This window comes from Streptomyces sp. NBC_00158, assembly GCF_045160885.1.
Lineage (GTDB): Bacteria > Actinomycetota > Actinomycetes > Streptomycetales > Streptomycetaceae > Streptomyces.
Window position 1 is genome coordinate 334,208 of record NZ_CP108162.1, and the last position, 57,671, is coordinate 391,878.

A 57,671-nucleotide genomic window follows, 5' to 3' on the forward strand; every position below is an offset into this window, starting at 1 on the left:
GCGGACCGGGCATCCCCGAGCCGGACCTGGCGCTCTCGCGCGGCAGCAGCACCGGTTCCACGGGGCTGGGGCTGGACATCGCGCACCGGGCGGCGGGCGCCACGGGCGGCTCGGTGCGCATCGACACCGGCCCGCTGGGCGGGGCGCGGATCACCGTGGTGTTCGCGCTGGCCGCGCCGCCCCCGTCCGGCCGCAGGCCGCGCATCTCGCGCCGCCGCCCGCTGCGCCCGCGCCGCCGCTGACCTCCCTGTCTCCCGCCCCGCGGGCGCCGTTCAGTCCCGGCCGCCGCCCCGGGCGTCCAGCGCGGTGATCACCGCGCCGCTGCGCAGGGTCGCCGTCAGGGTGGCCGGGGGCGCGGGGGCCGGCGGTGCCGGGGCGGCGAAGGCGCGGCCGGGCGTACGGGTGCGCGGGGAACCGGCGGCGTTGATCTCCGCGACCTCCCGGCTGCCCGCCGCCAGTTGGTAGTCACGGCCCGACGGGGCCCGCCAGACCGTCGCCGCGAGGACGTGCTGCCCGAACCGTCCGCACGCGGCCGTGGCGTCGGCCCGGGTCACGGCCAGCGAGGCCCCCGCGGGCGGCCGGAGCCGGAGCTGGACGTCCCCCCGCCCGGTCCAGTGGGTGGCGCGGGTGCAGGACCAGACGGCCCGCCCGGCGCCCTCGGGGAGCTCCGTGACGGCGAAGTCCCAGAGGTTCACGGCCCGGACCCCCCGCCCGTCCACCGCGTCCAGGGCGCAGGCCTCCTGGGCCCAGCGGGCCAGCGCGGCGGGCCCGGTGGCCTCGCGGGGCTGGCGGGCCGGCGGCGCGTCGCCCTCCGGGGGAGGGGTGTAGGTGAGGTGGACGGGGAGGAGCCCGCCGCGGTCGGCGAGGAGGAACGCGTGCTTCTCCACGATGCGGGGCGAGGACGCGACCTCCAGCACCGGATGCGGCCCGCAGCCGCCGCCGGCCCCGCCTGCCGGTTCCGCGCCCGCGAAGTCGGTGGTGACGGTGCCGTCGCGGCCGATCGGCAGGGGCCGGACGGGGCCGGCGGGGGCGGTGAGTTCCCGGACCCCGGCGGTGGCGATCCACGGGGCGAGGAGCCGGCGGGCCGTGCTCCCGTCCCGGGTCAGGGTGATCGCGGCCGCCGTGGTGACGTTGGCGTCGTCGCTCCGGGCGACGTCCAGGCTCCGGCGGCCGCCGCGCTCGGTGTAACGGACGACCCGGTCGGCGTCGAGGAAGACCACCACCGCCGTCCCCGGCCGGGGTTCCCCCGCGAACAGCAGCTGCGGCGGGTGTCCCGGCGGCTCCGCCGAGGCCGCGGGCGCGACGGTGACGGCCGTGCCGGTGGGCGGCGCCGCCCAGGTGCCCAGGGCCCTCGCCAGGAGGGCCCGGTCACCGGTGCGCGGCCCGCGGGCCGGCCAGGCGGTGAAGTCCACCCGGCCGGTGTCGGACCAGGCCTGCGCGGGCACCCGGACCAGGCGCCCGGGATCGAGGGCGGCGCGGGCGGCGGATGCTCCGGCGTAGCCGACGCGCAGCCCGGGTTCCGGCCCGGTGACGCCGGCCCGGGTCAGCCCGGCGGCCAGCAGCAGGACGGCGGCGACGCCCCAGGCCGCGCGGACGCGGGTGCGGCGCAGCAGCAGGTCGGTGGGACGGGTGTGGACGTCCGCCGGATGCATGATCGTTTCTCTGCCGGGCGGGGCCCAGGCCGTTCCCTCTCCCGCATCCGCTTCCCCCTCTCCGCGATCGGCCCCGGGCCCCGCCCCCGGCCCGGTCGCGGCCGCGAGGGCGGTCCGTACCGCGCCCGCCGGATCCTCGGCCCCGGCCCGCGCGAGCACCTCAGCCGCCGCGTCCTCGTCCAGCCCGTCGAACCGGCACAGCACGTGCGCCGCGCGGGCGTACGGGGGCAGCCCCGCCAGTGCGCGGGCCGCCTCGTCGAGCCCCTCGGCGCTGGGCCACATCCGCAGCCCCCACACCCACGGCGGGAACGGCCCGCGCAGCCGCCCGGCCGCGTACCGCACCACCTCGGCCCGTACGGCGGCCAGCGGATCCCCGCCCTGCCGCGCCCGGCGCCCCGCGGCCCGCAGCGAGTGCTGCACGCCCCGGTGGGCGCGCAGCAGCCGCGCGTGCCGGTCGAGGTCCGGCGGCAGTACCAGATAGGCCAGGCGCAGCAGTTGGGGATAGCGCTCGATGATGACCGCCTCGGCCTGGCGCAGCCCGGCCCCGGCGCCTTGACGTCGTCTCACACTGCGGACAACGAAGGAATCATCATTTGGTCACACGCCGGTCACCGCCGTTCCACGTCACCGCCACGTCATCGCCGTGGCACCGCCGCGCGACCGCCGCGTCAGCGGCGTACGGCGGCCGCGGCGTGTTCGAGGACCGCGCGGACCTCGGCGGTGATCGCGCTCTCGTTCTGCTCGAACTCGGGGCCGGTCAGCACCTGGGGGTCGGCGGGCAGGCCGCCGAGCACCGGGGTGTGGAGGTGCCCGCCGGGCAGGTCCGGGGCGAGTTCCGAGCGCAGCCGGTTGGAGCGGTAGGCCACCTCGTTGGAGAGGTAGCCGCCACCGCCGCCGGCCACGGCGCGCGAGCCGGGGGTCGGCCCGTCGGTCCGGTCGACGGGGGTGGTGCCGCCCGCCGGTATCTCGGTCACGTCGGAGTTGAGGAGGACCGGGTAGGGGGCCTGGACCGCGGCGGTCACGGCGTCGGCGGGCAGCGTGGTGCGGATGAACTCCGGGCCCGGGCCCAGGCCGGGAGCGGTCACCGGGTGCTCGCGGGTGCCGCCGGAGAGGGCGCGCGCGTTGTCGGGGTACGGGTCGGCGGACCGGGCCCGCCCCGCCCAGTCCTCCAGGGTGAAGATGCCGGGGTAGCCCTGGCTGACGGTGGTGATGATGTCGGCCCGGGCGGGTCCGGCGCCCAGGCGGGGGGCGAACGCCCGCTCCACGATCCCGGCGTCGAAGTCGGCGTACCGCACGGGCAGGACCACGGCGCGGATCTCGGCCCGGCTGCCGTCGGCGAGGGTCACGCGCCGCCCGTTGAGCTGGAGCGCCGCCGAACCGGAGGGGTTGGCGCGGCGTATCTCCGCGTCGAGCCCGAAGGGGTCGAAGCCGCTGATGAAGACGCGGCGTACGCCGGGCGCGGTCCGGAAGGCGTTGTCGGCGAGGCCGCGGGAGGCGTCCTCGAACCGGGTGCGGAGCGCGGCCCGGTCGACGGCGAAGGCGGGCTGCCAGCGGGCGAGCGCGGCGGTCATGGAGAGCCGCGCCCAGTACAGCGGGCGGTCGTCGCCGGTGGCGAGGTCGCCGCCGGGCCGCTGCCCCTGGGCGCGCCGTACGGAGGCCTGCCAGAGCGACCGGCCCCAGGAGTCGAGGAGCCGTTCGGCTTCGGCGGGGGTGCGCGTGGTGCACAGGGCGGCGGGGAAGCGCCGTACGAAGTCCCCGAACCCGGCCCGCTCGACCAGGGCGGTGGTGCGGGGGTCCGCGAGGCGCGCCTGCTCGGCGTCGAGCGGTACGGACGCCGGGGGGCGGCAGGCGGGGCCGGCGTCGGCCGCGTGGGCGGGCGAGGAGAGGGTCACGGGGAGGACGGTGACGAGGAGGGCGGCGGCCGTCGCCGCACGACGTAAGAGCATCATGCGATGTGACATTACGCAGCACCTGCCAGCCCCCACCAGGGACATCCGGGCCGTTGTCAGTGCCGGGCGCGATGATGATCCGCATGACCGAAAACAGCCCCCTCCTGTCCCCCGCCGCCTACGTCGAGGCCGTGACCACCGCCCTGGCGGCGTCGGCCGCGTACTACGGCGACGGGACCACCCCGCTCGGCGACGACGAGTACGACGGGCTGCTGCGCGCCATCGCGGCCTACGAGGAGGCCCACCCGGACGAGGCGCTGGCCGAGTCGCCGACCGGCAAGGTGGCGGGCGGGGCCGTCCAGGGCGACGTGCCGCACTCGGTGCCGATGCTCTCCCTCGACAACGTCTTCGACGCCGGCGAACTCACCGAATGGGCAGCAGGGCTGGAGAGACGTCTGGGCCACCCCGTGGCCGGCTGGTGCGTGGAGCCGAAGCTCGACGGCCTCGCGGTGGCCGCCCGCTACCGGGGCGGCCGGCTCGTCCAGGTCCTCACCCGCGGCGACGGCCTGGCCGGCGAGGACATCACCCACGCCGCCGACGCCGTCCACGGCATGCCGCCCGTCCTCACCGAGCCGGTCGACGTCGAACTGCGCGGCGAAGTCCTCCTGACGAGCGCGCAGTTCGAGGAGGCGAACCGGATCCGCCTCGCCCACGAGGCCACGCCCTTCGCCCACCCCCGCAGCGGAGCGGCCGGCACCCTGCGCGCCAAGGACCGGCCCTACCGGATCGAACTGACCTTCTTCGCCTACAGCGCGATCGGGCTCGACGAGGACCTCGGCCACCTCGCGCTGCTGGAGAGGCTCGCCGCGCTCGGCGCGCACACGGCCGCCGACACGGCCGCCGCACCGATGCGCTACGAGACCCTGGAGCAGGTTCAGGAACGCATCGACGTGATCGCGGGCCTGCGCGCGGCCCTGCCGTTCGGGATCGACGGCGTCGTCGTCAAGGCCGACACGGCCGCCGACCAGCGGCGGGCCGGCAGCGGCTCGCGCGCCCCGAGGTGGGCGGTGGCCCGGAAACTGGCGGCCGAACACAAGGTGACGCGCCTGCTGGCGGTGGAGTGGAACGTCGGCCGGACCGGCATCATCGCCCCGCGCGCCGTCCTGGAGCCCGTGGTCATCGACGGGGTCACGGTCACCTACGCCACGCTCCACAACCCGTCCGACATCACCCGGCGCGGGCTCATGATCGGCGACCAGGTGTTCGTGTACCGCGCCGGCGACGTGATCCCCCGGGTCGAGGCACCCCTCGCCGACCAGCGCACCGGCACCGAAACCCCCATCGCCTTCCCCGAGGCGTGCCCCCGCTGCGGCGACGCGATCGACACCACCGAGCAGCGTTGGCGGTGCGTACGCGGCCGCAGCTGCCAGGCCGTCGCCTCGGTGATCTACGCGGCCGGCCGCGACCAGCTCGACATCGAGGGCCTCGGCGGCACGCGCGCGGTCCAGCTGGTGGAGGCCGGCCTGGTCAAGGACATCGCAGACCTCTTCACCCTCACCCGCGAGCAGCTCCTCGGCCTGGAGCGCATGGGCGAGACCAGCGCGGGCAACCTCCTGACCGCGATCGAGACCGCCCGCGGGGCCGCGCTGAACCGCGTGTTCTGCGCCCTCGGCGTCCGCGGCACCGGACGCACGATGTCCCGCCGGATCGCCGCGCACTTCGGCTCGATGGCCGCGATCCGCGCCGCCGACGCGGAGACGCTGGCCGGGGTCGACGGCATCGGCACCGAGAAGGCCCGCGTCATCGAGGCCGAACTCCTCGACCTCGCCCCGCTCCTCGACAAGCTCCAGGCCCAGCAGGTCGGCACCCAGATCACCGAACCGCAGGGGCTCACGCCCAACGCACCCGACGAGGACGAGGACGAGACGGCCGCGGCCGACGGCCCGCTGACCGGGGAGGCCGTGGTGGTCACCGGCTCCATGACCGGCCCCCTGGCGGCGCTGTCCCGCAACGAGGTGAACGAGCTCGTCGAGCGGGCCGGCGGCAAGGCGTCCTCGTCGGTCTCCAAGCGCACCACCCTCCTGGTGGCGGGCGAAAAGGCCGGCTCCAAGCGCACCAAGGCCGAAGAACTGGGCATCCGCATCCTCACCCCCGAGGAATTCGCCTCCCTCGTGGCCGACTTCCTCCCCACCCCCTGACCACCGCCCGACTCCGACGACGGCTTCGACTCGTCCGAGCCTGCGCAGCCGACGGCGTGGACCTCGGAGGCGAGGACGTGCTGGGCATCGCCTGGAACTTCGATTTCGACGACCGCGACGAAATGACGCGCAGACTGCCCCGGCTGGCCGCCCTCTACCTGGAATAGGGGCCGTGGCCGGTGCGGATACGTTCCGCCTCGGGCGCGGGAGGCTGCGCGGGCAGCCGGGGGAGGACGGGCCGGGCCGGGGTTCCCGCCCGGATGTCCTGGATCCCGCGGCGCAGTCCGGCGCCCAGCCGCCGCCCCAGCGGGCGTTCGACGAAGCGGTGCACGGCCCAGGCGAGCAGCAGCATCACGGCTGTGGTGGCGAGGGCGAGGGGCACGGGGGCGACGCGGTCGCGGAAGTGGTGGATGACCGTCAGCCCCACCATCATGTGGATCAGGTAGAGGGGGTAGGTGAGCGCGCCCGCGTGGCGCAGCCAGCGCCACCGGATGCCGTCCAGGACACCGAGCGCGAGGGCGGCCATGACCGCGAAGCCGAACAGGATGACCGCGTGCGCCGGCCAGGCGGGCGTCTGCTCCGTGGCCGACTGGCCGAGGCTGGCGACCATGCGGTTGTGCACGTAGTGCTGCGCGAGGAGGAACTGCACGCCGACCACGGCCCACAGCACGGCGTTCGGCCCGAAGCGGCGCATGAGGTGGAAGGCCATGCCGGCGATGAAGTACGGGGACGAGGACGGCATGGCGAGGAAGGACAGCACCGCGTTGTCGATGGCGGGGGCCACCGCCCCGGCCAGGGTCCAGACCCCGCAGAAGAGCACGCAGTTGCGGTAGGTCAGCCCGCGCATGACGACGAGCGCGAACAGCACGTAGAACTTGAGCTCCACGAACAGGGTCCAGTACGAGTCGTCGATGTCCGGGACGTCGAGCCCGCCCTGGAGCATCGACAGGTTCACCAGGACATCGGTGTACCCCGCGAACGGCCGCACCTCGGGCCACGCGAACAGCACCAGCGAGGTGAAGAGGACGGCCGTCCAGTAGGCGGGGAACAGCCGCGTCACCCGGGACACCGCGAAGTCGCCCACGCTGCGGCCCCAGGCGCTCATGCAGATGACGAACCCGCTCACGAGGAAGAACACCTCGACGCCGAGCCAGCCGTAGACGGCGAACCGGCGGGCGACGGGGAAGACGTCGGTGGTCGACCGGCCCCAAGCGCTGGCCAGGACGGTGTAGTGGTAGAAGAGCACGGCCAGCGCGGCCAGCACCCGTATGCCGTCGAGGACGGCCAAGCGCTGCGGCTCCCCGCCCGCCCTACGCGTTCTCATCCCTCGTCCGCCCCCTCGTCCGTACTGCAATCCGATTACCGGCGCGTAAAGATCAGCGGAACAGTACAGCGTGACCCCGGCCCTCGCCGACCCGACGGCCGGTTGCGAGGATGCGCGGATGGACCTCGACACGTTCCGGGCGCTGCTGACCGACCAGGGCCAGGCGGTACTGGCCGCCGTGCGTGACGCCGAACCGGAGGCTCGGCCCGCCACCCTCGCCGCGCTGCGCTGGGACCATCCGGCCGAGCTGGTGGCGGCCGCGATCGAGCAGGTCCGGCTGCGGCGGGAGGCGGAGGCCAAGTTCGGGGCGGACGCGCAGCGGATGTACTTCACCCGGGACGGCCTGGACCACGCCTCCCACCGGGAGGTGGCGGAGTACAAGCTGGGCCGGGTCCTGGACGGGATGGGCGTGGTGTTCCTCGACGTGTTCCACCTGGGCGTGGGGGCCGAAGCGCTCGTGCTGGGGTGGTCGCACGCCGTCACGGCCGTCGACGGCGATCCGCTGAACGTCGAGGTCACCGCGGCCAACGCCGAGGCCCTGGACGGGCTGTCGAACATGTGGCTCCAGCAGCAGGACCCCGCCGCCTGGCGGCCCTGGGGCGAGGCGGTCTTCGTCGACGTCACGCGGCAGGCCGCGGCGCCGTCGCTGTCGTGGGCCCTGGACACCGTCCGCGGGATGGGGGCCGGGGCCGTCCGGCTCGGTCCGGACGTCCCGTACGGGAGCATGCCGGAGGGCTGCGGGGCCGACGAGGCCGAGTGGATCTCCTGGGAGGGCGAGGTGCAGGAGGCCGTCCTGTGGTGGTGGTACGGGGAGGCGAACCCCGCCGCGCGGGTCCCGCGCCGGGCCACCCTGCTGCCCGGCGGTGCGACCCTGACCGGCCGGGGGCTGCCCGCCCCGGCGGTGCGGCCGCCCGGCCGCTACCTGTACGAGGCGGACGCGGCCGTCGTCGGGGCCGGCCTCGCGGCCGAGGTCGCCGAGGACGTCGGCGGCGGCGTCCTGGACGCGTCCGTCCCCGCCTGCATCACCTCGGACGAGGCGCACGCCACGCCGTTCGCGACGGCCTACGAGATCACCGAGGTCCTGCCGTACGACCCCTCGGCGCCCGGCGCGCCGCTGCACGAGCGCGGGATCGCCGAGCTGACCGTACGCCGGCACGGCTGCCCCGCCGAGGCCGCGCGGCTCGGGCGGGCCTTCGCCCCCGGGGGCGCGGGCGCGGCGACGGTGTTCCTGACCCGGGTGGCCGGGGAGCCGGCCCTGCTGCTCGTACGCCCCGTGCACGGACCACGGGACGCCCCTGCCTGACCGCACCGTCTACCAGGCGAGCGGCTTCCCGTCCCGGAAGAAGCCGCCCGTGGGGCCGGAGTCGGGAAGGGTGGCGGCCCAGACGACGCCGGCCGCGCCTTCTGCGACGGGTGCGCCGCCCGGACCGCCCATGTCGGTCGCGATCCAGCCCGGGCAGACCGCGTTGACGAGGACCCCCTCGGCCCGCAACTCGTCCGCGAGCTTGCGGGTCAGGGCGTTGAGGGCGGCCTTCGAGACCCCGTAGGCGGGCGTGCCGCCCGACATGTCCTCCAGCGATCCGGACTCGCTGGAGACGTTCACCAGCCGGGGGTGGGGCGAGCGGCGCAGCAGCGGCAAGAACGCCTGCGCGGTGCGCCACGCGCCGAAGAGGTTGGTCTCCAGCGTGCGGCGGACCTCGTCGAGGTCGACGGAGACGGCGCGCCGGGAGGTGTCGTAGTTGACGGCGGCGTTGTTGACGAGGACGTCGAGGCGCCCGAACTCCGCCTCGACGCCCCGGACGAGGGCACGGACGTCGTCGTCCTGGGTGACGTCCAGCCGGCGCGGCAGGAGGGTGCCGGGTGCTCCGGGCCCCAGGTCCAGTTCGGCGGCGGCCCGTTCGGCGTCCTCCGGGCGGCGGGCGCACAGCAGGACGGTGTGGCCGAGTCCGGCGAGCTGCCGCGCGGTCTCCAGGCCGATGCCCCGGTTGGCGCCGGTGACCAGTGATACCGGTGGCGGCGTGATCGTGCTCATGACTTCTCCTAGGCGCGGACGGACGGACGGACGGGCGGACGTACGTACGTACGTGGTCCGGTCGGCACGCTATGCCGTGGCCCCGGCGCTCCGGATCGGCCCCGGGTCCCAGCCGGGCTCCGGCCCTGGTCGTAGGCCTCACGGACCACTCGGGCCCCCGGAGGCCGTGGCGCGGATCCGCGCCGGCGGCGGGCGATGCGCAGCGCCGTGACCCCGGTGACCGCGGGACGGCGAACCCGGCAGCCAGCATTGAACGCGTTCAATCGATGTGCCATGATGCGGTTCCCAGCAGAGGAGACCGGTCATGACCAGCTCGCTCCTGCGGCCCCGGGGCCGCATCCGCACGGCCCCCACCGGGACCGGGACTCCCGTCGGCGTCGCGGGCGGTACGGAGCCGACCGGCATCCTCGACTGGCGCGACGGGCGCGTCACCGCCCTCGTCCGGACCCTCGAACTCCCCGCGGACGCGGACCCCGTGGCGTCCCTGCGCCGGGCGCACCGCCGGATAGCCACCTCCGTACGCCCGGTCTACTCCGTCCAGGACGAGCGGCCCGTCTCGCAGGTGCTGCGCCTGGGCCGGGGATCGTGCAGCCAGCGGCTGGCCGTGCTGGAGGCCGTGGCCCGGGCGACGGGGACGGCCACCCGGGTGCGCGGCCTGGTCGTGGACGGGGCCTTCTGGTACCCCCGCTTCCCCCGGCTGCGCCACCTCGTCCCCGACCAGGTGCTCCTCGCCTGGCCGGAGTTCCACATCCACGGGCCGGCGGAGCCGCGGTGGCTGACGGTGTCGGAGCTCTTCGGCGGCCTCGACGAACGCGGTACCGCCGAGGGCGGAGGCTTCACCAACGCCGGCCCCGAGACCCTGTTCGAGGCGATCGCCCGTACGGCCGTCGACTGGGACGGCGCCGCGACGCTCTGCCCGACCGGCGGAGCCCCCTGCGACCTGTCGGCGTACGTCCTGACGGACCTGGGCCACTTCGACTCCCGCGACGACCTCTTCGCCCGCCACGGCCAGACCCTCTGCCGCCTGGCCCGAACGGTGGCGGAGCCCATCCTGGGCCGCCACGCGGCCGGAGCGCAGTAGTACGCCACCCCCGGCGCGCGCACGCAATAGCCTCAGCCCATGATCAACGGCAGCCCCTCCCGAACACTGCCGGACGGCACGGACCGGGCGTCGCTGGACACCGCCTGCGGAACCGGCGAAGCCCTGCCGGCGGCGCTGGCACTCCTCACCGACCCCGACCCGGTCATCAGGGCGTCCGCCCTCCACGACGCGCTGGAGCCGGTCCTACCGGAGTGACGCGGTGGGGGTTGTTGCCGCTCTGGGACTGCTTGGGACGCTCGACGGCCATGGTCGGGCGGCGGGTGCCGAGCGGCCTCGTTGCAGGGCGTGCCGAGTCGGAGCGCGGACCCGCGACGGCCGGCGCTGCGCGGCGGAAGGCCAGGTGGGGGCGTTAGGGGAGAGCCAGCGGAGCGTTAGCGGCCGCGTTCAGCCTGGACCCCATGAGGCTCCCCCGCAAACGCCGCACGGACCGCGCGGACCGCACGGACCACACGTCCGGCACGGACGGCACCGGAAGCCGTGAACGGCACGAAGGCCCGCGGCGCACGCGGCGGCGGCGTCCCGGGCGGCGGGCGAAGGGCCGGGGGAGGGCCTCCCGGAGGGCCCGTCGCCCGCTCGTGGACTTCCCCCGCCGCGGCCGGCGGGGCCTGCGCCGCTGGACGCCCTCCTGGAAGCTGACCTGCGGCCTGTTCCTGTTCCTCACCGCATCGCTCGCCGGCCTCTTCGCCGCCGTCTACATCCAGGTCGAGATCCCGGACCCGCACGACTCCGCGAGCCGGCAGGGCACCGTCTACTACTGGGCGGACGGCAGCCGGATGGTGAGCGTCGGCGACGTGAACCGGCAGGACGTGCCGCTCGCCCAGGTACCCGACTCCGTCGAGCACGCCGTCATCGCGGCGGAGAACGCGGACTTCTACACCGACTCGGGCGTCTCGCTGACGGGCATCGGCCGCGCCGCCGTCAACATCGTCAAGGGCGAGGAGACCCAGGGCGGCTCGACGATCACCCAGCAGTACGTGAAGAACACCTACCTGAGCCAGGACCAGACCGTCCAGCGAAAGATCAAGGAACTCTTCCTCTCCCTGAAGGTCAGCAACCAGCGGCCCAAGAAGGAGATCCTGGAGGGCTACCTCAACACCTCCTGGTTCGGCCGCGGCGCGTACGGCGTCCAGGCGGCCTCGTACGCGTACTACGGCATCCCCGCCAAGGAGCTGAACCCCGGTCAGGGCGCCCTGCTCGCCGCCGTCCTCAAGGGCGCGGAGGACTACGACCCCTCCCTCAGCGCCGGCAACCGCCAACGCGCCGAGGACCGCTGGAGCTGGATCCTGGACCGCCAGGTCGACACGGGTGCGATGAGCGCCGAGGAACGTGCGAAGTACACGAAGTTCCCCGAGCCGAAGCCCCCGGTGAAGCCGACCAGCCAGGCGGGGCAGACCGGCTACCTCGTCGACATCGCCAACAAGTACCTCAAGAGCCGCACCGGGATCACGGCCAGGGACCTGGCCGCCGGCGGCTACAGCGTCCACACCACCTTCGAGAAGGACAAGGTGCTCGCGCTCGCCAAGGCCGTCGAGCAGGTGCGCGCGGACCGGCTGGACCCCAAGAAGCGCGCGGAGGACGAACACGTGCAGGTCGGCGCCGCCTCGATACGCCCCAAGGACGGAGCGGTCGTCGCGGTCTACGGCGGCTCCGACGCGATCGAGCACTTCACCAACAACGCGGACACCTCGGGCGTGCCCGCGGCCTCGGCGTTCAAGCCCTTCGTGTACGCCGCCGCGATGGAGCAGGGCGTCGAGAGCGGGGAACGCCCGGCCGAGGGCGCGTCCGCGGCCCCGCCGACGCCCACCCCGACCGGGCCGGCGCCGACGCCGGCATCCGGGAACCTGTACGCGGCCCTGGTGAACTCCGACCACGCGCCGTTCGTGGAGACCGGCAAGAAGGCCGGACTGGACAAGGTCAAGGAGATCGCGGTCGCGTCGGGGCTGCGCGAGGAGAGCATGGCCAAGCTGGAGCCGACCTTCTCCATCGGCACCTCCACCCCCAGCGCCGTCCGGCTGGCCAGCGCCTACGCCACCTTCGTCAACCAGGGCCGGGCCATCGAGCCGTACTCGGTGACCAAGGCCGCGTGGAACGGCGTCCCGGTGAACGGCCTCGGTGCGCCCAAGCCGCGGCGGGCCATGAGCTCCGAGACGGCCTCGACCGTCGGCGCGGCCCTGCGCCAGGTGGCCTGGAACGCCGTCGGCCCCCCGAACGGCCCCTGGACCTCCGTTCCGTCCTGCGCGGGCAGGACCGGTCCGAACGACCGCATGAACTCGGCCTGGTTCATAGGGGCCACGACGGAGCTGAGCACGTCGGTCGCGATGTTCCGCACGAAGCCCGACGTCCCGCAACTCCTGCCCATGCAGGGCGTGGGCGGCCCCGATTCCGAGCGGGGCAGCGCCTTCCCGCCGCTGATCTGGAAGGCCTACAACGAGGTGGCGGCCCCCGCGCAGCCACGCCCGTCGGACGCTCCCCAGGACCGCCCGTAGCCTCCGCCACCTTTTTTCCTTCCAGGAAAGAAGGTGGTACTTTCCTCATGAGAAAGTACTTGGAAGCTCGATGACCAGGGATGCCCAGCCATGACGACTCCTTACGATGCCCGGACCGCCCTCAGTGCCATTCGCCACCGTCAGGAGCAGACGTTCAACGAGTACATGCGCCACGCCGGCTCCCGGCCCCACCTGACGGTTTCGGCGCTGGGCCTGTTCGCCGTGTGCGCGTCCTTCGACCTGCCGAGCCCGTTGAACACCGTCGCCGTCCTGGTGGGGAACGCCCTGATCCTGGGCGGGCTGTTCGCGCACCGGCGCAGTGCCCCCGTCCGCCGGAAGCCGGCCGCCTCGGAGGTGGTGCTCTTCGGGGTCATGGGGGTGCTGATGGTCGTGCTCTTCTGGACGGCGGCGATCGCCGCCTGGTTCCTCGGCCTGCCGGCGCGCCACACGATCGCCGCGGCCGTCACCGCCCTGGCGACCGTGGCCGCCTCGTACGCGCTGCGCCCGTTCGTCGAGAACATGATCCGCGGGAACGGGCGCGGCTGATGGACCCCGACTTCGACGAGTTCCTGCACGTCCCGGCGCGGCTGTCGGTCGTCGCGCTGCTGGCCCCGGCCGACTGGGTGGAGTTCGGCTTCGTCCGGGACGCGGTGGACACCAGCGACTCGGCCCTGTCCAAGCAGGTCTCCGCGCTGGCGGACGCCGGGTACGTCGAGGTCCGCAAGACGCGCAACCGTACGGGACGGCACACCCACCTCCGCCTCACCCCGCACGGCCGCCAGGCCTTCCAGCGGCACGCGTCCGCGCTGGAGAGGATCGTGGCGGCGGCACGCATACCGCTGGAGTAGACGGGACCGGCACCCGAACGCGTTCATCACCCAGTGCTGGACCCGCAGTACGTCGACGCGTACGCCGGTGCCGGTGCCGGTGCCGGTGCCCGTGCCCGTGCCCGTGCCGCGGCCGAGGGCGCGGGAGACGAGGCCGGGCCAGTCGGCGCGCCCGGTGTCCTCGGGTGTGGGTGCCAGCCAGGCCCAGCCCCCTTCGGGGGAGAGCGGGAGGAACGGTCCGTGCGCGGTGACGTGGACCCCGGCGGGCTGATCGGCGCACCAGCGGCTCAGGTCCGCGTCGAACACGACGGTGGTGACGGCCGCGAGCGCTCCGGGACCCGTGGTTCCCGTTCCCAGCCGTTGCCGGACGGTGGAGTTCGCGCCGTCGGCGGCGAGCGCGTGGCGGGCGCGGACGCGGCTCTCCGCGCCGCGTTCCCGGTCGAGGAGCAGGGCCACCACGCCGTCCGCCTCCTCGGTCAGGCCGGTGACCTCGGCCCCGAACCGCATCGGGGCTTCCGCCGCGTCCGCCGCGGCGAGCAGGAGGGGCTCCAGCCGGTCCTGCGAGGTGACCACGCCGGTCGCGGGGCTCTCGGGGGTCGGCGCACGGACCCCGACCATCGCGGCGGAGGCGAAGTCCCGGTCGAAGAGGGTGTCACGGAACCTGACGCGGCCGAACTGCGGCGGAAAGGCGCCGGCCGTGATCCGGGCGGCCAGCCCGAGCCGGCGGAAGACCTCCATCGAGCGCGTGTTGACGAGGCGGGAGCGGGGGAACGGGGAAAGCTCGCGGCGCTTCTCGACGAGCAGCGTCCGCACGCCCCAGCGTTGCAGCAGCGCCCGCGCGGTGAGCCCGACCGGCCCGCCGCCGACGATCAGCACCTCCACCTCGTCATCTGCCACGGCCATGGGGACCCCCTCCGGTGTGCGCGCGTGCCGGTTCCGGCACAACCCTTGTGGCGGCGGGGCCGGATCCGGCCCTGGGCCGTCTCTTCCGGATCTTGCCTCACCCGCGCCGCCCGGCACCGCACCTCGCCGCCTTGGCGGGGCACCAAGTAGGTCCAGTACGGCGGCGCCCCGCCAAGGCGCCGATGCACGGCACCGGACAACGCGGGCTTGACCGGCAAGATCCGAAAGAGACGGCCTCGCGCGACGCCCGCCGCGTGCACGCCACCCGGACGGAGCAGGCCGCGGATCCACGCTAGGGGGTGTCCTGCGCCCGCCCCCATGCTTCGGGGCTGCGGTGGTGATGGTGGTGGCCCGCGGCGAGCACCCGCCGCAGGGCGGCCCGGTGCTCGGTGCCGGCGGGGAGTTCCAGCCGGTCCAGCAGGGCGAGCGCGGGCTCCGGTTCGAGCTGCCCGTACACGTCGTGGTAGCTCCTCAGCAGGGCCCGGAAGACGGCCGGGTGCAGCTCGGGCACCCGGACCGCCGCCCCGTAGGCGACGGCCTTGGCCTTCCACGGCACCGGGCCCGAGACCTCCAGGACCCGCCGCGCCCGGCGCAGCAGCGGCTCCGGGGCGCCGGGCAGCAGCCGGTCGTGGTCGTTGCCGAGGACTTCGGCGAAGGCCTCCTCGGAGGTCTGCCAGACCTCGAACCAGTCGAACCAGAGCGAGTCGGTGATCGCCGGATACTCCCGGACGGCTTCGAGCCTGCGGCGGTAGCCGCCCCAGAGCAGCTCCGCCGGCAGCGGTCCCCCGGGCCCGAGATGGGCCGAGTGGATCTGCCCGGTCACCAGGAAGTGACCGCCGAGCAGGTCCATCAGCCCGAGCGCCACCCGCAGCCTGCCCGCCGGGTCGAGCGCTTCGTCGGTGAAGGCCATCGACCCGAGCCCGTTGCACAGCTCCTCCCCGGTGAGGGTCCCCGCGGGCGGGTCGGCGTCGTACCAGGCGTCGGGCCCGGTCTGGGTGATGCCGTCCTCGGCGAGCCAGCGCCGGGCGGTCTCGGCGTCCGGTACGTCGGCCAGGAACGCGGTGACCGCCCCGGTGAACTCCTCCGGGGCGTCGGCGTGCACCAGATGGCCGACCGGGATCGTGGTGAGCCGGGCGTCCGGGATCCGGCGGGCGGCCTCGGCGAGGGCATCCTGCGGGACGTGGCTGTCCGGCCCGCCCGCCACCACCAGGGTCGGGGCCGTGATCAGGGAGAGGCCCTCCAGCCAGGACGGGTCGGGGTGGTCCAGCTGGGCCCGGACCGCGAGGACCATCGCCCAGTCGAAGCCGAGCTCCCCCTCGGGCCGGACCGGAGCGCGCGGCTCGCGGGGGAAGGGCGGCGGGACGTCCTCCAGCACGAGCCGGACCACCCGCCACGGGCTGTGCTGCGCGACCAGGAACGCGACCACGCCGCCCATCGAGTGGCCGACGAGGTCCACCCGGTCCAGGCCCACGGCGTCCAGGAACCCGAGCACGTCGTCGCGCATCAGCTCCAGCGAGTACGCGCCGGTCCGCCCGCTGCGGCCGTGCCCGCGCAGGTCGAGGGCGTACACCCGGCGCTCCCGCGCGAGCGCGTCCCGTACGGGGGCCCAGTCGTCCGCGGTCTCGCCCAGGGCCGGCAGCAGGAGCAGCGGGGCACCGCCGGCCGGCCCGGCCACCTGGTAGGCCAGCCGGACGCCGTTCACCGTGAGGGTCTGGTGCTCTGTCACCCGTCCGACATTACTTGCACCCTGAAAGGGCGTCTCATTCCGGCCATGACGGCTGGTATGATTCAGGCCAGTGCCGCTCCGTGACCACGACCGGGCGGCCGCTGTCGAGGGACCCTCCCATACCGTCTGGTATGGCGCTTGTCCATGCGACAACTTGTCCAGTTCACCCGGCGTTCATGCCAAGATCATGATCTTGTTGGCGTCTCGTCCGCCTGCCTAGCCTGCACAGCGTTGCTTCGAAGCCCGGAGAACTCACCTCCGGGCTGCTGACGTTGGGGGTTCACATGAGTCTGGGCGACAAGGGCTACGCGGTCATCGACACACCGCCACTGGACGGACACAGCCTGTCCGAGTTCGAGAATCTGCCGCTCGACCCGTACACCGGCTCCACGCAGAGGTACCGGCGCTTCTCCCAGTTCCGCCTGGTCCACGAGGACCGGTGGAAGCTGGAACTGCTGCCGCACCGCCACTTCGCGCAGCCGCGCCAGTACAACGACCTCGTCGGCGGACAGATGCGCACGCTGGAGCCGCTGACCACCGATCCCACCCCGCTCATCGAGGCCGGCGCCGAAGCGCTGGGCCTCGACAAGAACACCGCCTGGCAGCTGAACATCCACCAGTGCCGCGTCGTCTCCACCCCCGAGGTCGAGGGCGTCGCCGCACCGGAGGGACCGCACCGGGACGGCCACCAGTACGGCATCGTCGCCGTCACCCGCCGCCACAACATCTCCGGCGGCGAGACCCAGCTCATGCCCCTCGGCGGCGGCGAGCCCTTCTTCCGCACCACCCTCCAGGACGGCCAGGCCATCGCCTTCGACGACCGCCTGATGTTCCACCACGTCACCGACATCGAGCACCTCACCGACGAGGGCGGCCACCGGGACGTGTGGCTCGTCGCCGTGAACAGCTGGGACGACCGGCGCTACGGCGAGGAGTACGAGGCCGAGGTCCGCGCGAGCAACGAGGTCTGAGCACGATGTCCCGAAACCTTCCCCCCACCGCGCCGGCCACGTCCGCCGGCACCGCCGCACCCGCGGGCCGCGCCCCCGTCTACGACCGGATCGGCGTCGGCTACTCCTCCGTACGCCGCCCCGACCACCGCTGGGCCGCGCAGATCGAGGCCTCGCTCGGCGACGCCCGCACGGTGCTCAACCTCGGCGCCGGAACCGGCGCCTACGAGCCCGAGGGCCGCACGCTCGTCGCGGTCGAACCGTCCCTGGCGATGCGGGCCCAGCGCGGCCCGCTCGCGGCGCCCTGCGTCGTCGCGAGCGCCGAGCGGCTGCCCTTCGACGACCAGAGCTTCGACGCCGTCATGGCCGTCCTCACCGTCCACCACTGGACGGACCTGGAAGCCGGGATCGCCGAACTCCAGCGCGTCGCCCGCCGCTTCTCCATCGTCACCTACGACATGGACGTGCAGCGGACATTCTGGTTCACCCGCGACTACGTCCCGGAGATCGCCGAGGCGGAGTGCTCCCGCGTGCCCTCCCTGGAGCGGCTCACCAAGCTCCTCGGCCCCTGCGACGTGGCGGAACTCCCCGTCTGGCACGACTTCACCGACGGGTTCATGACCGCGTTCTGGCGCCGCCCCGAGGCCTACCTCGACCCCGCCACGCGCCGGGCCTGCTCCGCCTTCGCCCTCACCGACGAGCAGGCCGTCGACCGGGGCGTCACCCGCCTGCGCGACGACCTCGCCTCGGGCGAATGGAACCGCCGCTACGCCGACCTCGCCACCCGCGACCACATCGACGCCGGCTTCCGCCTGATCACCGGCGAGTCCGTCCACGCCGCGCGGACGGAGGCGTCCGCATGAGCCGCCCCTGGCCGGACACGGGCACCGGCACGGGCACCGGCTGGGACCCCGTACGGCTGGCCGACCTCGCGCAGCGCCACGGCACCCCCGTGCACGTCCTCGACGCCGGACGCCTCGACCGCGCCACCGCCCACCTGCTGGAGGTGCTCGGCGGACTCGGCAGGCCCGCCCGCGCCTACTACTCGGTGAAGACCAACTACCTGCCGTACCTCATGAGGCGGCTCGCCGCCCACGGCCTCGGCGCGGACGTCGTCTCCGGGTACGAGATGGAGGCCGCGCTGGCCGCCGGCTTCGACCCCGCCGCCATGGTGTTCAACGGCCCCGTGAAGACGGACGGGGAACTGGCCGCCGCCGTACGGCACGGCGTACGCGTCAACATCGACGGCGAGCAGGAGATCGAGGCGCTGGAGGCCGTCGCCGCCCGCACCGGGCAGCCGGTCGAGGTCGGCATCCGGATCTCCCCGGGCCTGCCCGTCTCCACCTCCGCCGACCCCAGCTACCGGGCCCAGGCCGAACGCGCCGCCGCCCGCACCCGCTTCGGCTGGCCCGCCGGATCACCGCAGCTCGCCGCCCTGGTGGACCGGATCGACGCGTCCCCGCACCTGGCCCTGGGGGCCGTCCACGCCCACCTCAGCAGCCAGATCGTCCACGAGGACCTGATGCTGACGGCACTGGACCGGGTCCTGGACGAGGCCGCGAAGCTGCACGCCCGGTTCGGCCTCACCGAGGTCAACATCGGCGGCGGGTTCGGCGTACCGGGCATCCGGCGCCCCCGCACCGGCCCCGAGGGCGCGCTGGCCGCGCTGCGCGGGGAGGCCCCCTTCCCGGAGGAGGAGCCCTTCCTCGACATCGCCCGGCTGCTGCCGGAACTGGACGGGCGGATGCGGCTGCGCGGCCTCGACGGGGTGGCGCTCGCCTGCGAGCCCGGCCGCTGGCTGGTCTCGGACGTCATGGCCATGGTCACGCGGGTGATGTCGCGCAAGGAACTCCCCGAGGCCCGCTGGCTGATCCTCGACGCCGGCAACCACGTCACCCCGTGGAGCGGCACCGGCGAGGTCCACCGCCTCACCCCGATCGGCAGGCGGTACTCGGCCGTGAACAGCACCTGGTCGGTGGCCGGACCGCTGTGCTACGAGAACGACGTGCACGCCGCCGCGACCGAGCTGCCCGAGGACGTACGGGCCGGGGACCTCCTGTGCCTGCACGACACGGGCGCCTACTCGCTCGGCCGCAGCAACAACTTCATACGGACCCGGGCCGCCGTCGTCGCGGTCGACGGGGACGCCGAACAGCTGGTCTGGGGGGCCGAGACGGGCGCGGACGTCTTCGCCCTGGCAGACCCTGATCCGGCCGGACCGGCAGACCCGGCCGCCCCGTCGGGCCCGGACCCGGCGCCCGGGACCCCGTAATGGTCAAGGCCTACCTGGAGCTCCTGAGGCTTCCGGGCGCGAGCGCGGCGGCGGTGCCCGCCGCGCTCGCGCGCCTGGCCGGGACCATGGTCCCCATCGCCCTGCTGCTCGCCTGCGTCCAGTCCGGACGCTCCCTCGCGGCCGGGGCCGCCGCCGGCGCGGCCTACGCCGTCGGCAGCGCGGTCGGGGGACCCTTCACCGGGCGGCTGATGGACCGGGCCGGCCCGAGCCGCGTCCTGCGGGTCACCGGCCCCCTCGCGGGCCTCACCCTCGCGGCGGCCGCCCTGGCCGCGGCCGGCGCCCCGGCCGCGGCGGTGCCCGCCGCCGCCTGCGCGGCCGGGCTGGCCACCGCCCCCGTCGGGGCGTCGATGCGCGCCCTGTGGCCGTCCCTCACCGAGGACGCGGCCCTGCGGCAGCGGGCCTTCTCCTTCGAGGCCACGCTCAGCGAACTGCTGTTCATCCTCGGCCCGACCGCCGTCACCGTCCTCGCCACCCTCACCGGAGCCCGCGGCGCACTGCTGGCGACCGCCGTCCTGCTGGGCGCCGGAGGCCTCGCGTACGGGCAGGCACCCGCCGTACGGGCGCGCGCGGGCCGGCCCGCGACCACCTCCGGCGGCGCGGACCCGTCGAAGGCGGCACCGGAGCCGGCAACGGAACCGGCACCGGTCCGGGCGGCCGCCACCGCCGTCCTCGTGGCGATCGCCCTGACGGCGGCACTGTCCAGCGGACTCGTGGTCGCGGTCACCGCCTCCCTGCGGGACCAGGGCTCGGCCCCCGAACTCGCGGGCACCCTCGTCGCCCTCCAGTCGGCGGGCAGCGTGGCCGGCGGCCTCCTCTACGGCGCGCGCACCTTCGGGGGCACGACGTACGGGCGCTACCTCCGCCTGCTGATCGTGCTGACCCTGGCGCTGGCGGCCCTGCCCGCCGTACGCGCCCTCGCGCCCGGCCTCCCGGCCGGCTGGGCCCTGGCACTGCTCGGCGTCCTCCTCGTGCTCAGCGGACTCCCCATGGCCCCGGCCGGGGCCGAGGAGTTCCAGCTCATCGGGGAGATGACCGCGCAGAGCAAGGCCACCCAGGCCTTCGCGGGCGTCGGCAGCTTCATCGCCCTCGGCGGCGCGGCGGGCTCCGCGCTCACGGGCCTGGTCGCGGACCGGGCCGGTCCCGGCGCGGCACTGTGCATGCCCGCCGCCTTCACCCTGGCCGCCCTCCTGCTGAGCCTGGCCGCCCGCCGGGCCATCACCCGGGCCGTGTCCCCGGCGCCGGCCCCGGCCCCCACCCCCGCCGCCCCGGCGGACCCCACCCCGGCCCCGACCCCCGACCCCGGAGGAACCCAGACATGAACACCGCACCCGGCGTGATCGCCGTCGTCGAGAGCCAGCTTTCCAACTTCGGCCTCACCCCGCTGCGCGCGGCCCACGAGCTCGGCTTCCACACCGTCCTGGTGAGCAACGACCCGGACCGCTACCGGGTGGTCGGCATCGCCGAGGAGATCTTCTCCCGGCACGTCGACGAGATCGTGCGCACCGACACCAACTCGGCCGACGCCGTCGTCGCCGCCCTCCGGCCCTTCCACGAACAGGGCCTGCTGCGCGGCGTGATGACCGTCACCGACTACAACATCCCGATCGTCGCCGAAGTCGCCGCGCACTTCGGCCTGCCCGGCCTCTCCCCGCAGGCCGCCCGCAACTGCCGGGACAAGCTGCTGATGCGCCAGGCCTGCGAGCGGGCGGGCGTCGCCGTGCCCGGCTTCCACCAGGCCACCGCCGAGGAGGACGCGCTGGCCGCCGCCGAACGCTTCGGCTACCCGGTCGTGGTCAAGCCCATGACCGAATCCGCCAGCATCGGCGTCACCCTGTGCCGGACGCCCGAGGAGGTCGCCGCCGCCTACCGGGACATCAGCTCCTCCCCGACCGACTTCCGCGGCCAGCCCCGCCGCCCCGGAGCGCTCGTGGAGGAGTACCTCCTCGGCTTCGAGGTGAGCGTCGAGTCCGTCCTGGCCGACGGCGAGCGCCGGTTCCTCGGCGTCACCGACAAGGCCCTCGGCGCGCACCCGCACTTCGTGGAGATGGGCGACACCTTCCCCTCGATGCTCTCGGAACCCGTCCGCGCCGAGTGCACCGACCTGGCCCGCCGGGCACTGGAGGCCGTCGGCCACGACTTCGGCGCCGCGCACGTCGAGGTGAAGATGACGGAGAAGGGCCCGTACGTCGTCGAGGTCAACGGCCGCATGCCCGGCGCGGAGATCACCCAGCTCATCCGCGAGGCGACCGGCCTCTACCTCCAGCGCGAGGTCGTCCGCCTGCACGCCGGCCTCGCCGCCGACCTCACCACCACCCACGACCGCGCCGCCGCCTCCCGCTACCTCTCCGCCCGCCAGGCCGGCACCCTCACCGCGATCGGCGGCACCGACCTGGCCCGCCGGGTCCCGGGCGTGGTCGACGTCGACCTGGAGGTCCACCCCGGCGACGCGGTACGGCCCGCCGAGAGCAACCTCGACCTGCTCGGCTACGTCGTGGCCGTCGGCGACACCACCGGCGACGCCGTCCGCCGCGCCGAGGCGGCCCTCGGCCAGCTCACCCCCGTCATCGCCCCCGCGACGGGCGACGGCCGGTGACCGCCGCACCCGGACCCCGCGTACGCGTCCACCGCGCCCTGCGCGACACAGACCCGCGGCGGTGGGACGCCCTGCTCGGCCCCCGCGGCTTCTACGCCGCCTCCCCCTGGCTGCGGCACGCCGAGGCCACCGCGGGCGGCGCCCCGTACTACCTCACGGCCCACGAGGACGACGGTCCCGCCACCGGCGTCCTGCCCGCGTACCCGCTGGACCGCGACACCCCGTACGTCTTCTGCAGCCCGGCCAGGGTCGTGGACGCCGTCCACCGCACCCTGACCGGCGAGGAGGCCCCCTGGACGGCCGGACTCCTGCCGGCCCTGGCGTGCGGGGGCCGCAACCCCTCCCACACCAAGGCGGGCACCGCCCCCGCCCCCGACGGCGGACGCGCCACCCTCACGGCCCTGGTGCACCGGGCCGAGGAGGAGGCCCGGGAGGCCGGGCTGCGGGCGGTGTCCTTCCTGTACGTCGACGAGGACGACCACCTGCTGCGCGGCGTCCTCGCGGAACGCGGGTACACGGCACTGCCCGGCCAGACGGCGTACTCCCTGCCGGTTCCCGAGGACGGCTCCTTCGACAGCTACCTGGCCCGCTTCGACCGGTCACGCCGTACGAAGATCAGGCGCGAACTCCGCGCCCTGGACGAGGCCGGGGTCACCTACCGGACGCAGCCGCTCACCCCGGACCTGATCGAGCGGCTCGCCCCCCTGGAGCTCGCCCTCTACGCCAAGTACGGGACCCCGGCGAACGCGGACGCCTTCACCGCCGTCCTGCACAGCGTCGCCCGCCACGCCGGCGAGGCGGCCCGGGTCACCACCGCGCACCTCGACGGGAACCTGGCCGGCTTCGCCCTCACCTTCACCCACCGGGGCGAGATGTACGCCCGCCAGGCCGGGTTCGACTACGAGGCGCAGGGCCGGCTGCCCCTCTACTTCGGGCTCGTCTACTACGAGCTGCTGCGGACGGCGATGGCCGAGGGGCTCACGCACATCCACTACTCCACCGGCTCGGACCGGGCGAAACTGCTGCGCGGCTGCGTACCGCGCCGCCAGATCGCCTACGTCAAGGCCCGCCACCCGCAGGAGGCCGAACCCCTGGCCCGCCTGGCCGCCCACCCCGGAGCGGCCGTCCCGGCCTGACACCCGCTCCGGCCCGCCGTCGGCCCCGCCCCCCGTGGGGCCGACGGCCCGGCCCGGTCCCGGCGGGATCAGTGCTCGCAGAGGGAGAACTCCCGCTCGTAGAGCTGCTCGTTGTGTTCGGCCACGAAGAACTTCCGTTCCCGCATGAGTTCCTCGCGGTACTCCAGGGCCTGTTCGAGCGTCATCGTGGAAGTGGCGGACCACGGCTGCTGCGGCGGGACGTCGGAGGTCGAGGTGATCGTCGTCGACGGGTCCACCAGGAAGAACGCGAGGATCTTGCGGTGCCCCGGGCGGGCCGGGTCCGCGAGGCGGAACGCGCCGACGCGGTGCTGCAGGACGTTCGGGAACGCCAGGCAGCGCCCCGCCGGCGTCGCCGCCGAGCCCAGCACCTGGTTGAGCGCCTCCTCGTTCTCCAGGCCGTAGACCTCCCGCACCCCCTCGTCGTCGTTCTGCTCGTAGTCCGGGTCGTCGAGCGCCGCGCGGAAGCTCAGGGTGCTGTCGGTGATGTTCTCGCTGTCCCAGTAGTAGATGCCGGTCGAGACGATCCGCTCGTTCAGCATTCCCTCGACGTGCCAGGAACCGCCCGCGTACTCGGGCTTCTCCGGCGTGAGGTGAATGGTGGCCAGCTTGACGATGACCTGGAGGCGGCGCCCGCGCAGGCCGACCCGGTCGTCTTCGCCGGGCGGCGCGGGCGGGGTGAAGTCCGGCGCGTCCGGGACGACCGGGCGGCGGGTCTCCCACCAGAGCTCGTGGGCCTCCTCCCACGCACTGCGGGCTTCCGCGTATGCCGTGTCGTCACCGAAGGAGGACCTGACCGGGTACTCCGGCTCCGAGTCGTACCAGCCGTAGGGATCGGCCTCGATCCGCGGCGGCCGCGGGTGGCGCAGATCGGTGAGCACGTTCTCCCACAGCGGCAGCATGCGCGCGAAGACGTCCGGCAGGACGGCGGCGAGCTCGTGACGGGTCTCGGGGTGCACGTTGTTGACGTACGAACGGAAGGCGACACCGCCCTCGTCGTCGACCTCGACGTCCGTGGGCAGCCACTGGAACTTCTCCGAGAACTCGTGCTTCGAGTACTGGTTCGTGGGGTTGCGCCAAGCCTCCTCGGGGCCCCCGCTCACCCCGCGCACCAGGCAGAACAGCGAGGGGTGCACCAGGTCCAGCACCTGCCCGTCCGATCCCGGATGCCAGTCCCGTTCCGCTTCGGGGACCTCCTCCAGGGGCCGGACCGCCTCGCGCAGCCGCGACCGGAGCTCCTCGTCGACCAGCGAGTCCGACTGCCACACCCCGTCGACGGCCGACACCTCGATGCCCGTCCGCCCGTCCCGCAGCGCGGCGTAGTGCCCCAGCTCCGCGATCACGTACCGGACCTGCGCCTCGGTGAGCCCCTGGGCGAGCGCCTCCTGCCGCCACCGCGCGACGATGCCGGCGTCGTGCATCTTGTCGGACCACCCGGGCTTCGCCCGGATGTGCGCGCTGCACTCCATCATCTCCAGCTCCCGGAGCGTCCGCGCTTTCGCGAACGGTATGGAACGCGACGTTTCGAAGGGCAGCGGAAAGGCAGGCAGGCCGGTCAACTCTGATGGTCCTTATGTTCGGTGAGCGGTCGCCGGAAGGATAGCCGAGCCCACCGACACCGCAGCCGCACGGATTCCACGGTCACCCGGCCTCCTCCCGTTCCACCGGAAGCCACAGCTCCGCTTCCGCCTCCCTGCCGTCCGCCGACAGGCGCGTACGGAGGATCTCCGGCCCGGGGCGGCTCCGGTACGGGTTCGACGGGAACCACTCGGTGAACACGTCCCGCCACAGCGCCTGGATCGCCTCCGGCGCCGGCCCCGAGGTGGTGAAGACCGCCCACGCCCCGGCCGGCACGGGCAGCGAGGCCATGCCGTCCGGCGCCGGCGCCGAGGTGGCCACGCCGTGGTAGTAGTCGAGGAAGCTGCCCTCCGCCCGGCCGGGATCGAGGTCGTCGCAGACCGCGAGGACGCCGTGCGGCTCCTGGTCCGACAGCTCCTCCAGCAGCTCCTTCGCCCGGTCGCCGATCCCGCGGACGAAATCGATGACGGCCCGGTTCGGCCCCGAGTACACGAGCGGCACCCTGGCCTTCGCCCCGACGACGGCGAACTCCGGCTTGTGCACGACGCGGTAGCGCATGCTGCCGCTCCCCTCGACGACGAGGCGGAAGGTCATCCGGGGCTGGGAGCTGAGCACCGCGCCGGTGCGCCGCGCCTCGCCGGGCCCGACGCCGTGCACCGCCCGGAACGCCCTCGCGAACGCCTCGCCCGACCCGTATCCGTACCGCACCGCGATCTCCAGCAGCGTCCGCTCGCCGGCCAGCACCTCAGCACCCGCGACGGTCAGCCGGCGGCGCCTGACGTACTCCGACAGCGGCATCCCGGCGAGCGCCGAGAACATCCGCCGCAGGTGGTACTCGGAGGTGGCGGCGACCCGCGCCAGCTCGCCCACGTCGACGGAGCCGTCGAGCTGCCGCTCGATCTGCTCCATGGCCCGATTGAACCGCTCCAGCACCGCTCGCCTCCAAGATCCCGACCGCCGATTCAACCAGGCGCGGCCCCGCACCCCGCACCCGACAGAAGCGGTGCGGCAAGTGTCGGGTGACGGGCAGCGGCAGCGCCGCACGATGGGGGCATGCACACGGACACGGACACGGACACGGACGACGACACGACCTTGACGTCCCGCTTCCTCCGCGACGGCTTCGTCAAGCTGGAGGGCGCGGTCGCGCCCCGCGTGGCCGAGAGCTGCGCGCGGCTGCTGTGGCGGGAGACGGGCTGCGACCCGGACGACCCGCGGACGTGGACGCGGCCCGTCCACTGGGTCGGCGGCATGGCACAGGGACCGTTCGCCGCCGCCCCCAACTCCCCGGCCCTGCACCGGGCGTACGACCTCCTGGCCGGCGCGGGCCGCTGGGAGCCGCGCTACTCGCTGGGCACCTTCCCGCTGCGCTTCCCGCACCCGGAGGAGCCCGACGACGCGGGCTGGCACATCGAGGGCGGCTACCCGGTCGACGGCGAGACCTGGCCCTTCACCAGCCTCCGCTCCCGCGGCCGGGCCCTGCTGATGCTGTTCCTGTTCAGCGAGGTCGGCGAGGAGGACGCCCCGACCCGGATCCGGGTCGGCTCGCACCTCGACGTGCCGAAGGTGCTGGAGCCGTACGGGGAAGAGGGCGCGAGCGTCCTGGCCGTCGCACCGGACGTCGAGGCTGCCTCCGCCCACCGGCCGCTCGCCCTCGCCACCGGGTCACCGGGCGACGTCTTCCTGTGCCACCCGTTCCTGGTGCACGCGGCACAGCCGCACCACGGGCTGCGGCCGCGCTTCATGGCCCAGCCGCCGCTGATGCCGGCCGCGCCGTACGAACTGGAGCGCGCCGACGGCGCGTACTCCCCGGTCGAGACCGCGATCCGCCGCGGCCTGGGACGGACCACCCCCGACCCGGACGCCGGCCCGTCCCGACCGGCCACCCCGGCACCGCCCCCCACCGGCTCGCGGTGACGCCCGGGACGGAGGTCCACCAGGGCGGCGGCCGGGACGGACGGGCCCTCACCACCGCCGTCACCTGCGTGCGTTCGGCTGCGGAGCGCCCCGGTCCGGTGGGAGCCTGGTACCGACGCCGAGGAGTGGGCATGGGGACTTCCGCGTTGGGGCGGTGGGGCGCGTGACAGTGCGTCTGGTGCTGGTCGAGTACTTCGTCACCGACGACGAGACCTTCGCCGTCGTAGTGGATCCGGACGCACAGGAGCCCGTCACGGCACGCGTGCCCATCGGTGACGCCGAGCTGACGGAGCTCGCGCGGACCGTCGCGCGGGGCGACGTCCTCGCGGTGCGGGACCACCCGGGGCTCGCCGGCCTGCTCGCGCCGGCGGTGCGGTGGACGCGACCCGACGACGTGGTCTACCTCGTACCGCACCGGGCCATGCACAGACTGCCGCTGCAGGCGGTGCGCGTCGACGGCGCGGAACTCATCGAACGCAACCCCGTGATGACGGTGCCGAGCGCCTCGGCGCTGCGCTACTGCCGGGCCCGGCGCAAGGGGCGGCGGGCATCGGTGACGGTGGTCACCGGGTCCGCGGAGAGCCGCCCGCTGGCCTTCGGCCGGGTGCAGGGCCTCGCGGTCGCGGACGTGTTCGGCAACACGCACCTGGTGTCCGGCCGGGGCGCCTCCCGCCAGCTCCTGATGCGCACCCTGTCCGAGCGGGACGGCGGCACGGACATCCTGCACTTCACCGCCCACGGGGTGTTCGACCGTGACGAGCCGATGCGGTCCGGGATCGAACTCGTCGACGGCCGGCTGACCGCCGCCGACCTGCTGGGCGTGTCCCTCGACGTCGACCTCGTCACCCTGGGGGCCTGCGACAGCGGCATCGGGGCCGACCGGCCCGGCGACGACCTCATCGGCCTGACCTGGGCGCTGCTCTACGCCGGTGCCCCCACCGCGCTCGTCAGCCTGTGGAGGGTGGACGAACTGTCCACGAGCCTGCTCCTCACCCGCTTCTACACCGAGTTGAGGAACGGCGCGTCCAAGGCCCAGGCCCTGCGTACCGCCCAGCTGTGGCTGCGCGCCCGGACGTTCGCCGACGTCCTGGCCCTGGCCGCCGCGGCCCGCCGGCGGTTCGCGGGAGACCCCCTGCTCGAAGGGACGATCCGGGAACAAGAGGCCTGGCTCCACCTCGCCTCCGGAGACACCGGTACCGCCGCCGAGCTGTACCGGGCCGTCGCAGAGACCCCCGCGCTCCCCGCCGGGCAGCGGGAGCTGGCCGGTCTGCGGGCCGCGCAGATCCGCTTCGCCTCCCGCAACGGCGGCGTGCGCCCCGCCACCCGTCCCTTCGCCGACCCCCGCTTCTGGGCCCCCTTCTTCCTGTCCGGAGACTGGCTGTGACCGTGGAGGGCATCTTGCTGATCGAGGAGCTGGCATCCCCCGTCGAGGTGACCGCCGGCAACCTGCCCGACCTGCGCGCGGTCCTCGCGGCGCGCCCCGGCGCCCTCGGGGTCCTGACCGACGCCGCGGGCGAGCCCGCGGGGCTGGTGGGCCTCCACGGGGCCTGGCCCGCGGTCCTGGTCGCGGCAGGACGCCCGGTCGGTGCGGCCGTACTCGACGCGGCCCTGGTGAACGCCCTGGCCGACGGCGTACCCGCGCTCATCGCCGTACGGGAAGGGCGCGCGGTGGGCCTCGTGCACGCCGAACGGATCCGTCCGGCCGTCGAGGAGAGCCTGCTCGCCCGCGACGTACGCGCTGGGAGACCACGAGACCTACAGCCCCCGGTCCGGGGAACGGCGGCCCAGCAGGGTCCTGTGCCACGTGTGCGACACCCCGAACGTCTTCCCCGAGGGCTATCCGGCCGAGCCGGGCGCCTGCCAGGGCGGCGACCACCTCTTCGTCCCGTTCTGGCACTGACGTGGGAGGCCTCGTCGAGATCGTCACCGGGCTGCTCAACCGGCGCTGGCTGATCACGACCGTCCTCCCCGTCTGCGGGTTCGCCGCCGCGCTCGGAGCCGTCGTACTGAGCGGGACGGGCTGGAGCGAGGGGTGGCAGCACTGGAGGGCCCTCGGCGGCGAGGCGAAGGCCGCGGCACTGCTGGGCACGGTCGTCACGGTCCTCACGCTCGCCCAGCTGACGGCCTTGGCACGGCCGCGGTTCACCGGACTGCTGCAAGGCCACTGGTCCGGCCTCCCCGGCGGCGCCCTGCTGGCGGCACGGGGCGCCCGTCGGCAACGGGACCTGCGCCGGAGCCGGCCGGGCGGGTTCCCCGACCACCCGGTCGACGACGCACTCGTCATGCCCACCCGGTTCGGCAACGTCCTCCGCGGCGCCGAGGTCCACCCGCGCGGCCGCTACCGCATCGACGGAGTGACGGCCTGGCCACGCCTGTACCCGGTGCTGCCCGATGCCTTCCGGCAGAGCTTCGCCTCCGCCAACGCGGGCCTGGAACAGGCCGTGACGTTCTGCGGGCTGGGCGCGGTGTTCGGTGTCGTGGGCGGCGTGCTCGCCGCGTTCCTGCTGCCGCCGCCCTGGCCGCTGGTCTGCCTGGCGGCCGGAGCGGCCGTCGCCCGGCTCGGGTACGGAGCGGCCGTCGGCGCCGCCACCGCCTACGGGCAGCTGTTCCGTTCGGCGTTCGACGTCCACCGCAGGACGCTGCTGGAGGCGATGGGCCTGCATCCCGCCCCGGACTACGCGGCCGAGCGGAGGCAGTGGGAGGCACTGGACCAGCTCTGGGCGGAGGGCACCGTCGACAGCGACCGGGCGTCCGCGCTCGGATACGCGCCCTTCCCCGCCGGACGAGCCCCGGACCGCACCGCCACGCGGCCCGCACCCGAGCCCGCCCCGGAGCCGCGGCACCCTCCGGAGGCCGCCCCGCTGCACCCGGGAATCGTGCCGGCCGCGGCCCTGGCGGTCCTGGCCGGTGCCCTCACGGCGGCCGGCCTCTGGTCGCCGCCGCGGGAGCCGGTCCGCGCCGTCGGTCCGCTGGCCGCCTACCACCAGATCGCCGCCGACGACCTCCGGGGAGTCGGCCGGACCGCCCTCGTCGGACGCTACCTGCTGCGCCCGGCCGCCCGGAACGCCGAAGTCCGTACGGCCGACCTCGGCCCCGCCCTGCCGCCCGGCAGGCTGTCCGGGCGGCAGGTGTTCCTCCTGTCCCCGAGCGGGCCGGGAACCGCTGCCGTGCACAGGGGGGCGACGGTGACCGCGCTGCTCGTACCGGGACGGGAGGCCCCGGCCCGGGTCTTCCCCGACCTGCTCGTCCTGGACGTGCGCGCCGGCTCGGTGGTGCTCGCCGTGGGCGGACCCGACCCGACGGGAACCATCGCGGCGCTCTCCGGCGACGGCGACGGCGTACGGCTGGTCAGTCCGGCGAGCTGACCGCGCTCTCCCTCAGCAGCTCCCGGATCGCGGCGAAACCGAGCGGGGTACCGCGCTTGAGGTCGAGGTACCCGGCGCCCGCCGGACCGCTGTCCCGGATCTGCTGCCGGACCCGGAGCAACCGGTTCTCGGCCCGCCTGGCGGCCACCACCGCGGAGATGTCGGCGACCGCGGAACCCCCGAGCACCGCCAGGCCCGCACGGTGCTTCCTGAACTCCGCCAGGGCCCGCCCCTCTTCCGCCGCCAGGTCCTCCAGCCCGGCCGGTGCCGGCACCGGCACCGTCTCGCCGAGCGCGTCGAGCAGGGTCCGCGAGCGGGAGCGTTCCATGTGGGCCAGCGCCAGGGCGGCCGCGTCGGGCGGCGGCCAGTCGGGACCGGCGGTGCCACCGAGGAGCAGCATCACCATGAGCGTGACCCCGGCCTGGGAGAGGTTCCTGCGGTCCGAGCCGCGGTCCGGGCTCAGGCTCTGCCTCCGGTCCCGGTCGCCGGCCTCGACGATGACGGACAGGTGGCGGTGGGCCTCCGACCACCGCTCCTCGGCCACCGCCAGCTCCGCGAGGAGGAGGGAGGCCCTGGAGACCGTGTCGGTGTCGCTGGAGCGGGCGGCCTCCAGACGCGCCACCGCCGCCATCCGCCACGCGTCCCGGGCCCTGCCCGCCTCCTTGGCCTTCCGGGCGCCGTCGAGCATGTTCTGCGCGTTCTGGGCCGCCTTGACCATCCCTTCGAAGCCCAGGCCCTTGCCCTGGGTCGCCACCGTGCCCGTGACGACCACTTCCTCGGCCTGCCGCACCAGCTGGGGGAGTGAGTTCGCGGTGACCGGGGCGGAGAACCGGTAGAGGCCGGAGGGAAGTTCCGCCGTGATCACCCCGATGTCGGCCCGCACCTCGGCGGACGTCTGCTGCCTCCGGGCCACCTCCTCCCGCAGCGCCGGCTCCGGTTCCCCGGTCCGCACCAGCCGGCCGGCGTCCGCCAGGGCGAGTGCCAGCCTGCGGAGCAGTCCGGTGTGGTCCTCACGGGCGATCGCCCTCAGGTTCCCGACCGCCTGCTCGGACCTGCCGTAGGCCAGGAGGGACACGCCGTTGGCGTAGATCTCGAAGAGCGCGGCGTGCTCCGGCATCCCCGCGGCCGCGAAGGCCCGGGCGGCCGCGAACTGGCAGGCCGCGGCGTCCTCCGGCCGGTTCAGCCGTCCGGCCCGCATCGCGTCGATGCGGTGGTACGAGGCACGGCAGAACTGGAGGGTGCGGTCGCGCGAGAGGTGGGCGTACTCCTCCTGCGCCGCCAGGTCGTCGACCATCGCCAGGACGGTCTCCACCAGGAGCACCGTCCGGTCCGCTTCCGCCGGCGGCACCTTGCGGGCGAACGGCACCCCGAAGTCGCCGTCGTCGGTGGCGAAGGCGAACGACCCGCCGGCGACGCTGCCCAGGCAGAAGACCAGGCCGAAGTCGGGCTTGCCCGCACGCCGCAGGACCTGGTCGTCGAGCCAGGCCCGGACGGTGGCGACCGCCTCCGGGCCCGGCAGCCTGGCGACGATCACGGCGTCGCTGATCCGGGCCACGAGGTCGTCGGTGCGACGGTGCTCGAACGACCAGGCGAGCAGCGCGGCGGCGGCGGTGCACAGCGCGGCGACGATCAGCCGGTCGTCGGGGCGGACGAATCCCGCGAGCAGCAGGGCGAACAGGCCGTCGGTGACCAGGATGCCGAGCGGCGCCACCACGAGCAGCACGAGACAGGTCAGCCACCGCCCGGCGGCGCCGCTCTGGGTCAGCAGGAAGCTCCGGACCCCGGCGAAGCCGTGCGTGAACACGGCGCCGACCACCGGTACGAGCACTGCCGCGGCAGTCGGCAGGGCGAGCCACAGTCCGGCGATCCACTCGCCGACGGGCGTGACGGCGATGGCCGTCATCCCCAGGAAGACCCACCCGAGGCGGCTGCGGGCCTTCAGCCTGGAGGGGAGGGTGAGTTTCAGCAGGGCCCGGTGGCGTGCGTGGAAATGGAAGGAGACGACGGCGGCACAGGCCAGCCTGACCGCCCAGAAGGAGCCGCGGGTACCGTCCGGCCCGGGAACGACCAGAGCGATCCAGAACGGCGCGAGGATCGTCGACCAGAAGCTGATCCTCGAGAAGACCTCTCGCCGGGTCAATGTCGATGAGGAGACCCGGCTTTCGTGTTCCGGCGTGTCCACCACGTACCCGATTCTCGCGCGATCCGGTCCGCACGTCGCCTGGAACCGACCACTCCGGCCGCCGGCGGGCCACCCGAAGGTTGCGCGGCCCCGGCCCGTACGCCGCCCCCGGAATCCGGCGTACGCCGTCAAGCGCTCCGCGCCCCCGCTCCGCCCATGGCGCTGGACGGTGACCGTCCGTCACTTCCGGCCGGGGCGTGCGGGTGGGGTCCCGCGTGTTCGCGTGGTCGAGGGGCGCCGTTCACCTCGGGCGGAAGGGGGCTGGGGAATTCCCGTCGCTCCAGGTCAGGTGCGCGCCTCGGCTATTTGATCAAGAGCCGGAAGTCGGTGCGCAAATAGGGGAGCCCGGACACGGGGTGTATTGGTGTAATCCACAAGGGTTTGGTTTTACATTTGACTGGTTCCTTTATGGAATCATTGCCTCCGCTTTTGATCCTCAATGTGATGCAGATCACATTGTCAACCGGAGATATCGGTCAAAGTCTGGCAGGGTGGCCGCCAGTTGAGCGGAGCGGGTAATCGAGTTGACGGGCATTTGACATTGAGTCATTACCCTGCCATTGCCCATGCTTGACCTGCATCTACGGGTGTTCATAGCCTTCGGACCACGCTTTCACCGCTGATCTCGGTGTTTCAGCACCTCAAACAAATCTGAGGGGGACTCGTATGTACGACGTCATTGTGGTGGGCGGCCGTTGTGCCGGATCACCGGTCGCGATGCACCTGGCCCGACAGGGTCACCGGGTCCTCGTGGTGGACCGGGCCTCGTTCCCCAGCGACACGGTGTCGACCCACTACATCCACCAGGCCGGTCTGCTGCGGCTCCAGGAGTGGGGCCTGCTCGACGAGATCATCGCCGCCAAGACCCCGGCGCTCCGCAAGATGCACTACTCCTACCGGGGCATCGAGCTCAACGGGTTCGCCGACCCCGTGGACGGCGTCGACGCCGTCTACTGCCCGCGCCGCACCGTGCTCGACGAGATACTCGTGAACGCCGCCCGCCGGGCCGGCGCCGAGGTCCTGGAGAACTTCACGGTGTCCGACCTCGTCTTCACCGACGGCCGCGTGACCGGCATCCGGGGACGCGAGGGGGACGGCCCGGAGAAGGAGTTCCGCGCCACCGTGGTCATCGGTGCGGACGGCTTCCACTCCACCGTCGCCAAGAAGGTCGGAGCCGAGCTGTACAACGTGCGCCCCGCGTCGGGCTTCATCTACTACTCGTACTACAGCGGGCTCGACGACTGGGGCCTGCACCACAAGACCGGCTTCAACGAGAAGTGGTTCGGCACCTGGCCCACCAACGACGGTCTGAACATGCTGGCCGTCATCCTCACGCGGCGCCAGCTCAAGGAGTTCCGCCAGGACGTCGAGGCCGGCTTCCAGGGCGTGTTCGACGACGTCTCCCCGGAGATGGGCGCGCAGCTGCGCGACCAGGGCCGGCGCGAGGAGGCCTTCAGGCCCATGCGCTACCCGGACAACTACTACCGCCGCGCCTACGGTCCGGGCTGGGCGCTGGTCGGCGACGCCGGCTACCACAAGGACCCCTACACCGGATGGGGCATCACCGACGGCTTCCTGCACGGCGAGCTCCTCGCCGAGCGCGTCCACCAGGGCCTGGCCGGCGAGCGGCCGATGGACGAGGCGCTGGCCGAGTACAACAAGCTGCGCGACGAGGAGAGCGCCGGCGTCTACGACTTCACGACGACCCTCGGCGAGCTCACCGAACTCCCGCCGTTCTTCCGGGCGACGATGGAGGCGATGGGCAAGACGCAGGAGTGGACCAACAAGATGCTCGGCCTGATCGGCGGCATCGTCCCCGACTACGAGGTCTACGCACCGGACGCCCTGGAGGCGCTCTACGACGCCGCCGGCACCCCGCAGCACGAGCGGATCTACGACCCGTCGGCCGGCTGACGACCCCGCGGTACCGGCCCCCCACGGCCCCCCCACGGCCCCCCCACGGCCGGGAGCGACGGCCGGGCGCCCCTCCGGTGAGCCCGCCGTCACCGGCGTCCGGCGCCCGGCGGCCCGCCCCTCGCGACCCCGGCACCGGCCGGCAGCAGAGGCCGTACGTGCCCCGGCGGACCCCGGATCCCGCCGATCCTCCCGCCCCGCCCTCCCCGCTCTCCCAGATCTCCCCGCTCTCCCGCTTTCCCGGCGGACCGCCGGCGCGCCCTTCGCCGCGCCGTGCGACCACCGTTCAGCCACCTTGCCGTCCCGCGCCGCGCGGGGTCCGGTGCGGCCTCCCCACAGGCCCCGGACCCCCGGCGCTCCGGCAGCGCCTTCCATGCGCTTCACCCTCCGAGGGAGCCCCGCAGATGACGCGTGCGACCAGCATGTTCGACCTCATCAGTGACCAGGACGAGGAAAGGCCCTATTTCGAGACAGGCGGCATCGGCCGGTCGCACGAGTTCTACACCGGCGACGAGCAGCACCGACTGGAGATGTCCCGCATCTACGGCCGACGCTGGCTCCCGGTGGACCACGTCTCCCGCCTCAAGGAGAAGGGCGCCTACAGCACCCTGAACATCGGCACCGGATCCGTCCTCCTCATCCACGGGGACGACGGGATCCAGGCCTACCACAACTACTGCCGGCACCGCGGCTACAAGCTCGTGGAGGAGGCCACCGGCAAGCGGCAGAGCCTGGTCTGCCTCTACCACTGCTGGGTCTACGACCGGAACGGCAAGCTGAAGAGCCTCAACGGCACCTACCTGGACCACTTCTTCGAGAAGGAGAAGAACGGCCTGCTGCCGGTGCGCACCGAGGTCCGCCACGGGGTCGTGTTCATCACCTTCTCGGACGACGCCCCCGACCTCGACGCCTCGCTCGGCGAGTTCGGCGAGTTCGCGAAGGTCTACGAGCTCGCCGACCTGGAGTGCGTCGAGGCGAAGGACTACCCCGTCGCCTCGAACTGGAAGCTCGTCGCGCACAACGTGAACGAGAGCCTGCACTTCCCGACCGCCCACAAGGACCTGCACCGCATCACCGACTTCGACGACGCGGGCACCTACGACCTCAAGGGCGACATCGTCGGGGCGTGGCAGGCGCTCCGCGGCGACTACAACTCCGTGTCCATGACCGGCCGCAGCAGCCGGACGCCCATGGAGCTGGTTCCCGAGAACGACCGCAACAAGATCAACTGGATCACCATCCTGCCGAACCTCCTCTTCGGGTTCACCGCCGACTACGTGATGATGCAGTGGGTCTGGCCCGAGACCGCCGGCACCTGCTTCGTCCGGCACTTCTGGCTCTTCCACCCCTCCGAGACCGCCAAGAGCGACTTCTCCCACGAGGCCGTGTTCGCGCTGTGGGACAAGGCGAACTACGAGGACTGGGAGATGTGCGAGCGGACGCACCGGGGCCTGTCGAACCCGCTGTGGACGCCCGGGCAGCTCTCGCTCGACGAGGAGGTCGTCTCCCAGATCGACTCCTGGGTCGCCCGTGAGTGCGCCGGGGCCCCGGACGCCGACGCGCGCGGCGAGGACACCGCCGAGCCCGGGGAGGCCGCGGAGTGAGTACGACAGCCACCTGCTACCTGATAGGCGGCACCCGGGTCCTCACCCAGTGCGCCGCACAGCTCCTCGACGCGGGCGTACGCGTCGAGGGCGTCCTCAGCGACGACCCCGCCGTGACGGCATGGGCGCAGGCCCGCGGGATCCCGGTGCTCGACCCGCGCGGCGACCTGACCGAGACCCTCTCGGCGAAGCCGTTCGACTACCTCTTCAGCATGGTGAACTTCCGCATCCTGACCGCCCCGGTGCTCGGCCTGCCGAAGATCGCCGCGATCAACTTCCACGACGGGCCGCTGCCCCGCTACTCCGGCAGCCACGTCCCGGCCTGGGCCCTGTACGAGGGCGCCTCCCGGCACGCGGCCACCTGGCACCGGATGACGGAGGCCGTCGACGCCGGCAGCGTGCTGCTGGAGCGCTGGTTCCCGGTCCGCGACCACTCCACCGCCCTGTCCCTCACGTACGAGACGGCCGAGGTCGGCATCGACCTCTTCGCCGGCCTCGTCCCGCACGTGGTGGCGCGCACGCTGCCCGAGCCGATCGACACCGGCGACCGCGAACGCAGGTTCTACCGCCGGTCCGACCGCATGGCCGACGGCGGCGTCATCCACGCCGGAACGTCCGCCGCCGAGGCCGTCAGGATCTCCAAGGCCCTCGACTTCGGATCCTTCCCCAACCCTCTGGGCGTGCCGACCCTCGTCACGGAACAGGGCGCGGTGTTCACCCGGCAGGTCAGGCTGGTCCCGCGCGACGACACGCGCCCCGGGACCACCGTGCTGGCCGTGAGCAACTCCGCCGTCACCCTGGCCGCCCCCGACGCGGACCTCGTGCTGAGCGACTGCACCGACGTCGACGGCAGCGCGCTCAGCGGCCAGGCGGTCGCCCAGCGCCTCGGCCTCACCCCCGGAGCCGCGATGCCCGCCGCTTCGGCGGAGCGCCTGGCGGACATCGCCGCGGCCCAGAAGCTGCTGCGGCCCCACGAGCCCTGGTGGCGCGCCCGACTGGCGCGGCTGCGCCCCGCCCCGCTGCCCGCCGACGACTTCTCCGCGGCCGGCGCCCACTACGGGCGCTACGAACTGGCCTTCACGCCGGCCTCACGGGAGGAGGCCGTCGCGGTGGCCCGCGCCTTCCTCACCGTGATCGCCGAACGCACCGGCGAGGACGTCTTCGACTTCGCCTGGTCGCCGTCGGCCGCGCGCGTCCTCGCCGACCGCACCCACGGCATCACCGCCGCGCGCCTGCCCGTACGGTTCGAGGGCGACACCACCCGCTCCCTGCGGGACAAGTTCGACGAGGCGGCGGCCCGCCAGGGCTACGCCGGCGACCTCGAACTCCGGCTCGGCCTGGCCGGACGGCCGCTCGGCGACGACGAGCCGAGCTTCACCCGCGTCATGGTGCTGGACCGCAGCGCGGGGGAGGAGGCGTCCGCCGAACCGCACACCGAGATCGCCCTGCTCTGCCTGCGGGACGGCCCGCCCACCATCTGCGTCCGGGAGACGGCGATGGGCGAGGACGAAGCGCTCGACCTCACCCTGCGGGTCGAGGACCTGCTCCTGACGTCCCTCCTGCACGGCGAGGAGCCCCACACCGAGCCCGACACCGAGCCCGGTGCCGAACCCCGCGACGCGGTGCGGCCGGCCGAGCCGCGGCCGGACGCCGCCGCCACGGCCACCGCCCCGCCGGAGACCGCGACGGTACTGGACCTGTTCGCCGCCGCCGCGGCCGAGCGGCCCGGCGCCACCGCCGTCCGCAGCGGCACCCGTACGCTCACCTACGCCGGCCTGGACGCCTGGGCCGACGCCGTCGCCGCCCGCCTGCACGACGAGGGCGTCGAATCCGGCTCGGTGGTCGGCGTCCTCATGGAGCGGGACGTCACCCTGCTCCCGGCCCTGCTCGGAATCCTGCGCGCCGGCGCGGCCTTCCTGCCCCTGGACCCCGGCTACCCGCTGGAGCGGCTCCAGCGGTACGTGGAGGTCTCGCGGTGCGACCTCATCCTCACCGACGACCGAACCCACGCCCTGGGCGCCTCCCTGGGCCCCGCGCGGCCCGTCCCCGGCGCCGACGGCTCGGCGCAGGCCGTGCCGCCGCGGGTCGCCGCCTCCGATCTGGCGTACGTCCTGTTCACCAGCGGGTCGACCGGCAAGCCCAAGGGCGTGGAGATCGAGCACGGCGCGCTGGCCAACTTCCTCACCGGCATCGGCGCACGCCTGGGAGTGCTGCCCGACGACACCGTGCTCGCGCACACCACGGTGGCCTTCGACATCTCGCTGCTGGAACTGCTCCTCCCGCTCACGACCGGGGCGACCGTCGTCCTGGCCTCCCGGGAGACCGCGGCGGACCCGTACCGGCTGGCCGAACTCACCGCCGGCGTCACGGTGGCCCAGGCGACCCCCAGCCTGTGGCGCCTGCTGCTGGGCACCGGCTGGACCCCGCACGCGGGCCTCACCGTCCTCTCCGGCGGCGAGGCGCTCCCGCCCGCCACCGCCGAGCGGCTCCACGCACCGGCCCGCGCCCTGTGGAACCTGTACGGCCCGACGGAGGCGACGATCTGGACCTCCTGCCACGAGGTCACCTCGGTGGGCTCCTTCCTGCCGCTGGGCGAGCCCCTGCCGAACATGGAACTCCACGTCCTGGACGCCGAGTCGAAGCCGGCCGGGCCCGGAGCAACCGGCGAGCTGTACCTCTCCGGGGCGGGACTCGCCCGCGGCTACACCGGCCGGCCCGACCTGACCGACGAGGTCTTCACCGTCCACCCCGTGACCGGTGACCGGCTCTACCGGACCGGTGACGAGGTACGCCTCCACGCGGACGGCGCGATCGAGTGGCTGGGCCGTACCGACGCCCAGGTGAAGGTGCGCGGCAACCGCATCGAGCCCGCGGAGATCGAGCGGGTGCTGGAGAGCTTCGAGGGCATCACCGCCGCCGTGGTCGTCGCGGCACGGTTCGAGGGACGCGGCGAACCGAGGCTCACCGCCTACCTGGTGGGCGACGGCGTCCCGGCCAGGTCCCGCCTCGACGCCTTCGTCGGCGGTTCCCTGCCCGGCTACATGGTGCCCGACGCCTACGTCAGCCTCGACGCCATGCCGCTGACCGACAACGGCAAGGTGTCGCGGGCCAAGCTGCCGCTGCCGACGCGCGACACGATCATCCCTTCCGCCGAGGGGTCCGCCGGAACGGCGGTGGACGAGGCGGAAGCCGTGGAGTCCCCGCAGCCGCTCGCGGAAGGGGTCACGGAAGAGGTGCTCGCGCGGTCCATCGCGGGCGTGTTCGCCGCCACGCTGGACCAGGCCTCCTTCGACGTGCACGCCAACTTCTTCGACCTGGGCGGCGACTCGGTCAACGTCACCTCCGCCGCCGTCCGCCTCAGCCGCGAGCTGGGCGCCGACATCACCGCCCCGTCGCTCTTCGCCTCCGGCACCCCGGCCAAGCTCGCCCGGCTGCTGGGCGCGGAGGGAGTGGTGCGGCTGCTCGACGGCCCGGAGGCAGCCGAGGACGCCCCCGCCCCCACGGAGCCCGCGACGACGCCGCCGGCCACGACCGCACCGGCCACGACCGCACCGGCCACGACCGCACCGGCCACGACCGCACCGGCCACGACCGCACCGGCGGCCCCCGCCCCCGCGGCAGCGGCCCCCGCGGAGCCCGCCCGGCCGCTCGCCGACGACGGCGCCCTGGCCGTCATCGGCATGGCGTGCCGGTTCCCCGGAGCCGCCACGCCCGACGAGTTCTGGCAGAACCTCGTCGACGGGGTCTCCAGCGTCGGGGACGCTCCGGACGGCAAGCGCGGCTGGGCCCACCTGTGGTCCGAGGCCGGCGCCGACGACGTCCGCATGGGCTGGGTGGACGGCGTGGAGCACTTCGACGCCGCCCGCTTCGGGATCAGCGACCGCGAGGCCCGCCGCATGGACCCCCTCCAGCGGATCCTGCTCAGCGTGACCGCGGAGGCCCTGGAGAGCTGCGGCCACGACCACACCTCCCTCGGCGCCGACACCGGCGTCTTCGTCGGAGCCATCGCGAGCGACTTCCCGGAGATCGTGGCGCGCAGCATCGGCCACGGCGACCCGCACGTGGCGACGGGCACGGCCCCCTCCATGGTCGCCAACCGGCTGTCGCACGTCTTCGACTGGTCGGGCCCGAGCTTCACCGTCGACACGGCCTGCTCCTCCTCCCTCGTCGCCCTGCACCAGGCGGCCATGCACCTGCGGGCCGGCGAGGTGGACGCCGCCGTCGTCGGCGCCGCGAACCTGGTCCTCACCCCGGCCAAGACGCGCTCGTTCGCCCGCAACGGGATGCTGTCCCCGCAGGGGACGTGCCGCGCCTTCGACGACGGAGCCGACGGCTACGTACGCGGCGAAGGCGCCGGCGCCGTCATCCTCAAGCGGCTCGCCGACGCCGAACGCGACGGCGACCCCGTCCTCGCCGTGATCCGCGGCACCGCCGTCAACCACACCGGCGGCAGCGCCGGCTTCCTCACGGCGCCCAGCCGGCCCGCCCAGGAAGCCGTCCTGCGCAGGGCCCTGGCCGGGTCCGGGCGCACCGCGGCCGACATCGGCTACATCGAGGCGCACGGCACCGGCACCCAGCTCGGCGACCTCATCGAACTCGAAGCCCTGCACGCCGTCCTGGGCGGGCCCGCCGGCCGCCGGCCGGTGGCCGTGGGCTCGGTGAAGACCAACATCGGACACCTGGAGCCCGCCGCCGGCATCGCCGGACTCATCAAGACCGTCCTGGCGCTCCAGGCGGGGCACATCCCGCCGTCGCTGAACTTCAGTACCCCGAACACCTCCTTCGACTTCGACGCCTCACCCCTGTTCGTCGCCGACCGGCTCCAGCCGTGGGGCGCCGGTCCGCGCGTCGCGGGCATCAGCAGCTTCGGCTTCGGCGGAGCGAACGCCCACGCCGTCGTCGAGGCCGGCCCCGCCACGGCAGCGGACGGGGACGAGCCCGGACCGCAGCTGCTGGTCCTCTCCGCGGGGTCGGACGAGGCGCTGCGCACACTGGCCCACCGGCTCGTGCTGATGCTGCGCTCCGCCTACTGCCCGTCCCTCGAAGCGCTGAGCGGGGCGAGCCGGCAGCGGCCGGCCCAGTCCCACCGGCTGGCGTGCGTGGCGGACAGCGTGGAGCAGCTGGAGGACAAGCTGCAGCTGTTCCTCGCAGGTGTCGGGGACGTCCGCTCCCTCCACCTGGGGGTGGCCGCCCGGGCGGCACGCGTCCACGAAGTGCCCCACGGCGGCGGAGCGGACCGCCGTGCGCTCGACGCGGCGGCCCGCGCGTTCGCCGACGGCGCCGAGCTGCCCGCGGCGCAGCGCCGCCGGTCGGGCGTGCGCTTCCCGACCAGGCCCCAGGCCGAGAAGTACCTGTGGCTGGAGCCCGCCGAACAGCCGCGGGCCGTCGTACGGGAGCCCGCGCCCGGCCGTACGGGGGACACCTGGACGGAGCACCCGGACGCGGCCGAGCACGTGGTCCTCGGCAGGCCGACGCTGCCCGGAGCCGGATACCCCGGCAAGGTCGCCGAACTCCTCGGCCGCGACCGGTTCGGCCTGCGCGACCTCACCTTCCGGGCGGCCGTCGTGGCCCCCGCGACCCTCACCGCCGAGCTCGACGGGGAGGCGGTCGCCTTCCGCGACGGCACCGGAGCCCTGGTGGTCACCACCGGGGTGACCGCGCCGGAACAGCCCTCGCTCACCGTGCCGGCCGTCGCCGACGGCTTCACCCCCGTCGCGCTCGACGAGATGTACGACGCCTTCGAGCGCACCGGCCTCTCCTACGGCGCCGGCTTCCGGACGGTGGCCGAGCTCTCCGTGGCCCCAGGGCAGGCGACCGGTGTGCTGCGCGGCGCCGGACGGACCGACGGCGCCGTGGACGCCCGGCTCCTGGACGGGGCCTTCCAGATCGCGCTCGCCGCGTGCGGTGCGCGAGGGCTGTACGTACCGTTCACCGTCGAGCGGCTCACCGTCCTCGGCCGGCTTCCCGACACCGCCCGCGTCTACGCCCGGCGCGACCGGGACGGCGGACCGGACGCCGGTCTGCTGACGGCGAGCCTGGTGGTCCTCGACGGGGACGCACCGGTCCTGGAGGCACGCGGGATCACCTGGAAGCGGCTCTCCCCGGCACCGTCGCCCGGGGGCACGGGAGACGACGCGCGGGACGGCCACCGCCCCCGGCCGACGCCCGCACCGGCGCCCGCACCCGCACCGGTCCGGGTCCCGGGTGCCGTAGCCAACGGTCACCGTCCCGCGCCGGCCCCCGGCCGTCCGGCGGCCGCGGCGCTCGACGCCGCACTGGCCCGCTGGGTGGCGGAAGCCCTGGAACTGGACGTCGACGAACTGGAGACGGACCGCCCGCTGCAGGAACAGGGGCTCGACTCGATGCTCGCGGTCTCCCTGGCCCAGGACATCCGGACCAGGCTGGACGTGGACATCCCCGTGACGCTGGTCCTGGAGGTCGGCACGGTCGACCGGCTGGCCGCCGAGCTGCGGGACGAGTACGGGGTCGTCGCGGCACCTGCCGAAGCGGGTCCCCCCGCGACCGTTCCCGAAGGGCGCGAAGAGCCGGTCCCGGCCCCCGCCCCGGTCCCGGCCCCCGCCCCGGTCCCGGCCCCCGCCCCGGTCCTGGCCCAGGCCCCCGCACCGGCTCCGGCCCCGGTACCGGCGGCCCCGCTGCCCGGCGCCCCGGCCACCGGTGAAGAGGAGCCGCACGACATCGCCGTCATCGGCTTCGACGGAGTGTTCCCGAACGCCGGGAGCCCCGAGGAACTGTGGCGGGTACTGGTGGAGGGCGAGGACTGCCTCACCGAAGTGCCGGCGTCCCGCTGGGACATCGACTCCTACTACGGGACCGAGGGCGCGCCCGGCACCGTCTACCTCAGACGCGCCGGCTTCGTCCAGGGACTGACCGACTTCGACCCCGGCTTCTTCCGGCTGTCACCCGCCGAGGCGGAGTGGATCGACCCCCAGCAGCGTCACCTCGTCCAGTCGGCCTGGCGGGCCCTGGAGGACGCCGGCCTCGCCGGACGCCCCCAGCGCTCCACCGGGGTGTTCGTGGGCGCCAGCTACCAGCACTACCGCGACACGGTCGTCGGGGACGTCGTCCAGACGGCGGCCGGCCTGGGCAACCACAACGCGATCCTGGCCAACCGGGTGAGCTATTTCCTGGACCTGCACGGGCCGAGCATGACGATCGACACGTTGTGCTCCTCGTCGCTGGTGGCCCTGCACACGGCGGTGCGCAGCATCCGCGACGGCGAGTGCGAACAGGCCATCGTCGCCGGCGTGCACCTGGCCATGTCACCGCAGTACTTCCAACTCGGCTCGCGCCTGCGCTCGTTCTCCCCGTCCAACGCGCTCCGGCCGTTCGATGCGGGGGCGGATGGTTTCGTGCCGGGTGAGGGTGTGGTGACGGTGGTGGTGAAGCCGTTGCGGGACGCCTTGCGTGACGGTGACCGGATCCGGGGTGTGATCAAGGGCAGTGCGGTCAACCACGGTGGCCGGACGAGCGGTCTGACGGTCCCGAGCAGCGCGGCGCAGCAGGAGGTCATTGCGGCCGCGTTGCGTGATGCGGGTGTGCCGGTGGAGTCGATCGGTCTGGTCGAGGCGCACGGGACGGGCACCGGGTTGGGTGATCCGATCGAGGTGGAGGGTCTGACGCGTGCGTGGCGTGGTCTGACGGGTCGTTCGCAGTTCTGTGCGATCGGTTCGTTGAAGGGGAACGTGGGGCATCTGGAGCCGGCCGCGGGTTTGGCGGGGTTGGTGAAGGTGTTGCTGGCGATGGAGCACGGTGTGGTTCCGCCGTCGTTGCACGTGGTGCGGCCCAATGATCACATCCGGTTCGAGGAGTCGCCGTTCTATCTGGCGGACCGTGCTCTGGAGTGGCCGAGGAGTGGTGGTCCGCGTCGGGCGGCGGTGAGTGCGTTCGGGATGGGCGGTGTCAACGCCCATGTGATCGTCGAGGAGCCGCCTGCCGCACCCGTGCGGGAGGTGGTGGCGCAGGACTCGTATGTCGTGCGGGTCAGCGCCGCCGACGAGACGGCACTGCAGACGCTCGCCGGCACCTACGCGGACGAACTGCTCGGCGCATCGGGAGAGACGCTGGGGGACTTCGCGCACACCGCGAACACCGGGCGTGCGGGCCACCGCTTCCGCTCGGTGGTCCACGGCGCCGACGCCACCGTGCTGACGGCCGCCTTGAAGGAGATCGCCGCCGGCCGCGTCCCGGCCTCCCGCAAGGGGGGCAAGGCCGGTCCGAACGTGTTCGTGTTCACGGGGCAGGGGTCGCAGTACGCGGGTATGGGCCGTGGTCTGTACGCGGCGGAGCCGGTGTTCCGGGCGGCGTTGGAGGAGTGTGCGGCTCTGCTGGTGCCGCATCTGGACGTGCCGCTCCTGGAGCTGTTGTTCGGTGGTGAGGCGGGCCGGCTGGACCGGACCGGGTACGCGCAGGTCGGGATCGTGTCGGTGCAGGTGGCTCTGGTGCGCTGGCTGGAGTCGGTCGGTGTCCGTCCGGACGCGGTGGCGGGTCACAGTCTGGGTGAGCTGACGGCGGCGTGGGTGGCGGGGGTGCTGCGGCTGGAGGACCTGCTGCGGTTGACGGCTCTGCGCGGGCGGTTGATGGAGGCGCAGCCGGGCCGGGGGGCCATGGCGGTGGTCCACGCGGACGCGGATGTAGTGGTGTCGGCTCTGGCGGGTTGTCCGGGTGTGGAGGTCGCGGCGTTCAACGCTCCGCGTGTGGTGACGGTTTCCGGGCCCGCGGACGCGGTCGCCGCGTTCCGTGAGGGTTCGGGGCTGCGGTCGACACCGATGGTGGTCAGCCACGCGTTCCACTCGGCGTTGATGGAAGGCGCGGTCGCCCCGTTCACCCAGGCGGTGGCGGGCACGGTGCTCTCGGCTCCCGCCCTGCCCTTCGCCTCCTCCGTCTCCGGCACGTGGCATTCGCCCGAGACCGCCGTCGATCCCGCGTACTGGGGCCGGGCGATCAGGGAGCCGGTCCGCTTCGGGGAAGCGACCGCGACGCTCGCCGGACTGGGCGCGGGCGCGGTGTGGGAGATCGGTTCCCACCCCCAGCTGACCCCGCTCGCGCGGGCTTCCTGGGGCGAACCGCAGCCGCTGTGGCTGAACACGCTGCGCCGCGAGCGCACCGATCAGGCCGAACTGCACGCGGCCCTGGCCGCCTATGTGAACGGGACCCCGGCCGATCTGGACTGGCAGGGTCTGCACGCCGGCAAGGGGCAGCGCACGACCACCATCCCCACCTACCCCTTCACACGGCAGGAGCTGGTGGCGCCCGCCGCCCGCCCCGCCGATACGGCGACGAGTCCCGTCAGTCACCCGCTGTTCGACCGTCACTACGAGTACCGGAGCGAGGGACAGTGACGTACCCGGCCGAGACCTACGAGAAGACGTTCACGGGCCAGGAGCCCTTCATCGCCCAGCACCGGTCCGCCGGTACCGGGCTCCTGCCCGCCGCCGTGCAACTGGAAATGGCCATGGTCGGCGTCGCCCGGCGCGGGCCGTTCGCACCGCTGGAGCTCACCGACGTGACCTTCCTGCGGCCCCTCACCATCAGCGAGGGCGCGGCGGCTCCCGTCCGGCTCGACGTGACCTTCGGGCCGCGGACCCGCTTCGAGCTGAGCACCGTCGTCGCAGGCGAGCGCAAGCCGCTGTCCACCGGTACCGGCCGGCTGCTCCCGGACGCCTTCCAGGCGCCGCCCGCCGGCCCCGGCCCGCAGCCGGCCGGCCCGCTGACCCTCGCCCCGTCCCGGCTGTACGACAGCTGGGCCCGTGAGGGCCTCCAGTACGGGCCCGACTTCCGCACCGTCCAGGAGCTCGCCGTCGGCGACGGCGGCGTGGTCCGGGCCACCCTGCGCTCCGACGCCGAGCCCGTGCCCTGGTACGCCCACCCGCTCCTGGTGGACGGGGTGTTCCAGGTCGTCAGCTGTGCGCTCCAGGACCTCACGGGATCCGACGGCCCCCACCCCATGCTGCCGATCGGCCTCGCCCGCCTCCGGGTCCTCACCGACCTCTCGGCACTGTCGTCCGGTGTGACCGTCCTGGTGCGCCGCACCGGCGTCGACGGTGCGTACGCCACCGCCGACGCGACCGTGCTGGGGCCCTCCAACGAGATCGCCGCGGAGTTCGAAGGGCTCCGCATGCGGCGGACCGCCGCCGTCGGGGGGCGGACCGCCGCCCCGGCCCCGGCACGATCCGCCGCGCTGCCCATCAGCCGGATCGTCTGGCGTCCCGCACCCGCGGACGCCGCCGGCCGGCCCGAGCCGGTGACCGGCACCTGGGTGGTGCTGCACGACGGCGGCACCGACGGGCTCGGCGCGCGCACCGCCGAGCGGCTGCGGGCCGGGGGCGCCCGCGTGGTGGAGGTCGGTACCGGCCCCTCCGCGCCGCAGCCCCGTGACCGTGACCGGCTGACGCTGGCGCAGCCCGACGAGGCGGCGTTCCGGCAGCTCTGGGAGGAGGTCGGGGACCCGGTCGCGGGCGTCGTGCACCTGTGGAACGCCGACGACGCGGCCGACGGTTCCCGCAGCGAGGAGGCGGAGCTCCGCGTAGGCCTCTACGGATGCCTCGCCGCCCTGCGGACCCTCGGCGAGCGGCAGCGCAAGTCCCGCTTCCTCGTGGTGACCCGGGACGGGCAGCCGGTCGCGGACGGGGACCGGCCGGTGCCCGCGCGCGCCGCCCTGTGGGGGTTCCTCCGCACCGCCGCCATCGAGTACCCGGGCCTGCGCCCGCGCCTCGTCGACCTCGACCGGACCTCCGACGGCGGGCTCACCGCACTCCTGGCGGAACTCGGCGACGCCGCCGGCCCGACCGAGACCGGCTACCGGGAGGGCGTCCGCCGGGTACCCGTCCGGGTCCGCGACCGGTCGGCGCACGCCGCGCCCCGCCCGGGGCCGGGGCCGATCAGGCCGGGTGGCCGCTACCTCGTCCTCGGCGGGCACGGGGGGCTGGGCCTGGAGCTCGCCGCCCGGTTCGCCCGCGAGGGCGCCGGCGTCGTCGCGCTGGTCAGCCGTTCTGGAGCGCCCGCCGCCGGCGGGGACCCGACCGCCGCGATCCGCGCGTACGGGTGCGAGGTCGTCTCCTACCGGGCCGACGTCACGACCCCCGGCTCCCTGGCGGCCGTGGTGGACCGGATGCGGACGGAGTTCGGCGAGCTGCACGGCGTGGTCCACGCGGCCGGCACGCTCAAGGACGGGCTCATCCGCAGCGCCACCGGCGAGGACATCGCCGCCGTCATGCGGCCCAAGGCCGACGGGGTCCGCGAACTGGCCGCCGCGGTGGCCGGGCAGGACCTGGACTTCGCCGTGCTGTTCGCGTCGGTCTCCGGTACGTTCGGCAACCTCGGCCAGGGCGGCTACGCCGCCGCCAACGCCTACCTGGACGCCTTCGCCCACGCGTACGGCTCGCCGTGGCTGAGCGTCGACTGGGGCCTGTGGGGCGAGGTCGGCATGGGCACGGCCGTCGCCGAGCAGCTGAGCCGGCGCGGCGTCCGGCCCCTCGGCACCGCGGAGGGGCTGGACGCCCTGATCGCGGTACTGGAATCGCCGGAGGACCCCCGTCAGGTGGTCGTCGCCCACCCGGACGCCGGCCACGTGGTCATCGCGCCCGACGACGACGAGGAGCCGGCGGACGGTCCCGCAACGCCTTCCGCCGTACGGGAACCGGCCGCCCGGACCGCCCGGGCCGTCGAGGTCGTGGAAGCCGCGGCGGCCGGCGCGGGCGCCGCGGAACGCGTCGCCGACGAGCTGGAGAGGTTCCTCGCCGAGCGGCTGGGCCTCGCCTCCTTCGACCGCGACGCCCCGCTGTCGGACTACGGCCTGAGCGCGAGCTCGATCATGAGCGTCGAGCTGTCGGAGGAACTGTCGCGCAGGTGGGGCGTCCACCTCCCGGCGACGCTCTTCCTGGAGTACGGCGAGTTCGCCGAACTGGTCCAGGCCCTGACCGACCGCTACGGCGCGGCCGTCGCGCTCGCGGCACCGGAGCCCGACGGGTCCGCCCCCGTCCCCGCCTCCGAAACCGTCCCCGCGCCCGAGCCGCTCCCGCCCGCCTCACCGGACCACCCGCGCCCGACACCGCGTCCGACCCCGCAGCGGCGGCCGGCGGCCGCCGGCCGCGGCGCGGACGTCGCGATCGTCGCCTTCTCCGGCGACCTGCCGGGCGCGGCCGGCGGTGCGGCCGAACTGTGGCCGCTGCTCCGCTCCGGCGGGCACGCCTTCACCGAGGTCCCGGCGGAACGCTGGGACGTCGACGCCCACTTCGAGCCGCGCGGCCGCGGGATGACGGGCACCTACTGCCGGACCGGCGCCTTCGTCTCCGGCATCGACCGCTTCGACCCGTCCTTCTTCGGCATCTCCGTACGCGAGGCCGAGGACATGGACGTGCAGCAGAAACTGCTGCTGGAACACGCCTGGACGGTCCGGGACGACAGCGGTCTCGCGGACCGCCGCGACATCGGCGTCTTCGTCGGCGCCACCTACACCCACCACCGCGACGCGCAGGGACTGGAGACCGTCGGCCCGCACACCGCGCTCGGCTCCATGAACGCGGTACTGGCCAACCGGATCTCGTACGCCCTCGACCTGACCGGCCCCTCGCAGACCGTCGACACCCTGTGCTCCTCCTCCCTGGTCGCCGTCCAGCAGGCGGTCGCCGCACTGCGCGCGGGCCACTGCGGCGCCGCCATCGTGGCGGCCTGCCAGGTCGGGCTGACCCCGTGGTACTACCGCAGTCTGAGCCAGCTCGGCGCACTGTCGGAAGGCCTGCCCCGGCCCTTCGACGAGCGGGCGGACGGATTCCTCCCCGGCGAGGGCGCGCTGGCCGTGATGCTGAAGCCCCTGGCGGACGCGGAACGGGACGGCGACCGGATCTGGGGCGTCATCCGCGGCACCGCCGTCAACCACGGCGGCCGGGGCAGCGCCCTCCCGGTGCCCCGCAGCGAGGCCCAGGCCGCAGTGGTCCGGGCCGCCCTGGACGACGCCGGCCTGGCCCCGGCGGACATCTCCCTGATCGAGACGCACGGCACCGCGACCCGGCTCGGCGACCCGATCGAGATCGCCGCGCTGACCGAGGTGTTCGGCGGCGACCCGGACCGCGGCGGGCCGTGCCACATCGGCACGGTCAAGGGCAACATCGGACACCTGGAACCCGCGGCCGGACTCGCCGGACTGCTGAAGGTGCTGCTGTGCCTGCGGCACCGCGAGATCCCGCCCGTCGCGGGCTTCGAGCAGCCCAGCAGCCACCTGGACCTGTCCGCCGTGCCGTTCGTGATCCCGGACGGGCCCCGGCCGTGGACCTCGCGGGGGCCGCGCCGGGCGGGCGTCAGCTCCTTCGGCATGGGCGGCACCAACGCGCACGTCGTCGTGGAGGAGTACCCCGGGCAGCCCCCGTACGGGGAGGCCCACGCGCGGGACGAGTACCTGCTGGTCCTGTCCGGCCACACCCCGGACGCCCTGCTCCGGCGCATGGAGGACGTCCGGCCCCTGCTGCACGGCGCGGCGGACGAGCCGGCCGCGCTGTGCCGCTCCAGTGCCGTGGGACGGGACCACCGGGCGCACCGCGTCGCGGTCCTGGGAGCCACGGCCGAGGAGCTGAGCACCGGACTGGCACGGGCGCTGGACCTGGGGGACCGGGCACCCGGCACCGTCGTCCGCGGCGCGACGGTGCTCGACGGCGCCTCGACGGAGCTCGGCGAGGCGGCCTTCCGCTACGTCGGCGGCGGTTCCGTCGACTGGGCCGCGGTGTACCCGGGCCCGCCGGCGCCTCGTCGCACCCTGCCGCCCTACCCGTTCGGGGCACGACCCGACACGGCCGCGTCGGACGTGGGCGCGGAGGACACGGCCGCGGCGGTGAGGCGGCTCACGGCCGCCCACCGGGTGCTCGGCGAGGACACCGTGCCGGGGGCGCTGCCCCTCGCCCTCGGCCTGCGGTCGAGCGGTGTCCTGACCGGGATCGCCTTCACAGGCCGGGGGACCGGAACCCATCCCCTCACCAGCGACCTGGGCGACCCCGCCCGCACCGGCCCCGCCGCCTTCCGGCACGCCGACCGGGTCATCGCCCGGCTCACCACGGCCGGCACCCCGACCGGGCCCGTGCCCGGAGCCGCGGACCTGGCCGCCGTACGGGCCGGACTCGGCCGCACGCTGGAACCGGACGGCCTCTACGCCTGGTTCGCGGCGAAGGGCATGGAGCTCGACGCCCCGCTCCGGTCGATCACCGAGGTGCGGTACGGGCCGGGCCGGGTGCTCGCGCGGATCGCCCTCCCCGCCGACGGCCCGCTGGAGGCCGAGGCGGTCGCGATGGACGCCGCCCTCCAGGCCATGGCCGTCCTCACCCTGGCGGATCCCGCCTCCCCCTCGGGGACGTACCTGCCGGTCTCCATCGGCCGGGCGACCCGCTGGGCGGACCCGGCGGGCACGGCGTACGTCCTCCTCGACGGCGCGGAGCCCGGAAGCGACGGAACGCGGCGCGGTGACGCGACCCTGTTCGCCGCCGACGGGCGGGTGCTGGTCCGGCTCGACGGGATCGAGTACCGGACGGTGACGGTGACCCGCGACGACCCGTCCCCCTCCGCTCCCGCTCCCGCCCCCGTCCCCGCTCCCGCCCACCGCGGTCCGCGGGACGCGGCGGCGGAGGCGGCGATCGTCGCGGTGGTGCGCACCGTCCTGCACGACCCGGGTGTCACCGCGACCACCTCACTGTCCACCGCGGGCCTCGACTCCATGCTGGCGACGGCCGTCGCGGACGAGGTCGAGGAGAAGTACGGGGTGCGGATCGGCCCGATGGACGTCCTGGACGCCGCGGACTGCCGGGCGCTCGCCGCACACGTCGCCGGCCTCGCGGCCGACGGGGTGTTCGGGCCCGGCACGGCACCGGACGAGGCCCCCGCACCGGCCCCGGACACGACATACGACACGCCCCCCGCACCGGTCGCTGCTTCGGCGACCGCCACAGCCCCCGCCGCGGTCGCCGACACCGTGCCCCCCGAGGACATGGCGGTCATCGGCCTGGCCCTGGCACTGCCCGGCGCCCCGGACGCGGAACGGTTCTGGTCGCTCCTCGCCGGCTCGGGCGACCAGATCCGCCCGGCTCCGGCCCACCGCTGGGGCCCGTACGCCGACGCCGCCGAGCCCGACGTGGGCGGATTCCTCGACAACGTCGAGGAGTTCGACGCCCGGTTCTTCGACTTCTTCCCCAAGCAGGCGGAGGTCCTCGACCCGCAGGCCCGCTGGCTGCTCCGCACGACCTGGGAGGCCCTGGAGTCGGCGGGCCTGCCGCCGAGACGACTGACCCCCTCCACCGGGGTGTTCGTGGGCGCCAGCTACCAGCACTACAAGGACTTCAACATCGCGCCCGAGCTGGACGCCCCCAGCGGCCTGGGCAACCACAACGCGTTCCTGGCCAACCGGGTGAGTTATTTCCTGGACCTGCACGGGCCGAGCATGACGATCGACACGTTGTGCTCCTCGTCGCTGGTGGCCCTGCACACGGCGGTGCGCAGCATCCGCGACGGCGAGTGCGAACAGGCCATCGTCGCCGGAGTCCGCGTCGCCATGTCCCCCCTGCACTACGTCGCGATGCGGAACCTGCGGGCGCTGTCCCCGTCGGGTGCCTCCCGGCCGTTCGATGCGGGGGCGGATGGTTTCGTGCCGGGTGAGGGTGTGGTGACGGTGGTGGTGAAGCCGTTGCGGGACGCCTTGCGTGACGGTGACCGGATCCGGGGTGTGATCAAGGGCAGTGCGGTCAACCACGGTGGCCGGACCAGTGGGCTGACGGTCCCGAGCAGCGCGGCGCAGCAGGAGGTCATTGCGGCCGCGTTGCGTGATGCGGGGGTGCCGGTGGAGTCGATCGGTCTGGTCGAAGCGCACGGGACCGGCACCGGGTTGGGTGATCCGATCGAGGTGGAGGGTCTGACGCGTGCGTGGCGTGGTCTGACGGGTCGTTCGCAGTTCTGTGCGATCGGTTCGTTGAAGGGGAACGTGGGGCATCTGGAGCCGGCCGCGGGTTTGGCGGGGTTGGTGAAGGTGTTGCTGGCGATGGAGCACGGTGTGGTTCCGCCGTCGTTGCACGTGGTGCGGCCCAACGATCACATCCGGTTCGAGGAGTCGCCGTTCTATCTGGCGGACCGTGCTCTGGAGTGGCCGAGGAGTGGTGGTCCGCGTCGGGCGGCGGTGAGTGCGTTCGGGATGGGCGGTGTCAACGCCCACGTGATCGTCGAGGAGCCCCCTGCCGCACCCGTACGGGAGGTGGTGGCGCAGGACTCGTACGTGGTACGTGTCAGCGCCGCCGACGAAACGGCACTGCGCAACCTCGCCGGCACCTACGCCGACCGGTTCGACGCCGTACGCGACGACCGGGAGACCGCCGACCTCTGCCACACCGCCAACACCGGGCGCTCTCCGATGGAGTTCCAGACCGCCGTCCACGGACGTACGGCCGTCGAACTCGCCACCGCGCTGCGCTCCGTCGCCGCCGGGGTCATCACGCCCGCCCGCGTCGACCCCGACCTGACCGCGGAAGCCGCGGCGGTCCGCACCGGGTCGGCCCCGGCGCCGCACCGGCCCGCCGGCGCCGCCGAGCTGGCCCGGGCCGGCTACGCGCACATCGACTGGCGTGCGCTCTCCGCCGCGGACGCCCGGGTCACCGACCTCCCCACCTATCCGTTCGAGCGCGGGTCCTACTGGCACGACACCACCGACCGCACGGTCGCCGAGCCCGCCCCGGCACCCGCCACCGAGGCGGTACGCGTCGCCTGGCGCGTCCGGGACCTGGCCCCGGTACCCGCCCCCCAGGGGGCGACGGTCCGCCTGGTCACCGCCGACCCGGAGATCGGGCACGCGCTGACCAGGGCCCTCCGGGACCGCGGCACGACCGTCGTCGAGCCCGGCCACCCGGCGGACGCGGCCATCGTGGTCGACTCCCGCGACGGCCGCGACGCCCGGCCCCTCGACCTGAGCGGCTTCTGGGCCGAGCTGGGCGAGCTGGTGGCCTCGCTGCCGGCGCACGGGACCCTGCTCCGGGCCGGGTTCCACGACGCCGCCGTGCACCCCGGCGAACTCGGCGGCCTGCGCCCCGAGCGGGCCGCCATGGCCATGGCCGTACGGGCCGCCGGAGCGGAGGGCCGCAAGCCCACCCTGACCGTCCACCTGGACCCGGCCGACCCGGCCGGGGTCCTGGCCGACCGCATCGCCGCCGAGTACGCCGCCCTGGCGGCCGGTGCGGCCACCGGAGCCGACGCCGACGGCGGAACGGCCGCCGTCGCCTACCGGAGGGGCCTGCGCCACACGCCGCACTCCCTCCCCGCCGCGCCCGGCGCACCGTACGCCCTGCCCGCCGAGGGGTACTTCCTGGTCACCGGGGGACTGGGCGCCGTCGGACTGCGCCTGACCGAGCGGCTGATCGACCGGGGTGCCAGGCGCATCGGCATCATCGGCCGGTCGGCCGTCGACCCCGCGCACTCCGCCCCCCTGCGGGACCTGGCGGCGCGGGCCGAGGTCGAGTACGTCTCCTGCGACGTGTCCGACCCCGCGGCGCTCGCCGCCGTCGCCGGGCAGCTGGGGCGGCGCTGGGGCCGGCTGGTCGGCGTCGTGCACTCCTCCGGCGGGGTCAACCCGTTCGGGGCCGTGCAGCGCCGGCCGTGGAGCGACGCCGAGAGGGTGCTCGCCCCCAAGGTCCCCGGTTCGCTGAACGTCGTACGGCTGGCCAAGGAGCAGGGCGCCGACTTCGCCGTCCTCGTCTCCTCGATCGCCGGCACGCAGGCCCTGGCGGGCCGGGGACTGGTCGACTACAGCCTCGCCAACGCCTACCAACTGGCGCTCGCCGAGCGGGAGACCGACCCGGTCACCACGGTCACCGCGCACGCGTGGCCCAACTGGGCGGGCATCGGCATGAAGGCGGACGCGTCCTTCTCCGCCGACCGCTCGATCGACGCCGAGGACGCACTGGACGCCTTCGTCGACCACCTCCGGTCGGGCGGCGCCGTGATCTTCCCGGGGGCCGGGGCCGCCACCCCGCCCCGGCCCGCGGAGCCCACCGGGTCCGCACCGGCCGGGGTACCGGCCCAGGCGCAGGCCCAGGCGCAGGCCCAGGTGCCCGCCAAGGCGCCGGCCCGGGCTCCCGCGGTCCCCGCACAGGCGCACGCCGGGCACGACTTCGGGGCCATGCGCGCCCGGGTCCGGGAGGCCTTCGTCCACGTGCTGGGGGAGGACCCCGGCGAGCGCCCGCTGCCCGGACTGGGCCTCGACTCGCTCGTGATCGCCGAGCTGACCACCGCGCTCGAACAGCGCAGCGGCCTGAGCGTCGACCCCTCGCTGCTGATGCGGGCACGCACCGCCGACGACATCGCGGCCGGACTCGCCGCCCACGGGGCACCGCCCCCGGACGGTCCGCCCGCTCCCGACCGCGACCGCGGCCGCGACGAGGCCCCCGCCTCCGCCCTGAGCGCCCTGCTGCGCCCCCTGCTCCAGCGGGACGGCCGGCGATGACCGGGCCGCGCACGACCGCCGCAGAGCCGAACGAAAGGACAACCGTGAGCGAGCACGACACCCGCATCGCCGTCATCGGCCTCGCGGTACGGCTCCCGGGCGCCGAGGACGTCGTCGACCTGACGGCCCTGCTCGGCCGCGACGGGGCCGAGGTCGGCGAGGTCCCGCCGAGCCGGTGGGCCCCCGGACTGTACCGGGGCGAAGGGCCCCACCAGGGGACCCACCACCGGGGCGCGTTCCTGGTGGACCCGTTCTCCTTCGACCACGAGGCCTTCGGCATGACCGCCGAGGACGCCGTGTTCCTCGACCCCCAGCAGCGGGTGATGCTGGAGGTCGGCGCCCGGGCCCTGGAGGACGCCGGGTACCGGGGGGTGCGCCGCAGGCTCGACGCGGGCGTGTTCGTCGGCGCCCGCATGAACGGCTACGGGTTCGACCGGGGCCGGGGACAGGTCCCGCCCGGCACGCCGGGGGCCACCGGTGAGCCAGGGCCCGCCGCGCTGTGGGGGCGGTCGCAGAACTTCACGGCGGCCTGGCTGTCCGACCGCCTGGACCTGGCGGGCCCGAGCCTGGTGGTGGACACCGCCTGCTCCTCCTCGCTGTCGGCGGTCTGGCTGGCCTGCCAGAGCCTGGCGGCCGGGGCCTGCGAACTCGCCCTGGTCGGCGCGGTGGACCTGCTGATCGACCCGCTGACCTTCGTCCTCCTCTCCCGCACCGGGGCGCTCTCCCCGGACGGGCTGTGCCACACCTTCGACAGCAGGGCCAACGGCTACGTGCCCGGAGAGGGCGCCGCCGCCCTGGTGCTGAAGCCGATGCGGGCGGCGCTGGCCGACGGCGACGTCATCCTCGGAGCCGTCAGCGGGGTCGCCGTCAACAACGACGGCCGCACCATGGGCGTCACCACACCGAACCTGGAAGCCCAGATCGAGCTGCTGGACAAGGCCTACCGGACCATCGACCCGGCGACCGTCCAGTACGTGGAGGCGCACGGCACCGGCACCGCGATCGGCGACCCGATCGAAGTACGGGCGCTGACCGAGGTGTTCGCCCGCCACGGCGTCCCCCGCAACTCCGTGGCGCTCGGCTCGGTCAAGCGCCGCATCGGCCACCTGCACTCGGCATCGGGACTGGCCGGACTCGCGAAGATCATCGTCGCGCTGCGCGAGGGCACCGTCCCGGCCGTGGCGGTGGAGTCGCCCAACCCGCGCCTCAACCTCGCCGACAGCCCCTTCCACCTGCCCGGTACGAGCCTGCCCTGGCCGGACGCGCCGGTGCGCCGGGCCGCCGTGAGCGGATTCGGGTTCGGCGGCACCAACGCCCACGTCGTCGTCGAGGCCGCCCCCGCCCCGGCCGCGGCCCCCGCCCGGCCGGCGGACGGCGACCCGCGGCCCGCGCCCGTCCACGTACTGCCGCTGTCCGCCGACAGCCCGTACGCGCTCCGTGAACTCGTCGCGCAGTGGCTGGAGTTCCTCCCCACCCTCACGGACGGGCCCGGCGGACTCGGTGACGCGTGCGCCACGGCCCGCCTGGCCCGACCGCACCGCACCGAGCGGATCGCCGTCACCGGGGCGGACGCCGGCCGGCTCGCCGCCGCCCTGCGCGCCTGGCTCCTGGCACCCGCCGCCCCCGGCACCCACCGAGCCACCGTGTCGGTACGCCCCGAGGCGCTCGCGGGCCCGCCCGCGTGGCTGGTCGCCCTCGACGCCTCCTCCCCGGCCGTGCACGAGGTAGTCGGCCTGTTCGAAGCGGCCACCGGCACCCCGCTCGCCGCGTTCTCCGGAGAGCTGCTGCGGATCCTGTCCGCCGTCGCCCTCGCGATCGCCCTGCGCGACCTGGGGCTGCCCGAGGACGCGGTGGACCTGCCCCCGGGCTGGGAGGCGGTCGGGGACTTCGTACGGGGCCGCGTCCCGCTGGAGCGCGCACTGGCCGACGTCCTGCGCGACGACACCGACCCCTCCCGCCGGACGGACGACACCGGCGGCCCCGCAGACACCGACGCCGCCGCCCTCCTGGCCGGGGCCCGCGACGGCCGGGAGGTCACCGAGGTCCTCGCCGGCATCGCCGCCCGGCTCTTCCGGGCGGGCCGGGACATCGACTGGGCCGCGTACCAGCGGACCACCGGCGAGACGTGGAACAAGCGCCTGCTGCCCCACGCCCAGCAACGCGGCCGGGCACTGAACCTCGCGGAGCCGCTGCGCTCGGCCGAACCCGGGTCGCCCGCGGAGCTGGTGTCCGACGAAGGGGCGGCCGGGTACACCTACGCCCGGGTCTTCGGTCCGGCCGAAGCCCCCGTCGCCCAGCACGCCGTGTACCGCACGCTCATGCTCCCGGGCGTGGCCTGGTTCGACTTCCTGCGCGAGGGCGCGGCGCTGCGGGGCGACGCCTTCCACGGTGCGCGGGACGTCCTCTTCCACCGCCCGCTCATCGCGTCAGGGGCCCGCCGGGTCGTCTGCCGGGTCCTCGCGGACGGCGCCTTCAGGGTCGAGGACGGCGAGAGCGGGGAGCCCTACGTCACCGGCCGGCTCGTCACGGAGGACCCCTCCGGGCCGCCGCCTCCCGTCCCCCTCGACACCCTGCTGGCCGACTGCGCCCGCTCCACGGTGCACGCGGGCTCGGGCCTCTACCGGTGGCTGCGCCGGATCGGCTACCACCACGGCCGCTACTACCGGAACATCTCCTGGGTGGCGAGCCTCCCCGACGGCGGCACGCTCGCCCGCGTCGAGGGCGCCCGCCAGCGGGAGATGAACCCGCCCGGCGTGGAGCTGTTCCCCGGGCTCCTGGACAGCGTGACGGTCGCCGCGATCGACCCGGCGAACCCCGTGTTCGGCGCGACGGACGCCTCCGCGTTCATCCCGCTCTCGGTGGGCAGGCTGGACGTCCTCGGGCCGCTGGACGCCGCCGCCTACGTACGGACGGAGATCGCCTTCTGGAACGACGAGGCCTGCCGGGTCACCCAGACCGTCACCGACGAGGCGGGCACGCCCCTGCTGGTCTTCGGGGACATGTCGTCCAAGCGGGTGCCCGTCCGGGCGTTCAGCGCGGGGGAGGCGTCCGCGGCGTCCGAGCCGGCCGCACCGTCCGCGTCCGGGACACGGCCGGCACCGCAGCCGCCCGTGCCCGTTCCGGCACCGCCCCGCCCGGAGGCCCCTGCGGCCGGGGCAGTCCCGGCGGCTCCCGCGGCTGCGACCGGTTCCGCGGCGCCCGCGGCCCCTCCCGCCTCACCGTCCGCACGGGCGCTCGCCTGGTTCCTGGCCCTGACGGACACCCCTGCGGAGGACGCCGACACGGAGTTCCTGTCCGCCGGCTTCGACTCCGTCGGCCTGGTCGGGCTGAGCGAGCGCATCTCCCAGGAATACGGCGTGTCCCTGTACCCGACCGTCTTCTTCGAGTACCCGACCCCCCGGCAGTTCGCCGAGTTCCTCGTGGAGGAGGAGCCGGCACTCGTCGACGGGCTGGCCACCCCGGCGGCCCCGGCGGCCGCTACCGCCCCGGCCGCCCCGGCGGAGCCCG

Annotated in this window: 29 protein-coding genes and 1 pseudogene (2 of these 30 running past the window's edge); 21 read left to right on the forward strand and 9 right to left on the reverse strand. The window is 74.5% G+C overall.

Going from position 1 to position 57,671, the window contains the following annotated elements:
• Nucleotides 1-242 carry the 3' portion of a HAMP domain-containing sensor histidine kinase gene (locus OG553_RS36830; protein ID WP_331728422.1) on the forward strand. 1,147 nt of this gene lie to the left of the window's left edge, so 242 of the gene's 1,389 nt are visible here — the last part of the coding sequence; its start codon lies off the left edge, out of view; its stop codon occupies nucleotides 240-242.
• A 30-nt stretch (nucleotides 243-272) separates the two neighbouring features.
• Here the strand turns inward: OG553_RS36830 and OG553_RS36835 are convergent, their stop codons facing one another.
• Nucleotides 273-2,219: a hypothetical protein gene (locus OG553_RS36835; protein WP_331728424.1), complete on the reverse strand. Its 1,947-nt coding sequence runs from the start codon at nucleotides 2,217-2,219 to the stop codon at nucleotides 273-275.
• Between the two features lie 101 nt (nucleotides 2,220-2,320).
• Complete coding sequence (locus OG553_RS36840) at nucleotides 2,321-3,601, reverse strand: pyroglutamyl peptidase (protein WP_331728425.1); 1,281 nt, start codon at nucleotides 3,599-3,601, stop codon at nucleotides 2,321-2,323.
• Between the two features lie 83 nt (nucleotides 3,602-3,684).
• Here OG553_RS36840 and ligA point away from each other — a divergent pair, with 83 nt between their 5' ends.
• Nucleotides 3,685-5,739 carry an NAD-dependent DNA ligase LigA gene (gene ligA / locus OG553_RS36845; protein WP_405983252.1) on the forward strand — a complete coding sequence of 685 codons (2,055 nt, stop codon included), beginning with the start codon at nucleotides 3,685-3,687 and terminating at the stop codon, nucleotides 5,737-5,739.
• 154 nt (nucleotides 5,740-5,893) lie between these two features.
• On the opposite strand, the gene OG553_RS36850 is transcribed toward ligA, so the two are convergent.
• Nucleotides 5,894-7,063, reverse strand: coding sequence for an acyltransferase (locus tag OG553_RS36850; RefSeq protein ID WP_331728427.1), 1,170 nt, complete (start codon nucleotides 7,061-7,063; stop codon nucleotides 5,894-5,896).
• Between the two features lie 118 nt (nucleotides 7,064-7,181).
• On the opposite strand from OG553_RS36850, the gene OG553_RS36855 reads away from it, so the two are divergent.
• The gene (locus OG553_RS36855; protein WP_331728430.1) at nucleotides 7,182-8,366 is read left to right on the forward strand and encodes a THUMP-like domain-containing protein; all 1,185 of its coding nucleotides are present in this window, start codon (nucleotides 7,182-7,184) and stop codon (nucleotides 8,364-8,366) included.
• A gap of 9 nt (nucleotides 8,367-8,375) precedes the next feature.
• On the opposite strand, the gene OG553_RS36860 is transcribed toward OG553_RS36855, so the two are convergent.
• A complete protein-coding gene (locus OG553_RS36860) occupies nucleotides 8,376-9,095 on the reverse strand; it encodes an SDR family oxidoreductase (protein ID WP_331728432.1) in 720 nt (239 codons plus the stop codon).
• 304 nt (nucleotides 9,096-9,399) lie between these two features.
• On the opposite strand from OG553_RS36860, the gene OG553_RS36865 reads away from it, so the two are divergent.
• From OG553_RS36865 to OG553_RS36880, 4 genes are all read left to right on the forward strand, one after another.
• Nucleotides 9,400-10,176 carry a transglutaminase domain-containing protein gene (locus tag OG553_RS36865; protein ID WP_331728435.1) on the forward strand — a complete coding sequence of 259 codons (777 nt, stop codon included), beginning with the start codon at nucleotides 9,400-9,402 and terminating at the stop codon, nucleotides 10,174-10,176.
• A gap of 39 nt (nucleotides 10,177-10,215) precedes the next feature.
• The gene (locus OG553_RS36870; protein ID WP_331728437.1) at nucleotides 10,216-10,392 is read left to right on the forward strand and encodes a hypothetical protein; all 177 of its coding nucleotides are present in this window, start codon (nucleotides 10,216-10,218) and stop codon (nucleotides 10,390-10,392) included.
• Between the two features lie 203 nt (nucleotides 10,393-10,595).
• Nucleotides 10,596-12,683, forward strand: coding sequence for a transglycosylase domain-containing protein (locus OG553_RS36875; protein WP_405983253.1), 2,088 nt, complete (start codon nucleotides 10,596-10,598; stop codon nucleotides 12,681-12,683).
• A gap of 545 nt (nucleotides 12,684-13,228) precedes the next feature.
• A complete protein-coding gene (locus OG553_RS36880) occupies nucleotides 13,229-13,531 on the forward strand; it encodes a transcriptional regulator (protein ID WP_331728715.1) in 303 nt (100 codons plus the stop codon).
• A 246-nt stretch (nucleotides 13,532-13,777) separates the two neighbouring features.
• Here the strand turns inward: OG553_RS36880 and OG553_RS36885 are convergent.
• Both OG553_RS36885 and OG553_RS36890 read right to left on the reverse strand, forming a co-directional pair.
• Nucleotides 13,778-14,413: pseudogene (locus tag OG553_RS36885) on the reverse strand (FAD-dependent monooxygenase); the annotation flags it as partial.
• 292 nt (nucleotides 14,414-14,705) lie between these two features.
• Nucleotides 14,706-16,139, reverse strand: coding sequence for an alpha/beta fold hydrolase (locus OG553_RS36890; RefSeq protein ID WP_331728442.1), 1,434 nt, complete (start codon nucleotides 16,137-16,139; stop codon nucleotides 14,706-14,708).
• Nucleotides 16,140-16,423: 284 nt separating this feature from the next.
• Between OG553_RS36890 and OG553_RS36895 the strand changes: the two genes are divergently transcribed.
• From OG553_RS36895 to OG553_RS36920, 6 genes are read left to right on the forward strand one after another with little or no spacing between them, the layout of a single operon-like run.
• Nucleotides 16,424-17,110, forward strand: a complete 687-nt coding sequence (locus tag OG553_RS36895) for a 2OG-Fe dioxygenase family protein (RefSeq protein ID WP_331728444.1) — start codon at nucleotides 16,424-16,426, stop codon at nucleotides 17,108-17,110.
• 5 nt (nucleotides 17,111-17,115) lie between these two features.
• On the forward strand, nucleotides 17,116-17,952 hold the full coding sequence (locus OG553_RS36900; protein WP_331728446.1) for a methyltransferase domain-containing protein: 837 nt from the start codon (nucleotides 17,116-17,118) through the stop codon (nucleotides 17,950-17,952).
• Nucleotides 17,949-19,361, forward strand: coding sequence for a hypothetical protein (locus OG553_RS36905; RefSeq protein ID WP_331728448.1), 1,413 nt, complete (start codon nucleotides 17,949-17,951; stop codon nucleotides 19,359-19,361). The genes OG553_RS36900 and OG553_RS36905 overlap by 4 nt, the downstream gene beginning before the upstream one ends.
• Nucleotides 19,361-20,701, forward strand: coding sequence for an MFS transporter (locus tag OG553_RS36910; RefSeq protein WP_331728450.1), 1,341 nt, complete (start codon nucleotides 19,361-19,363; stop codon nucleotides 20,699-20,701). Before OG553_RS36905 ends, OG553_RS36910 begins: the two co-directional genes overlap by 1 nt.
• Complete coding sequence (locus tag OG553_RS36915; protein ID WP_331728453.1) at nucleotides 20,698-21,975, forward strand: ATP-grasp domain-containing protein; 1,278 nt, start codon at nucleotides 20,698-20,700, stop codon at nucleotides 21,973-21,975. Before OG553_RS36910 ends, OG553_RS36915 begins: the two co-directional genes overlap by 4 nt.
• On the forward strand, nucleotides 21,972-23,111 hold the full coding sequence (locus tag OG553_RS36920) for a GNAT family N-acetyltransferase (protein WP_331728455.1): 1,140 nt from the start codon (nucleotides 21,972-21,974) through the stop codon (nucleotides 23,109-23,111). Before OG553_RS36915 ends, OG553_RS36920 begins: the two co-directional genes overlap by 4 nt.
• Nucleotides 23,112-23,179: 68 nt before the next feature.
• On the opposite strand, the gene OG553_RS36925 is transcribed toward OG553_RS36920, so the two are convergent.
• Both OG553_RS36925 and OG553_RS36930 read right to left on the reverse strand, forming a co-directional pair.
• Nucleotides 23,180-24,688 (reverse strand): DUF4246 domain-containing protein, encoded by a 1,509-nt coding sequence (locus OG553_RS36925; protein WP_331728458.1) that lies wholly within the window; start codon nucleotides 24,686-24,688, stop codon nucleotides 23,180-23,182.
• A gap of 82 nt (nucleotides 24,689-24,770) precedes the next feature.
• Complete coding sequence (locus OG553_RS36930; protein ID WP_331728460.1) at nucleotides 24,771-25,640, reverse strand: AraC family transcriptional regulator; 870 nt, start codon at nucleotides 25,638-25,640, stop codon at nucleotides 24,771-24,773.
• 120 nt (nucleotides 25,641-25,760) lie between these two features.
• Between OG553_RS36930 and OG553_RS36935 the strand changes: the two genes are divergently transcribed.
• The 3 genes from OG553_RS36935 to OG553_RS36945 all read left to right on the forward strand — a co-directional run bounded on the left by OG553_RS36935 (nucleotide 25,761) and on the right by OG553_RS36945 (nucleotide 29,989).
• Nucleotides 25,761-26,624, forward strand: a complete 864-nt coding sequence (locus tag OG553_RS36935) for a phytanoyl-CoA dioxygenase family protein (RefSeq protein WP_331728463.1) — start codon at nucleotides 25,761-25,763, stop codon at nucleotides 26,622-26,624.
• A gap of 163 nt (nucleotides 26,625-26,787) precedes the next feature.
• A complete protein-coding gene (locus OG553_RS36940) occupies nucleotides 26,788-28,008 on the forward strand; it encodes a CHAT domain-containing protein (RefSeq protein ID WP_331728466.1) in 1,221 nt (406 codons plus the stop codon).
• Between the two features lie 517 nt (nucleotides 28,009-28,525).
• On the forward strand, nucleotides 28,526-29,989 hold the full coding sequence (locus tag OG553_RS36945; protein WP_331728469.1) for a hypothetical protein: 1,464 nt from the start codon (nucleotides 28,526-28,528) through the stop codon (nucleotides 29,987-29,989).
• Here the strand turns inward: OG553_RS36945 and OG553_RS36950 are convergent.
• Nucleotides 29,973-32,129 (reverse strand): hypothetical protein, encoded by a 2,157-nt coding sequence (locus tag OG553_RS36950; protein WP_405983254.1) that lies wholly within the window; start codon nucleotides 32,127-32,129, stop codon nucleotides 29,973-29,975. The genes OG553_RS36945 and OG553_RS36950 overlap by 17 nt on opposite strands.
• Before the next feature lie 708 nt (nucleotides 32,130-32,837).
• Between OG553_RS36950 and OG553_RS36955 the strand changes: the two genes are divergently transcribed.
• The 5 genes from OG553_RS36955 to OG553_RS36975 all read left to right on the forward strand — a co-directional run.
• Nucleotides 32,838-34,085: an NAD(P)/FAD-dependent oxidoreductase gene (locus OG553_RS36955; RefSeq protein ID WP_331728474.1), complete on the forward strand. Its 1,248-nt coding sequence runs from the start codon at nucleotides 32,838-32,840 to the stop codon at nucleotides 34,083-34,085.
• Between the two features lie 404 nt (nucleotides 34,086-34,489).
• The gene (locus OG553_RS36960) at nucleotides 34,490-35,689 is read left to right on the forward strand and encodes an aromatic ring-hydroxylating dioxygenase subunit alpha (protein ID WP_331728477.1); all 1,200 of its coding nucleotides are present in this window, start codon (nucleotides 34,490-34,492) and stop codon (nucleotides 35,687-35,689) included.
• Nucleotides 35,686-45,048 carry an amino acid adenylation domain-containing protein gene (locus tag OG553_RS36965; protein WP_331728480.1) on the forward strand — a complete coding sequence of 3,121 codons (9,363 nt, stop codon included), beginning with the start codon at nucleotides 35,686-35,688 and terminating at the stop codon, nucleotides 45,046-45,048. The genes OG553_RS36960 and OG553_RS36965 overlap by 4 nt, the downstream gene beginning before the upstream one ends.
• A complete protein-coding gene (locus OG553_RS36970) occupies nucleotides 45,045-54,164 on the forward strand; it encodes an SDR family NAD(P)-dependent oxidoreductase (RefSeq protein WP_331728482.1) in 9,120 nt (3,039 codons plus the stop codon). The genes OG553_RS36965 and OG553_RS36970 overlap by 4 nt, the downstream gene beginning before the upstream one ends.
• Nucleotides 54,165-54,208: 44 nt before the next feature.
• A protein-coding gene (locus OG553_RS36975) for a beta-ketoacyl synthase N-terminal-like domain-containing protein (protein ID WP_331728485.1) crosses the window boundary here: on the forward strand, nucleotides 54,209-57,671 show its 5' portion. It continues 2,741 nt past the right edge of the window; the window shows 3,463 of its 6,204 coding nt (coding positions 1-3,463); the start codon lies at nucleotides 54,209-54,211; its stop codon lies off the right edge, out of view.

Bases quoted from the DNA above. Each gene is read 5' to 3' on its own strand.
- OG553_RS36840 (WP_331728425.1), bottom strand. From the start codon at position 3,601: ATGATGCTCTTACGTCGTGCGGCGACGGCCGCCGCCCTCCTCGTCACC.
- ligA (WP_405983252.1), top strand. From the start codon at position 3,685: ATGACCGAAAACAGCCCCCTCCTGTCCCCCGCCGCCTACGTCGAGGCC.
- OG553_RS36850 (WP_331728427.1), bottom strand. From the start codon at position 7,063: ATGAGAACGCGTAGGGCGGGCGGGGAGCCGCAGCGCTTGGCCGTCCTC.
- OG553_RS36855 (WP_331728430.1), top strand. From the start codon at position 7,182: ATGGACCTCGACACGTTCCGGGCGCTGCTGACCGACCAGGGCCAGGCG.
- OG553_RS36860 (WP_331728432.1), bottom strand. From the start codon at position 9,095: ATGAGCACGATCACGCCGCCACCGGTATCACTGGTCACCGGCGCCAAC.
- OG553_RS36865 (WP_331728435.1), top strand. From the start codon at position 9,400: ATGACCAGCTCGCTCCTGCGGCCCCGGGGCCGCATCCGCACGGCCCCC.
- OG553_RS36870 (WP_331728437.1), top strand. From the start codon at position 10,216: ATGATCAACGGCAGCCCCTCCCGAACACTGCCGGACGGCACGGACCGG.
- OG553_RS36875 (WP_405983253.1), top strand. From the start codon at position 10,596: ATGAGGCTCCCCCGCAAACGCCGCACGGACCGCGCGGACCGCACGGAC.
- OG553_RS36880 (WP_331728715.1), top strand. From the start codon at position 13,229: ATGGACCCCGACTTCGACGAGTTCCTGCACGTCCCGGCGCGGCTGTCG.
- OG553_RS36895 (WP_331728444.1), top strand. From the start codon at position 16,424: ATGAGTCTGGGCGACAAGGGCTACGCGGTCATCGACACACCGCCACTG.
- OG553_RS36900 (WP_331728446.1), top strand. From the start codon at position 17,116: ATGTCCCGAAACCTTCCCCCCACCGCGCCGGCCACGTCCGCCGGCACC.
- OG553_RS36905 (WP_331728448.1), top strand. From the start codon at position 17,949: ATGAGCCGCCCCTGGCCGGACACGGGCACCGGCACGGGCACCGGCTGG.
- OG553_RS36910 (WP_331728450.1), top strand. From the start codon at position 19,361: ATGGTCAAGGCCTACCTGGAGCTCCTGAGGCTTCCGGGCGCGAGCGCG.
- OG553_RS36915 (WP_331728453.1), top strand. From the start codon at position 20,698: ATGAACACCGCACCCGGCGTGATCGCCGTCGTCGAGAGCCAGCTTTCC.
- OG553_RS36935 (WP_331728463.1), top strand. From the start codon at position 25,761: ATGCACACGGACACGGACACGGACACGGACGACGACACGACCTTGACG.
- OG553_RS36955 (WP_331728474.1), top strand. From the start codon at position 32,838: ATGTACGACGTCATTGTGGTGGGCGGCCGTTGTGCCGGATCACCGGTC.
- OG553_RS36960 (WP_331728477.1), top strand. From the start codon at position 34,490: ATGACGCGTGCGACCAGCATGTTCGACCTCATCAGTGACCAGGACGAG.